The sequence below is a fragment of the Planctomycetia bacterium genome (genome assembly GCA_015075745.1).
GTDB lineage: Bacteria > Planctomycetota > Phycisphaerae > UBA1845 > UTPLA1 > UTPLA1.
In genome coordinates, this window is record JABTTW010000001.1 from 865,071 (window position 1) to 922,741 (window position 57,671).

52 protein-coding genes (2 of these 52 cut by a window edge) are annotated in these 57,671 nt (G+C 62.0%); 24 read left to right on the forward strand and 28 right to left on the reverse strand.

Features of this window, described 5'->3' with window-relative positions:
- Positions 1-317 carry the 3' portion of an amidohydrolase family protein gene (locus HS101_03420; GenBank protein ID MBE7505314.1) on the forward strand. The gene continues 1,036 nt to the left of window position 1, outside the view, so 317 of the gene's 1,353 nt are visible here — the last part of the coding sequence; its start codon lies beyond the left edge, outside the window; it ends in the stop codon at positions 315-317.
- A gap of 127 nt (positions 318-444) precedes the next feature.
- Here HS101_03420 and HS101_03425 read toward each other — a convergent pair whose 3' ends face one another.
- Together HS101_03425 and HS101_03430 are read right to left on the reverse strand one after the other, a co-directional pair.
- Positions 445-1,737: a SpoIIE family protein phosphatase gene (locus HS101_03425; protein ID MBE7505315.1), complete on the reverse strand. Its 1,293-nt coding sequence runs from the start codon at positions 1,735-1,737 to the stop codon at positions 445-447.
- Between the two features lie 130 nt (positions 1,738-1,867).
- Positions 1,868-2,623 (reverse strand): class I SAM-dependent methyltransferase, encoded by a 756-nt coding sequence (locus tag HS101_03430; protein ID MBE7505316.1) that lies wholly within the window; start codon positions 2,621-2,623, stop codon positions 1,868-1,870.
- Between the two features lie 291 nt (positions 2,624-2,914).
- Between HS101_03430 and HS101_03435 the strand changes: the two genes are divergently transcribed.
- Entirely contained in the window at positions 2,915-3,079 is a 165-nt protein-coding gene (locus HS101_03435) for a hypothetical protein (protein ID MBE7505317.1), read from the forward strand.
- 28 nt (positions 3,080-3,107) lie between these two features.
- Here HS101_03435 and HS101_03440 read toward each other — a convergent pair whose 3' ends face one another.
- The gene (locus HS101_03440) at positions 3,108-4,064 is read right to left on the reverse strand and encodes a hypothetical protein (protein ID MBE7505318.1); all 957 of its coding nucleotides are present in this window, start codon (positions 4,062-4,064) and stop codon (positions 3,108-3,110) included.
- Between the two features lie 646 nt (positions 4,065-4,710).
- Between HS101_03440 and HS101_03445 the strand changes: the two genes are divergently transcribed.
- From HS101_03445 to HS101_03465, 5 genes are all read left to right on the forward strand, one after another.
- Positions 4,711-5,619, forward strand: coding sequence for a cysteine hydrolase (locus tag HS101_03445; protein ID MBE7505319.1), 909 nt, complete (start codon positions 4,711-4,713; stop codon positions 5,617-5,619).
- Between the two features lie 146 nt (positions 5,620-5,765).
- Positions 5,766-6,062 carry a 4Fe-4S binding protein gene (locus HS101_03450; protein MBE7505320.1) on the forward strand — a complete coding sequence of 99 codons (297 nt, stop codon included), beginning with the start codon at positions 5,766-5,768 and terminating at the stop codon, positions 6,060-6,062.
- Between the two features lie 84 nt (positions 6,063-6,146).
- Positions 6,147-6,593: a hypothetical protein gene (locus HS101_03455; GenBank protein MBE7505321.1), complete on the forward strand. Its 447-nt coding sequence runs from the start codon at positions 6,147-6,149 to the stop codon at positions 6,591-6,593.
- Between the two features lie 40 nt (positions 6,594-6,633).
- The gene (locus HS101_03460; GenBank protein ID MBE7505322.1) at positions 6,634-7,338 is read left to right on the forward strand and encodes a hypothetical protein; all 705 of its coding nucleotides are present in this window, start codon (positions 6,634-6,636) and stop codon (positions 7,336-7,338) included.
- A gap of 576 nt (positions 7,339-7,914) precedes the next feature.
- On the forward strand, positions 7,915-9,189 hold the full coding sequence (locus tag HS101_03465) for a dihydroorotate dehydrogenase (protein ID MBE7505323.1): 1,275 nt from the start codon (positions 7,915-7,917) through the stop codon (positions 9,187-9,189).
- Here the strand turns inward: HS101_03465 and HS101_03470 are convergent.
- Positions 9,186-10,151 (reverse strand): rRNA pseudouridine synthase, encoded by a 966-nt coding sequence (locus HS101_03470; protein ID MBE7505324.1) that lies wholly within the window; start codon positions 10,149-10,151, stop codon positions 9,186-9,188. The two genes, HS101_03465 and HS101_03470, sit on opposite strands and share 4 nt — an antisense overlap.
- A 38-nt stretch (positions 10,152-10,189) precedes the next feature.
- On the opposite strand from HS101_03470, the gene HS101_03475 reads away from it, so the two are divergent.
- Genes HS101_03475 through HS101_03510 form a run of 8 tightly spaced genes read left to right on the forward strand, consistent with a single transcriptional unit; the run spans position 10,190 to position 17,356 of the window.
- Entirely contained in the window at positions 10,190-10,966 is a 777-nt protein-coding gene (locus HS101_03475) for an HAD-IIIA family hydrolase (protein MBE7505325.1), read from the forward strand.
- The gene (locus HS101_03480; GenBank protein ID MBE7505326.1) at positions 10,963-11,682 is read left to right on the forward strand and encodes a transaldolase; all 720 of its coding nucleotides are present in this window, start codon (positions 10,963-10,965) and stop codon (positions 11,680-11,682) included. The genes HS101_03475 and HS101_03480 overlap by 4 nt, the downstream gene beginning before the upstream one ends.
- The gene (locus tag HS101_03485; protein ID MBE7505327.1) at positions 11,679-12,443 is read left to right on the forward strand and encodes a nucleotidyltransferase family protein; all 765 of its coding nucleotides are present in this window, start codon (positions 11,679-11,681) and stop codon (positions 12,441-12,443) included. Before HS101_03480 ends, HS101_03485 begins: the two co-directional genes overlap by 4 nt.
- Positions 12,440-13,483 (forward strand): galactokinase, encoded by a 1,044-nt coding sequence (locus HS101_03490; protein ID MBE7505328.1) that lies wholly within the window; start codon positions 12,440-12,442, stop codon positions 13,481-13,483. Before HS101_03485 ends, HS101_03490 begins: the two co-directional genes overlap by 4 nt.
- Complete coding sequence (locus HS101_03495; GenBank protein MBE7505329.1) at positions 13,480-14,217, forward strand: class I SAM-dependent methyltransferase; 738 nt, start codon at positions 13,480-13,482, stop codon at positions 14,215-14,217. The genes HS101_03490 and HS101_03495 overlap by 4 nt, the downstream gene beginning before the upstream one ends.
- Positions 14,218-14,236: 19 nt before the next feature.
- Positions 14,237-15,550 (forward strand): class I SAM-dependent methyltransferase, encoded by a 1,314-nt coding sequence (locus HS101_03500; protein ID MBE7505330.1) that lies wholly within the window; start codon positions 14,237-14,239, stop codon positions 15,548-15,550.
- Positions 15,551-15,552: 2 nt separating this feature from the next.
- A complete protein-coding gene (locus tag HS101_03505) occupies positions 15,553-16,347 on the forward strand; it encodes a glycosyltransferase (protein MBE7505331.1) in 795 nt (264 codons plus the stop codon).
- Positions 16,331-17,356, forward strand: a complete 1,026-nt coding sequence (locus tag HS101_03510; protein ID MBE7505332.1) for an NAD-dependent epimerase/dehydratase family protein — start codon at positions 16,331-16,333, stop codon at positions 17,354-17,356. The genes HS101_03505 and HS101_03510 overlap by 17 nt, the downstream gene beginning before the upstream one ends.
- Here HS101_03510 and HS101_03515 read toward each other — a convergent pair.
- Both HS101_03515 and HS101_03520 read right to left on the reverse strand, forming a co-directional pair.
- Positions 17,353-18,204 carry a UbiA family prenyltransferase gene (locus HS101_03515; protein MBE7505333.1) on the reverse strand — a complete coding sequence of 284 codons (852 nt, stop codon included), beginning with the start codon at positions 18,202-18,204 and terminating at the stop codon, positions 17,353-17,355. The two genes, HS101_03510 and HS101_03515, sit on opposite strands and share 4 nt — an antisense overlap.
- Positions 18,205-18,732: 528 nt before the next feature.
- On the reverse strand, positions 18,733-19,374 hold the full coding sequence (locus HS101_03520) for an FHA domain-containing protein (GenBank protein MBE7505334.1): 642 nt from the start codon (positions 19,372-19,374) through the stop codon (positions 18,733-18,735).
- 216 nt (positions 19,375-19,590) lie between these two features.
- Between HS101_03520 and hemW the strand changes: the two genes are divergently transcribed.
- Complete coding sequence (hemW, locus tag HS101_03525) at positions 19,591-20,724, forward strand: radical SAM family heme chaperone HemW (GenBank protein MBE7505335.1); 1,134 nt, start codon at positions 19,591-19,593, stop codon at positions 20,722-20,724.
- On the opposite strand, the gene HS101_03530 is transcribed toward hemW, so the two are convergent.
- Positions 20,696-21,958 (reverse strand): replication-associated recombination protein A, encoded by a 1,263-nt coding sequence (locus tag HS101_03530; protein ID MBE7505336.1) that lies wholly within the window; start codon positions 21,956-21,958, stop codon positions 20,696-20,698. The genes hemW and HS101_03530 overlap by 29 nt on opposite strands.
- Before the next feature lie 172 nt (positions 21,959-22,130).
- Here HS101_03530 and HS101_03535 point away from each other — a divergent pair, with 172 nt between their 5' ends.
- From HS101_03535 to HS101_03545, 3 genes are all read left to right on the forward strand, one after another.
- Complete coding sequence (locus HS101_03535) at positions 22,131-22,892, forward strand: hypothetical protein (protein MBE7505337.1); 762 nt, start codon at positions 22,131-22,133, stop codon at positions 22,890-22,892.
- 2 nt (positions 22,893-22,894) lie between these two features.
- A complete protein-coding gene (locus HS101_03540) occupies positions 22,895-23,764 on the forward strand; it encodes a TPM domain-containing protein (protein ID MBE7505338.1) in 870 nt (289 codons plus the stop codon).
- A gap of 134 nt (positions 23,765-23,898) precedes the next feature.
- Positions 23,899-24,471 (forward strand): LemA family protein, encoded by a 573-nt coding sequence (locus tag HS101_03545; GenBank protein ID MBE7505339.1) that lies wholly within the window; start codon positions 23,899-23,901, stop codon positions 24,469-24,471.
- A gap of 53 nt (positions 24,472-24,524) precedes the next feature.
- Here HS101_03545 and HS101_03550 read toward each other — a convergent pair whose 3' ends face one another.
- Positions 24,525-25,544: a hypothetical protein gene (locus HS101_03550; GenBank protein MBE7505340.1), complete on the reverse strand. Its 1,020-nt coding sequence runs from the start codon at positions 25,542-25,544 to the stop codon at positions 24,525-24,527.
- Between the two features lie 240 nt (positions 25,545-25,784).
- Between HS101_03550 and HS101_03555 the strand changes: the two genes are divergently transcribed.
- The gene (locus HS101_03555; GenBank protein MBE7505341.1) at positions 25,785-26,753 is read left to right on the forward strand and encodes a hypothetical protein; all 969 of its coding nucleotides are present in this window, start codon (positions 25,785-25,787) and stop codon (positions 26,751-26,753) included.
- Positions 26,754-26,910: 157 nt separating this feature from the next.
- On the opposite strand, the gene HS101_03560 is transcribed toward HS101_03555, so the two are convergent.
- The 9 genes from HS101_03560 to HS101_03600 all read right to left on the reverse strand — a co-directional run bounded on the left by HS101_03560 (position 26,911) and on the right by HS101_03600 (position 37,799).
- Positions 26,911-28,407 (reverse strand): RtcB family protein, encoded by a 1,497-nt coding sequence (locus tag HS101_03560; GenBank protein ID MBE7505342.1) that lies wholly within the window; start codon positions 28,405-28,407, stop codon positions 26,911-26,913.
- Between the two features lie 517 nt (positions 28,408-28,924).
- Positions 28,925-30,643: a hypothetical protein gene (locus HS101_03565; GenBank protein ID MBE7505343.1), complete on the reverse strand. Its 1,719-nt coding sequence runs from the start codon at positions 30,641-30,643 to the stop codon at positions 28,925-28,927.
- Positions 30,643-32,241 (reverse strand): hypothetical protein, encoded by a 1,599-nt coding sequence (locus HS101_03570; GenBank protein MBE7505344.1) that lies wholly within the window; start codon positions 32,239-32,241, stop codon positions 30,643-30,645. The genes HS101_03565 and HS101_03570 overlap by 1 nt, the downstream gene beginning before the upstream one ends.
- 52 nt (positions 32,242-32,293) lie before the next feature.
- The gene (locus HS101_03575) at positions 32,294-32,485 is read right to left on the reverse strand and encodes a hypothetical protein (protein MBE7505345.1); all 192 of its coding nucleotides are present in this window, start codon (positions 32,483-32,485) and stop codon (positions 32,294-32,296) included.
- A 193-nt stretch (positions 32,486-32,678) separates the two neighbouring features.
- The gene (locus HS101_03580) at positions 32,679-33,761 is read right to left on the reverse strand and encodes a hypothetical protein (GenBank protein ID MBE7505346.1); all 1,083 of its coding nucleotides are present in this window, start codon (positions 33,759-33,761) and stop codon (positions 32,679-32,681) included.
- 11 nt (positions 33,762-33,772) lie between these two features.
- Positions 33,773-35,545, reverse strand: coding sequence for a hypothetical protein (locus tag HS101_03585; GenBank protein MBE7505347.1), 1,773 nt, complete (start codon positions 35,543-35,545; stop codon positions 33,773-33,775).
- Positions 35,546-35,585: 40 nt separating this feature from the next.
- A complete protein-coding gene (locus HS101_03590) occupies positions 35,586-36,602 on the reverse strand; it encodes a hypothetical protein (GenBank protein ID MBE7505348.1) in 1,017 nt (338 codons plus the stop codon).
- Positions 36,599-37,384, reverse strand: a complete 786-nt coding sequence (locus HS101_03595) for a hypothetical protein (GenBank protein MBE7505349.1) — start codon at positions 37,382-37,384, stop codon at positions 36,599-36,601. Before HS101_03595 ends, HS101_03590 begins: the two co-directional genes overlap by 4 nt.
- Before the next feature lie 61 nt (positions 37,385-37,445).
- On the reverse strand, positions 37,446-37,799 hold the full coding sequence (locus tag HS101_03600) for a ferredoxin family protein (GenBank protein MBE7505350.1): 354 nt from the start codon (positions 37,797-37,799) through the stop codon (positions 37,446-37,448).
- Between the two features lie 244 nt (positions 37,800-38,043).
- On the opposite strand from HS101_03600, the gene speB reads away from it, so the two are divergent.
- A complete protein-coding gene (gene speB / locus HS101_03605) occupies positions 38,044-38,925 on the forward strand; it encodes an agmatinase (GenBank protein ID MBE7505351.1) in 882 nt (293 codons plus the stop codon).
- 649 nt (positions 38,926-39,574) lie between these two features.
- Here speB and tnpA read toward each other — a convergent pair.
- The 8 genes from tnpA to HS101_03645 form a co-directional block, all read right to left on the reverse strand.
- Positions 39,575-40,027, reverse strand: a complete 453-nt coding sequence (tnpA, locus tag HS101_03610; GenBank protein MBE7505352.1) for an IS200/IS605 family transposase — start codon at positions 40,025-40,027, stop codon at positions 39,575-39,577.
- Positions 40,028-40,309: 282 nt separating this feature from the next.
- Entirely contained in the window at positions 40,310-41,299 is a 990-nt protein-coding gene (locus HS101_03615) for a hypothetical protein (protein ID MBE7505353.1), read from the reverse strand.
- Between the two features lie 1,114 nt (positions 41,300-42,413).
- Positions 42,414-43,742 carry a glutamate dehydrogenase gene (locus HS101_03620; protein MBE7505354.1) on the reverse strand — a complete coding sequence of 443 codons (1,329 nt, stop codon included), beginning with the start codon at positions 43,740-43,742 and terminating at the stop codon, positions 42,414-42,416.
- Positions 43,743-43,928: 186 nt separating this feature from the next.
- A complete protein-coding gene (locus tag HS101_03625; protein MBE7505355.1) occupies positions 43,929-45,665 on the reverse strand; it encodes an ABC transporter permease in 1,737 nt (578 codons plus the stop codon).
- Between the two features lie 45 nt (positions 45,666-45,710).
- Positions 45,711-46,910: an ABC transporter ATP-binding protein gene (locus tag HS101_03630; GenBank protein MBE7505356.1), complete on the reverse strand. Its 1,200-nt coding sequence runs from the start codon at positions 46,908-46,910 to the stop codon at positions 45,711-45,713.
- Positions 46,907-48,364: a hypothetical protein gene (locus HS101_03635; GenBank protein ID MBE7505357.1), complete on the reverse strand. Its 1,458-nt coding sequence runs from the start codon at positions 48,362-48,364 to the stop codon at positions 46,907-46,909. The genes HS101_03630 and HS101_03635 overlap by 4 nt, the downstream gene beginning before the upstream one ends.
- A 7-nt stretch (positions 48,365-48,371) precedes the next feature.
- A complete protein-coding gene (locus HS101_03640; GenBank protein MBE7505358.1) occupies positions 48,372-49,382 on the reverse strand; it encodes a protease modulator HflC in 1,011 nt (336 codons plus the stop codon).
- A gap of 66 nt (positions 49,383-49,448) precedes the next feature.
- Positions 49,449-51,518, reverse strand: coding sequence for a hypothetical protein (locus tag HS101_03645; protein MBE7505359.1), 2,070 nt, complete (start codon positions 51,516-51,518; stop codon positions 49,449-49,451).
- Between the two features lie 182 nt (positions 51,519-51,700).
- On the opposite strand from HS101_03645, the gene HS101_03650 reads away from it, so the two are divergent.
- Both HS101_03650 and HS101_03655 read left to right on the forward strand, forming a co-directional pair.
- Positions 51,701-52,906 (forward strand): ABC transporter permease, encoded by a 1,206-nt coding sequence (locus HS101_03650; protein ID MBE7505360.1) that lies wholly within the window; start codon positions 51,701-51,703, stop codon positions 52,904-52,906.
- Positions 52,907-53,053: 147 nt separating this feature from the next.
- On the forward strand, positions 53,054-53,905 hold the full coding sequence (locus HS101_03655; GenBank protein ID MBE7505361.1) for a CBS domain-containing protein: 852 nt from the start codon (positions 53,054-53,056) through the stop codon (positions 53,903-53,905).
- Here the strand turns inward: HS101_03655 and HS101_03660 are convergent.
- On the reverse strand, positions 53,902-54,693 hold the full coding sequence (locus HS101_03660; protein ID MBE7505362.1) for a PhzF family phenazine biosynthesis protein: 792 nt from the start codon (positions 54,691-54,693) through the stop codon (positions 53,902-53,904). The two genes, HS101_03655 and HS101_03660, sit on opposite strands and share 4 nt — an antisense overlap.
- A 36-nt stretch (positions 54,694-54,729) precedes the next feature.
- A complete protein-coding gene (locus HS101_03665) occupies positions 54,730-55,764 on the reverse strand; it encodes a tetratricopeptide repeat protein (protein MBE7505363.1) in 1,035 nt (344 codons plus the stop codon).
- Between the two features lie 365 nt (positions 55,765-56,129).
- Here HS101_03665 and HS101_03670 point away from each other — a divergent pair, with 365 nt between their 5' ends.
- Positions 56,130-57,008: an OmpA family protein gene (locus HS101_03670; GenBank protein MBE7505364.1), complete on the forward strand. Its 879-nt coding sequence runs from the start codon at positions 56,130-56,132 to the stop codon at positions 57,006-57,008.
- Between the two features lie 115 nt (positions 57,009-57,123).
- Here the strand turns inward: HS101_03670 and HS101_03675 are convergent, their stop codons facing one another.
- Positions 57,124-57,671: the 3' portion of a peptide chain release factor 2 gene (locus HS101_03675; protein MBE7505365.1), read on the reverse strand. It continues 466 nt past the right edge of the window; only the last 548 of its 1,014 coding nucleotides appear in the window; its start codon lies beyond the right edge, outside the window; it ends in the stop codon at positions 57,124-57,126.

Here is a 57,671-nt window from a genome sequence, read left to right on the forward strand (position 1 = left end):
CGGCGCATGTTGTTTCGATGCTGGTGCGCTCGGCGCGGACGGCGGGCAGTTTGCTGGGTCGCAAGCTCGGCTCTTTGTCTGCCGGGGCCGCGGCGGATGTCGTGGTGACGGACTACATCCCTGCTGCGCCGCTGACGACGGAGAATGCGGCCGGGCATCTGATCTTTGCGATGGATTCGCAGCACGTTCGGGATGTGCTGATCGGCGGGAAGTGGGCACTACGCAGTCGGGAGGTCGTTTTCATCGATGAACGGCCGGCGCGGCGGAGGGCTGTTGAGGTCGCCCGGCGGGTTTGGGCGCGGATGCCGATATCGTGAATACATCAGCATTGGTTCTTGTGCGAATGTAGCGGATTCTATCGCAACTGCTCAGGAGTTACGCACGGGCCGGAGGCTACCCTGTTGGGGGAAACCCACGCTACGCGGTTGGGGAAGGCCAACGTGATCAGAGCTTTTTGATGATGATGGCCGTGAGGTCATCGGCCTGGGGGGTGCCGGGAGCGAAGGCCCGCACTTCGCGGTAGAGCGATTCGATCATTTCCGAGCACGGGCGATCCTTCATGGCCCGAAGGATTTTGTACATGCGCTCGGTGCCGAACTGCTCTCTCTGCTCATTCTGCCACTCGAAGAAGCCGTCGGTGACGAGCACCATCATGTCTCCGGGTTGCATGTGGAATCGGACGGGATCATCAAACGGGACGTCGGCGATGATGCCGAGGGGCATGGCGTTGGCGGACAGCTCGACGAATTCGTCCTTGTCGCTGAAATACTGAATCAACGGGCCGTGGCCGGCGCTGAGGAAGGACAGGGTGTTCGTCTGAGGCGAAAGGAGGCCGAAGAAGGCGGTGACGAATCTGTCGTCGGGCAAGTCTTCGGAAAGCAGATTGTTGATGCGCGAGACGACCATGCTGAGGTCGTTGGAGAGGGAGATGGTTGCGCGAAAAAGGGCGCGGCATTCGGCGATCACGAGGGCCGGGCCGATGCCGTGGCCGGTGGCGTCGGCGATGGTGAGGGCGAGCGAGCCGTCTGAAAGGGCCATGTAGTCGTAACAGTCGCCGCCGGTTTCATCGGCGGGCTTGTTCCACCCGGCAATGTCGAAACCGGGAACCTCGGCGGCCTTGTCGGGGATCAACCCCTGCTGGATGTCGCGGGCGATGGAGAGGTCGCGCTCGATGCGCTGCTTCTCGGCGTAGTGCTCGAGGAGAAGCTGGCGCTGCAAGGCGACACCGACCTGGGCGCCGAAGGTGCGGACCAGCTCGTCGTCCCACGGATCGAACGAACCTTTGGATTTGTTGAGCAACTGAAGGACGCCGACGATCTTGTTGTCGAAGCCCAAAAGCGGGAAGGTGATCATGTTGCGCGTGCGGAAGCCGGTCTTGCGATCGATCTCGGGATTGAATCTCGGATCGGCGTAGGCATCGGGCACGTTGATGACTTCGCCGGTGCGGACGACCTCGCCGGCGATTCCGCGATCGGCGGAAAAGCGAATCTCGTCGACGCCGGTGGCCATGCGACTGAAGAGCTCTTCGCGCTCCGGGTCATAGAGAAACACGGTGGCGCGTTCGCACTCGAGGACGGCCAGGGCGGCCCGTTCGACGTTGCGAAGGAGCGGGGTCAGTTCGGAAATGGCGGCCAGATCTCGCGAGACGCCGAGAACCGCCTGAAGATCGACGACGTGCTTTTCGGCGGTTGATTCGACCAAGGAGGCTTCGCCCGAGCTAGCGGTGAGGTCTTTCATACCTTGTGGTCCATGCCGTGGCCAGCGGAGTACGGCGTCCGGTGCATCGCCACCGGGCCGTGTGAGGGCTTCATCAGCCGACTATCAGGATAACCGGACTCGGTGTCGGATGCTATTTCGCCATGGCGAATCAGACTGTGCCGACGGTCAGGAAAATTGGCGCCCAGATGCCGGTCTTGCGCTGGCGAATCTGGCTAAAGCCGGAATCGACGAAATACTGCCGCATCATGCTCCATGGGGCATGAAACACGGGAGCTTCGGGCGTACTTTCGGCCCGGGTGATAAAGACGTCGAAAAGCACCCAGCCGATGATATTGTCCCGAAAGCCGTCAATGAGCATGAGCCGGCCGCCGGGCCGCAGGACGCGGCGCATCTCGCGGACGGCGGCGGCCTGATTGGGGTAGTGATGGAAGGAATGGCTACAGGTGACGAAGTCGAAGGCGCCGTCGGCGAACGGCAGGTGCTCCGAATCTCCATTGATGAAGCTCGGGGCGCCTTCGATGGTTCGGGCCTTTTGTTCGGCGACCCGGCACATCTCGCCTGAATAGTCCAGGCCGACGAGGCGGCGGCTGGGCAATGGACTGCCGGCGATCATGGCCAGCCAGCTACCGGTGCCGCTGCCAATGTCGAGCCCATCGAAGGGATCGGGTATGTGTCGCCGCCATTCGTAGAGCTCTTCCATGAACATCCGATAAGCGGGCCGGAAGAGCAGGTGCTGGACGATCGAGCGGTCGTAGGTCTTCGCCCAGCCGTCGAACTCGTGGCGCGCCCTTCGCTTGACCGACTTGCTGACAAAGTGGGACGGCTGGGATAAACCGGCGTCCTTGCGCGGGCTTGATTCTGGTGAAGTTGATGGCTCGCTGTGCTGGGTGGTTTCTGAATCCATGATTGTCCGGCAGATGCTTCGCGCTCCACTCCCCATGGTTGCCACGACTATAGAAATGCCGGGGCGTCCGGGCAACTCAAGATCGTGTGAGCCGTTCTAAAGTCGACGGCATGGGCCATCCGATACGAAAGTGCGCCGAACGGCAAGACCCGCCTCTCGACGTGAAACTCGCCCCCAAAAACCCGCCCTACCCACAGGTAGCGGCGTCGCTTCGGCGTCGCCCCCCAGAGAGGGTGCGTCAACCGCGGCGGCGGATTCCTGCGGGCGGGCCCTTGAGCCAGGAGCGCGGTCATGACCAAGCGAGAGCTGATCGATCGAATCATGGAGCTGAACCGCTCGGCTCGGCGGGAATTTCTGCAGGTCTTCACCGAGAATGAACTGCACGACTATCTTCGCCAACTCGAATCGGTGACGCCGATTCACGTGGCGAGCGCGGAAGTCTACGCTCACAACTGACACCCCCCCCCACCGATCGTTTCCGTCATCACCGCTTGTTGTATTCATCTATCAGCGCCGTTGCCCTTCGCACGATGTGCGAGTCGGCGTTGGCCTTGCCGAACTCCTCGATGATTTCCTGATAGACGAGGATGGCGTCGGACGACTTGCCTTCCTGGGTCAGCACTTCGGCCCGACACCACCGGGCGGTCATCTTTTCAATCGAGCCATCCGGGACGAGTCGTTCGGCCTGTTTGAAGTAGCTTTTCGCGCCGGCATGATCGTAGCGGTATTGCTCGGCCACCCTTCCAGCGAGGATGCCCGACGCCCAGCGGATGATCGGCGGCAGGTCGGTCGATTGCAGGGCCTCGACGAACCGCAGCTCACTTGCCTTGGCGAGCTTGGTGTCACCGCCGGGTCCGGCATTGAGTGCCCCCAGCAACATGGCGATGCCGGATTCAAAGGCGGCGTGAGTGCCGACGCTGGAGATGGGCAGCGGGGCCGGCGCGACATCGAGCGAACCAGCCATTGCCGCGGCGGCGCGGAACTCCGCGGCGTTTTCGTAGATCGCGTAGGACTCCGTCGTGCTCCCCGAGCGACCGGTGGGAACGTAGAGCCACTCCATCAACCGAGCGCAGGCCAGGGCCGGGGCATGCTCCAACACAATGCGGACCTCGCCGCGGGTTGATTCATCCCGGGCCGCATCGCCGCTGATGAAGTAGAGGTAATAGAACGGGCGGTTGGGAAGCGGCTGTGAATTGGCCGCGATGGGCTCGGCGGATGGCACAACCGTTGAAGGCGGTGACTGCGCGGCGTTTGCACTGGTCGATGCCGCCCCCGAGGGCCGGCCATGCGCCTCATCGGACCGATCGGCCTGATCGCGCCTCGGCGCATCAGCCTGACGAACCGGTCTGACCACGCGCTCGGGTTTCTTCCACCATGCCCAGTCCCAGTTCCACTCGATATCGCCGCAGCCGCAGACGCCCAGTGCGAGGATGGCGGACATGCGGAGCAGAATGCCACGCACCCGCCCAGACGACCGTTGAGCAATTCGATATCGGCGATGCGGCGTATTGTGCAGAGGATTCATGAGATGGCCGGTGTTTCCTGTTTTGAGTCGAGCGTCATTTTCGGGAGGCGACAGGGTGTGTCAAATTCCTGTGAAGTTCCCAGCGTAGCGTATGACACGGCGAACGAATCACCGGCCTCTAACCAGTCGCTTCAGCGATCGAGCTGCGCCCGAAAACTACGCCGCTCCGTATTCCCGGTCATCATAACTCAAGTGTTAAGATAGGCGAATTTTTTGGTCTCTGCCGGTGGAAAACGACGCTTTCACCCCACCTGACTGAAATGAATCGCTTTTGTCGAAGCGAGACCGTCGAATAAATGAGTCGTTGCTCCTCGTTTGCCGAAACCCGTAAATCCTCTCCAAATCTTTACTCGCTTTGCGTCATTGGCGGGGGTAAGATTCTGACATCGAGGGGAAGAGTTGCACAGAAGACTTGGGGAAGTTCACAATTCACAAGGTCTGAAATCTTCTGCGTACCCTTCCGACTGGAATTGAGTCGCTGCCCCCGTTCGGGGATTCTTGAAAACTGATCGTTCTGTCTGTCAGCGGCTCGCTATCGGTTGTCTCGTTAGGGGAGGCGGGAATGAGCACTCAGACGCGTCGTTACCAGTTCGACCGAATTCTGGTCGACATGAACACCCAGTGTGATTTGTTGCTGCCGCAGGGCGCACTGCCGGTGACGAATCGAACCGAGGTGCTTCCCAACATTCGCAAACTGATGAACTGGGCGCGGGTCGAAAGTATCCCGATCATTTCGAGCCTTGAATGCCATCGCCCCAGCGAACCATCGCGCGGCCTTCCGCCGCACTGCGTCGATCGCTCGCGCGGGCAGCGAAAGATACCCTTCACGTTGATGCCGCGTCGCGCCCTGGTCATGGGCGACAACACGATGGACATTCCGGCCGATCCGTTCAAACGAATTCAGCAACTGATCATCACCAAGCGCTCGCGCGATTTTCTGGCGAATCCGAAGGCGGATCGCCTGTTCCATTCGCTCTCCGCGAACCACTTTGTCATCTTCGGCACCGTGGCCGAGCACTGTGTCAAGGCCATGGCCCTGGGGCTCCTCGCCCGGCAGCATCGGGTGGCGATCGTCACCGACGCCTGCGGATCTTGGAGCGCGGGCGACGCCGAACTGGCCATGCGGCTCATGGACGCCAAGGGGGCGGTTCTGGTGACCACCGATGAGCTGATCTCCGGCGCCGCAACCGAGCGCATCATGAGCAGCCGCGTGGATGCCGTCGTCGAAGAAGAGGCGGAAACGGTCGGAACCGGCGCCTCGCAGAACGGAAAGGACCACGGCATCGCCGCTTCGCCGGCGAAATCCAACGGTCAGAAGCGGACCGGCGGCAACGGCCATCACGAGCCCGCCGCCAAGCCGATCAGCCCGCGTCTGCGGCCCGGCGCCCTTGAACGCCTCCGACCCGAATCGCAACTGATCAGCAAGCACTCACGGAAGCCGCAATTCAGGCCCCCCGCCGGACTTGCCTAGACCGGCTGACCCAACTATTCTCCATTGGCGGCGGTCAACCTCCGTCATCGGACTTCCGATGAATGGAAGGTCAGTCCGCTTGCCCTCGCACCGCGGCGGCTTTCGAGGGCCCGTGGCGTGGGATTTAACCTCGTGATTCAAGGCTGATGGCAAAGAAACTTCCGAAACAACTCGCGATTCTCGACGAAGACCTCTGCACAGGGTGCGACGCGTGTGTCGCGGTTTGCCCGGTCGATTGCATCGACAAGATCCGCGACCCCAAGCATCCCGGCTACGCAATGGGCATCTGCACGATCGACCTTCAGGTGTGCATCGGCTGCAAGCTGTGCGCGCAGGTGTGCCCGTGGAATGTGATCACGATGGTGCCGACGGACCAGGTGCTGGTACAGGAGAAGTACCTCGAACTCCTGTCGCCCGAGCAGGTCGCGGCCGTGTCGGGTTAGTTTTCAATTTCAAAGTCAGTCATTCAGCACTCATCCCGTTGACAACTTTCATGGCGATTTGCGCCCCGGCATGCGCTGGCGGCGATGGAGTATCGCTACGACGGCGGGCGGCAGCGGTACATGGTGCGGCCGTACCATGTGACGGGGGCGTCACTTGATCAAGGTAAGTGGTCCGACTACGCCGGGCAGAGCATCCACGGTGATTACACTGTCGCCCTCGACCAGTCGAACGCTGCGGTAGTCACCGAGAAGGTCGCCCACGAGCCGGGCGTGATCGATTATGATTACTCTGCGGCGGCGGGTTCGCGGCAGACTTATCTGCATGGCAACCTGATCGGCACGACGGAGGCGACGAGCGGGGCCAGTGCCGGGTCGCCGCCGAGTGCGGGTCGTGCGGTGTACACGGCGTTTGGCGAGCGGGTTTATGCGAACGGCGTCGGCGGCGGGCGGTATGGCTACGCCGGGGCGTGGGGGTATCAGGCTGCGGGGACGGAGCAAGACATAGGTCAAACTCCTCTCTCCGCGAGTTGAACGACAACCTGTGGGCGCCGTACAATAAGGAAGAGGCAACATGGGGACATGTGAGAAACTACAGTTATTCGCAACGGCATTTGTGTTGATTTGCTCGGGCGAGGCCCTTGGAGACTCCTTTACGCTCGATGACTGGGCTCTTTCGACGGGCATCATCGACACACGAAACCACTTCAGTTCTTCTTTCACTCCGCAGCCATCGCCTTACATTAGCGCACAACACGTCATGGTCGCGCCGTCCGAGGCACATAGTTATTTTGATTTCTCTTGGACTCCCGATACGGCCTCATTTCTGATCGCTGCGTCGCACGTCGCCGTCGACGGCAACGGCGGTACCCGGTCGCTCTCATCGGGCAACATCTACATCACGCCGTCCGTCGATCTCCTCCTTTCCGCTCAGGGCCACTATGACTGGGACCTGCCGGCCGGTGCCATGGCCATCCAGTGGGGATTCGTCGCCTGGGACTTCCAGTCGCACGAGGTCTATTTCTCCCAGGGCGATATGCACACTACGTTTCTTCACGGGCCCGCCTCGGGAACCTTCACCATCAACGGACAGGGCGTCCTGCCCCCCAACCGCCAGATCGTGCTTCAGTACAACATGATCCTCGACACCTTCGGCAGCACCGGCCTCCTCGCCACCGGCGCGGGCGAGATCAATTTTTCGCTTGTGCCTGAGCCGCACATGCTCGCCCTGTTCACGGTCGGTGCCTGCCTGCTGCGGAAAAAGTCCTTCCGGCGCTGAGTCTGCGGGAGCGCCGCCCGCCAACGTTGCTGTCGCCAAAATACCCTGTTCACACATCGCTTGCGCGCACCTTCGTCGCTCGTGCGGAACACGATTCCTCAGCCGCCGATCAAGCGGCGCTTCATCGCGCACCACGACCGCGCACGGCCGCGCCGTACTGCGTCATGCGTCGCCACGCTACCATTGATGACGGAGGAACGTCACCTGCGTCGGCCTCTCTCGATTGTCCAGTTAGCCCGATTACGAGCGGCCCCCGTGGATGCCTCGAAGATGGCAAGTCTCGTGCCGCTTGTGTTTCCAGGATCAAAAAGCGATTGCGCCCCCATGGGGGCAAAGGGGACACTCTACTTTTCCGCCTGCATACTCGGTCGGCATATTGGAAACATTCTGTCTTCTCAATCCCGCCTCCCACGCCAGCCGTAAATCCACCGCCATCCCTCCGAAAACTCGTCCCCTTCCATGTCTCACGTTTAATGATTCTATCCGGCCCGACGGCCTCGGCGCGCACGTGGAGCAAGATTTCATACATGGAGATCAATCCACCAATGCCCAGCGAGGTAGCGCGCGATGTCACCAATGCCGGCAATCCCAACCCCAGGCCCCAGGCCGCAAGTCTCAGGTCTTTTTCACCCAAAACCACCTAAGACACGAAGCGCCCCAACACTTGCCCGCCGCAAGAGTTGCAAGCGAAAAAAATCGCGTGTGTCACTATATGTCACCTTGGATTTTGACCGCCGCGCGAGCGCAGATCGCGAACAATTCCATCGCTCCGCTGCCCGTCCTCAAGCGCAAATCCACCGCCAAACCCCCCGGGTTTGCAATCAAATCCCGCCGACCGACAATGCCTCGCGGAGGATTCGCCCTGTGACCGCGAGCGCACAAAATCCCGACCTCAGCGTGAAGCTCGGCAAGTGCACGCTCAAGAACCCCGTCCTCACCGCATCCGGCACCTGCGGCTACGCCCACGAATATTCGCAGTACGTCGACCTCTCAAAGCTCGGCGCATTCACCACCAAGAGCGTCACCGTCAAGCCCCGCATGGGTAACGCCCCTCAGCGCATCGTCGAAACCCCCGGCGGCATGCTCAACGCCATCGGCCTCGCCAACGTCGGCCTCGACGAGTTCATGTCGAAGAAGCTCCCCGAGATCGCCACCCTCGGCGCCGCCGTCTTCGTCAACGTCGCCGGCCACAGTATCGAAGACTACGTCACCGTCTGCCGCGCCGTCGACACCGCCCCCGAGATCGCCGGCATCGAACTGAACGTCTCCTGCCCCAACGTCGCCGACGGCCTCATGTTCGGCACCGATCCCGCATCGCTCAAGGAGTTGGTCCGCGCCGTCCGCCCCGAAGTGAAGCGCGGAACCCTCATCGTGAAACTCTCGCCGAACGTCACCGACATCTCCGCCACCGCCCGCGCCGCCGTCGAGGCCGGCGCCGACGCCCTCTCGATGGTCAACACCTTCCTCGGCATGGTCATCGACATCGAAAAGCAGCGGCCGGTCCTGGCCAATCAGACCGGCGGCCTCTCCGGCCCGGCCATCAGGCCGATGGCCGTTTATATGGTGCACAAGGTCTATCGGGAAGTCGCCGAGGGCGCCGGCGTGCCGATCATCGGCATCGGCGGCATCAGTAATTGGCGCGACGCCGTCGAGTTCATCCTCGCCGGTGCCAGCGCGGTGTCAGTGGGAACGGCCCTCTACGTCGATCCGACCACGCCGATCCAGATTATCGACGGCTTGTCGGATTATCTTGCGCGTCACGGCCTCGCCAGCGTCGGCGAATTGGTCGGCGCGGCCCACCGTGACAAATCGAAACCCCCCGCATCGCCGACCTCCGGCGCCGAAGGCTAGCGCGAACCGCGATCGCTTCGTTGCCCGCCCGATCCGCCGCCCGGCCCATCCGGCCCGAGGATGCGTCGCTTGCGCGCCGCGCCCTTGCGCGGTCGCGGGCGCGGGGCGTCGGTTCGCCGCGCGGCGCCGGACGATGAACTGCGAACAGCCCCCGCGCGCCCGCCGGTCTTCACCGCCCTGCGCGGACCGCGACTCGGACGACGCGGCCGCGGCGCCGAAGGCCGCACTTCCGACTCGGCCGTCCCGTCGCCCAGCGCCTTGAGATAAGAGACCTCCGCCGGTGTGAGCCTGCGATACCCCCCGATCGGCAGCTTGGCGATCGACAGCTTGCCCATGCGAATGCGCACCAGCCGGCGGACGTTATGCCCCAGCTTCGCCAGCATGCGGCGAATCTCGCGGTTGCGACTCTCGCGCAGCGTGACCTCCAGGATGGCCTTGTCGCGCTGTTTGTGGACGACCGTGATCTGCGCCGGAGCGGTCTTGCCCTCCGAAAGCCACATGCCGCTTCGCAGCTTGGCAATGTCGGCCTCGGTCGGCAGCCCGGCCACCTCGACACGGTAGGTCTTCGGCGCGCCGTAGCGCGCATGAGTGAGCTTCTGTGCCAGCGCGCCGTCGTTGGTCATGATGAGCAGGCCCATCGAGTCGGCATCGAGTCGCCCGACCGGATAGACGCGCTCCTTCACGCCGACCATGCAATCGACCGCCCGCTTGCGCCCTGCCGGGTCCTCATTCGTGCAGAAGACGCCCTTGGGCTTGTTGAGCAGGTAATAGACCAGCCCCTCGGCGCGGATCAACTTCCCGTCGACGCTGATGCTGTCCTTCTCGGGATCAACCAGAATAGGGAGCTTTCGTGAGACATGCCCGTTCACGGCGACCCGCCCGCGCTCGACCATCTCCTCGCAGGCCCTGCGCGAGCCGAACCCGGCCGATGCCAAAACACGCTGTATTCGCTGCGTCGCCATGACAGGCATCCTAGCCTGAAACAGCCGCTTCGGCATCTTTGAGGGGTCCGATCGCGCCGCAGGCGATTGACTCCCGCACGCATCACGCGGATAATCTCCCGCAGGCGATCGACGTCGGGCCGGGTGGGTCGCCGCAGCGTTTCCTCGCCGAGTATCGAGCGATTCTGACCGCCGAGCGAGTCCTGATGATCAGTCCCCAAATGCGTGCGGCGATCTTCTTCGATCGCGACGGCGTCCTGACCGAGCCGGTCTTCAACCCCGCGACAGGCGAATACGAGTCGGCCCACGACGTGCGCGACCTTCGCCTTTGCGACGACGCCATCGACGCCTTGCGCCGCGCCCAGTCCGCGGGCTTCGACCTTTTCATCGTCTCCAACCAGCCGTCCTACGCCAAAGGCAAGACGACACTCGAGGCGATTCACCAGATCGCCCAGGAGACCGAGGCCCGCTTCCGCGCCGCCGGCGTCACCTTTCGCGAGGCCTTCTACTGCTATCACCATCCGCAGGGCATCGTTCCCGAATTCACAGGCCCCTGCCGATGTCGCAAGCCGGAGCCCTATTTTCTGCTTCTCGCGGCGGAAAAACACGGAATCGACTTGTCCGCCTCGTGGATGGTCGGCGACCGGGGCAGCGATATCCAGTGCGGCCACAGGGCCGGCTGCCGGACGATCTTCATCGACCACCCACACACCAAACCGTACAATGACACGCCAAGCCCGGACCACGTCGCGCAAGACGTGGCGGCCGCGGTCAGGCTGATCATGGATGACGCTGCCTCGCGACTGAAGAACCATCACGGAGATTCGACTGTATGACCAAAGCCCTCTCTGATCTGCGGGTCAAGCTGTTTGCCGATGGCGCGGACAAGGCGGGAATGCTGGAGATGTACGCCAAGCCGTACATCAAGGGGTTCACCACCAACCCGACTCTGATGCGCAAGGCGGGCATTTGCGACTATCGCACCTTCGCCCGCGACGTGTTGGCGTCCATCAAGGATCGCCCGATTTCGTTCGAGGTCTTCGCCGACGACGTGGAAAACATGGAACGTCAGGCGAAGGAGATCTCGACCTGGGGCGACAACGTCTACGTCAAGATTCCAGTGACCAACACCCAGAGCTGCCCGACGACGGAACTGGTGCATAAGCTCTCGCACGCCGGGGTCAAGCTGAACATCACCGCCCTGATGACGGTCGATCAGGTGCGAACCGTGACCTCGGCGGTCATCGGCGGCGCGCCGTGCTGCATCTCCGTCTTCGCCGGGCGCATCGCCGACAGCGGACGCGACCCCATGCCGATCATGCGGCAATCGGTCGAGATCATGCGGGCCAGCCCCAACGCCGAGTTGATCTGGGCCAGCCCCCGAGAATTGCTCAACGTCATGCAGGCCGAGGAGATCGGCTGCCACATCATCACCGCGACCAACGACATCCTGAAAAAGCTGGAGCTGATCGGCAAGGACCTCACCGAATTCTCGCTCGACACGGTCAGGATGTTTCACGACGACGCGACCAAGGCGGGTTTTGCCCTGTGACCATGAAGCCGACCGATTGCGGAATAGGCAAAGCACTGGTGCTCGCCGCCGGAAAGAGCACGCGCATCCGCGCCGCCGCCGGCGATGTGCCCAAGCCGCTCATCGAAGTCGCCGGACAAACGGTGCTGGAGCGCAACCTGCGCACGCTCGCCGGGGTCGGCGTTCGCGAGGCCTGGGTCAATCTGCACTATGAAGGCAAGCAGATCGAAGATCGCATCGGCGACGGCCGAAGGCTGGGGCTCGATGTGCGCTATTCGCGCGAGCCGGAGATTCTCGGCACCGCCGGCGCGGCCAAAAAGCTGGAGCGCGAGCTGCGCCACGGAACATTCTTCGTCGTCTATGGTGACAACCTCGTGTCGCTCGACTGGACCCGGCTGGCCGAGGCCCATGCCCGATCGGATGCGTTGGTGACGATCGCCGTCTTCGATTTCGACCGCGTGCCGAATACCGGCCTGGCCGGCGGCCGAGTCGTTCTCGACTCGGCGAACCGCGTCGAGCGCTTCGTCGAGGGCGGCGGCAATGTGAGCCCCTATGTGAACGCGGGCGTCTATCTTGTCGAGCCGGGCGTGCTTTCCATGCTGCCCGATGGCTTCAGCGACTTCGGCAAAGACGTCTTCCCGAAATTGATCTCCGACGGCGGCAGGCTGATGGCCTATCCCATCGACGGATACTGCCTCGCGATTGACACACCAGAGGCGCTGGCCAAGGCGGAGGAGATGATGCGAGGTTTCGCCTCAGCGGCGGAGGTAGTAACGCGATGATTGTTTCCAGAACACCTTTTCGATTGACCCTCGGCGGAGGCGGGACCGACCTGCCCAGCTTCTACGAGCAGCACGGCGGGTTCATCCTCGCCATGGGCATCGACAAGTATATGTACGTCGTGCTCAACGTGCCCAACGCCGACCGCCTCGTCCGTCTGCATTACACCGACAGCGAAACGGTGGACAACATCGAAGGCCTCAAGCACGAACTGGCCCGCGAGGCCTTCCGCCTGCACGGCATCAACGATGCCATCGAGGTGGCATCCGTCGCCGACCTGCCCGCCGGATCGGGCCTGGGCTCCTCCAGCTGCTATCTCGTCGGCCTGCTCACCTCGGTGCGGGACTACTTGCGCCGGCCGGTGCCGCTGGCCGAGATCGCCGAGGAAGCCTGCCACATTGAGCTGAACATCCTCAAGAAGCCCATCGGCAAGCAGGACCAATTCATGGCCACCTTCGGCGGGCTGACCACGCTCGACATCGCCCCATCCGGCAAGGTCGCGGTGCATCACATCCCGCTGGAGCCGGCGAGCATCTCGACCCTCGTCGCCAACACGCACATGTACTACACCAACGTCCAGCGCAACACAGTCGACGTCCTGAAAGAACAGGACCAGGCGATGAAGGAGCCCAAGAGCAAGGACCGCGGCCGCGTGGAAGACAGCCTGCTGGGCATCAAGGAGATCGGCCGGGCCATCCGCGACGCCATCGTGCAGGGCGACTTCGATCAGTTCGGCGTCCTGATGGACAAGCACTGGCAGCACAAGCGCAAGCTCTCCGGCAAGATCTCCAACTCGAAGATCGACGACCTCTACGAGCAGTTGAAGAAAGACTACGGCGTTCTCGGCGGCAAGATCGCCGGCGCCGGCGGCGGAGGATTCCTCATGCTCTACGCCCCCGCCAATCACAAAGAGCTGACCGCCCACATGGCCTCGCTCGGCATGAAGCGGCTTCACTATAATGTCGAGTTCGAAGGCGCGAAGGTCATCACCAACGTGTTTAACGCCCAGTCCCTCAGCATTCACCGGCGGCAGATGATATGACGACACAAACGGCCGAACACAAAGAGAACTGGGCCGCGATTCACGACGCCGAGACGTCGTGGCGCAAGAAGCTCGTCGGCGACATCAGCGACGCCTTCATCATTCCCCGCTACGTCCGCTTCTTTTACGAGACGTTCGGCGGCGGCAAGAACCTCGACTTCTGCGAAATCGGCTCCGGCAACGGCGACATGTCCAAGGCCATCCTCGCGGCCAACACCGGGACGATCCGCCGCTACATCACCTCGGAGTACTTCCCCGAAGGTGTCGATTGGCTGCGCAGTCAGGGCCTCGATGCCGTGCAGGCCGACGCCGAGAAGCTCCCCTGGGCCGATGAGGAGTTCGACGCCTCGGTCGAGTTCGACGTCATGCACCATGTCAACGATCCGCGCGCCATGGCCCGCGAGATGATGCGCGTCGCCCGCGGCCGCTGCCTCCTGACCGAGTCCAACGGGCTCGCCGTCCTCCGCAAGCTGCGCGAGCTGACGCCCGGCCATCGGGCCGCCGGCGAAAAGTCGTTCACGCCGCGCCGCTGGCGCAGCTTCTTCGAGGGGCACGACGGCTACGAGTTGACGAGCTTCAAGATCGCCCCGTTCCTGTTTCCGTTTAAGTGTCCGAAGTGGTTCCTCTCAACCCTGGTGGCGTTCAACCATGCCATCGAGCACGTGCCGTTCTTCCGCTGGCAGTGCTCGAGCGTCATGATTACCCTGACCTATCGCCGCACCAAAACCGCCTGAAACCGGACGAGGCTGACACATGGAAACGGTCCAATGGAATTCGGCGCATTACCTCGAGCCGTTCCATTCCCAGCGCACCGCGAAGATCCCCGCCAAGCTCGCCAAGCTCGGCATCCTCCAGCTCGACCGCTCCGTCAAGATTCTCGACACCTGCTGCGGTCGCGGCGAGGCCCTCTCCATTCTCCACGACAACGGCTTCCAGCGGCTCTACGGCGTCGACAGCTTCTATCAGCCGTCCTGGAACAATTCCAACGGCCGGCGCTTCATCGCCTGCGACGTGAAGGGCCTCCCCTTCTCGGATAACGAGTTCGACGTGGTGATGAATCTCCACGCCCTGCACCACATGGGCGGCACGCGCGGCGTCGCTGAGTTTCTCAAAGAGTGTTGTCGCGTGCTCAAGCCCGGCGGACGACTCTTCATCCTCGACTTTCCCGGCAGCCCGCAGATCAGGCTCTTGTTCTCGCTGCTGCGCCATCGCATCGGCACCATCACGCCGAACCTGCGCAACTTCGCCGACATCGTCGACGAGGAGTGGGACTACCTCGACCCGTACCTCGATGTCTGGCCCTCCACCGAATTGGCGATTCACGAGAGCCCGCTGCGCGTCGAGCGCTGGGACCGCGAGTTCTTCCTTTATTACCTCGTCCTGACCAAGCCGAATGAGCCCGCCGCCGCCAAGACGGAAAAGGACGCCTACTGGACCCAGGTCTACAGCGACCCGCGCCAGCACGAGCGGCGGCAGGCGCAGATGCGCGAAAAGCTCGAACGACTCGGCCTGACGAAGGAAAGCCGACAGTCGGTGGTCTACGACCTGTGCTGCGGCATGGGCGAGGCCCTCACCACGCTGCACGACATGGGGTTCCACAATCTCAACGGCGTCGATATCACGCCGTACCCCGAGCTGGAGAACGAGAAGCGCTTCACCTTCACCGTCTCCGACGTGCGCAAGCTCCCGGTCCCCGACGGTCAGGCCGATTGGGCCCTCAGCATCCACGCCCTGCACCACCTGGAGACCGCCGAGAACGTGAAGAGTTTCCTCGACGAGTGCTGGCGGATCCTCAAGCCCGGCGGCAAGCTGGGGATCATCGACTTCCCCTCCAGCCCGCAGATTCGGCTGGCCTTTCGCTGTTTCCTCCGCCGATGGTGGCTGGTGACGCCGTATCTGAGGTGGTTCGGCAGCCTGATCCGCTCGGAGTGGCACTTTCTCCGCGGTTATCTCGCCGACTGGCCGCAGACCCGCCGCCATCTGCTCGAAGGCCGATTCAAACCCTTGTCGCATCGGCAGGGATTGTTCTACTATACGCTGGTCCTCCAGAAACCGGGTGCCGAGTAGCCATGGAAGCCGAAACGCACAAGCGAAGCCAATCACTGTCGGTTGTCATTCCCGCCTACAACGAATCCCACCGTCTGCCTCAGACGCTGGCCGAGATTCGTCCGTACCTCGATGCCCACTTCGAGAAGTACGAGGTGCTGGTCGTCGATGACGGCAGCAGCGACGGCACGCCCGACATCGTCGATCGCATCAACGCCGAAGGCTGGCCGAACGTCCGCGCCGTGCGCCAGGGGCGCAACCTCGGCAAGGGCGCGGCCGTCCGTCGCGGCTGTCTCGATGCCCGCTGCGAACTGGTCCTGTTCATGGATGCCGATCACGCCGTGCCGATCGAAGAGGTCGGCCGCTTCATCGACGACGTCGAGAAGCACGGCTGCGGCGCGGTCGTCGGCGTGCGAACCTACCAGGACAACGAGTCCAAGTGGCGGCGCATCGTCGGCCTCTCGCTTCAGATTCTCACCCACCTGATCGTCTTCAAGAAGGCCGTCGTCGACAGCCAGTGCGGCTTCAAGCTGTTCCGCCGCGAGACGGTGCAGAAGATTTTTCCCCTCTGCCGGATCGACGGCGGCATGATCGACGTCGAATTGTTTTATCTGATGCACCTTCAGAATATCCAGTGCTTCTTCGAGTCGGTCCACTGGGACAACAAGGCCGGCTCGCGCATCAACTTCGTCCGCTGCATGCTCTTTGACCCATTCGACATGATCAAGATTCGCATCTGGGACCTCATGCGAAAGTACAGCCGACCCATCAGCGAGGCCCGCCAACCCTGGAGCGCACAACTTGAGCCCCGCGCCTAGGCCCCTGGGCCGCCTCCTCCTTACAGGCGTGCCCGGCTGGCTGACGACCGCGTTGTTGGATTCCCTGCGCGATGATCCGCCCGCCGGTCTGACGGCGGTGCGCTGCATGGTCTTGCCGCACGACCTGACGCGCGCCTCGGCGCAGCCGGGGCAGTTGCCGGTTCCCGTCGAGTATGTCGCCGCGGACCTGCGCGATGAAAAGGCGCTCATCGAGGCGACCAAAGGCGTCGACACCATCTTTCACGCGGCAGGCATTCTCCACGTCCGCCGAACCCGCGACTGGTACGAGATCAACACCGAAGGCACCCGGCGACTGCTCAATGGAGCCATAAGCGGTGGGGCCGGCCGGTTCGTGAACATCAGCAGCAACGCCGCCGCCGGGCGTTCCGACTCGCGCGATCGCCTGATGGTTGAATCCGATCCGCCCAAGCCGCTCAGCCATTATGGCCGCAGCAAATGGCACGCCGAGCGGTTATTGAACGACGCCGGGGGTCGCATCGAGGTGGTGCACCTGCGGCCGTGCATGTTCTACGGTCCGCCGGTGCCGCAGCGCCACGTCGAGATCTACAAGCGCATCATCCACGGAAAGATGCCGCTCGTCGGCAGCGGCGACTACGCCCGCAGCCTCAGCCACATTGACAATCTCATCCAGGGCTGCCGGCTGGCATTGACGCATCCGGCGGCCAAGGGCCAGACCTACTACATCGCCGATCGCCGGACCTACACAACCAAGATCGTCACCGATGCCATGGCCGCGGCATGCGGCGTCGAGCCGCGCTACCTGCGACTGCCCGCGATGGTGGGGCCGATCGCCTTCGCCGGCGACATCGTCCTCGCCTCGATGCAGCTTTACTGGCAGACGCTGCACCTCGTCGGCGAGTCGCACTGGCACGTCGGCGTCTCCTGCGAAAAGGCCATGCGCGAACTGGGTTACGATCCCAAAGTCGAAATCGAAGCAGGCATGAAGGGGGCGGTTGACTGGTGCAGATGGATGGGCCTGTTGACTTAAGTCATCAGATCGGCAATGCCCGCCGCGCCCAGCATCAGGCTGATGAATCCGTTGACCGTGAAGAAGGCGAGATTGACGCGCGATAGATCATTCGCCCGCACCAGCGATTGCTCCACGAACAATAGCACGGCGGTTGCGGCGGCCCCGGCCCAGTACCAACTGCCGAGACCCGCGTGGAACCCCAGACCCAATAGCATCGAAACCGTCACGACGTGACAGGCCCGCGACGCGAAGAGCGCCTTGGCGACGCCGAGTCTCGCGGGAATGGAAAAGAGGCCGTCGCGCCGGTCGATCTCCACATCCTGGCAGGCATAAATAATGTCGAACCCCGCGATCCAGAACATCACTGCCAGCGTGAGTAGGACAACGGTCATGTCCAGTGTCGCCGGGTTGACGGCGATCCACGCGGCCGTCGGCGCCGCCGCGATCACCGCCCCCAGCACAAAGTGGGCCATCGCTGTGAACCGCTTGCAATACGAATAAAACGCCAGCGCCGCGAGAACGACCGGCGACAACTTCATCGGCCACCAGTTGCCGAAAAACTTCCCAAACCCGGCGGCGGCGGTGACGAAGACGATCGCCGCGACGGCGGTAAACACCCACGCCTGGACCAGCGTGATCCTGCCGGCGGGTATCGGTCTCGTCGCCGTCCGTGGATTCCGCGCGTCCAGCGCCGCGTCGCAGATGCGATTAAACGTCATCGCAAAGCTGCGCGCCGAAACCATGCACGCGATGATCAGACCGATCCGTCCCCAGCCCGGCCAGCCGCCCGGCAGATCGCGGCTCGCCAGGAAAGTGGCAAAAAGCGCGAACGGCAGCGCGAAGACGGAGTGGGAGAACTTGACCATCTCCCCCCAGGTGAGGATCGGTTTGAGGATGTCGTGCGGCACTCGGGTCCAAGCCTCCCGGCACATCGGCCATCCGGGCGCACTTGCCCGTGTGGGAGAATCTTAAGGCCCAGAGGCGTAGGGAGTGAACCTCGGCGAAAAGTAAGGTTGGGGGGCTTAGTTTCGAGACGGACGAGGGCCGGTTCATGGAGCCTGGCGCGTTGTTGCGCCATGCCTGTCTCGCAATCGACTGATAGATCATGCAGAACCGACCCCGATACCGATTCCCGAACTCAATAGCCTCGTTTTTCAACGCTCCGACCCGATAGGCAAACTCGTGCCCATTAGCTACTTTCCTCGACGGGAAATCAATGGCCCCGGGGGGTCGAAATTTCCCCGAAGTGCCATGCAAGCTGGCACTCCCACGGCCGGAAATCTCGCGCGCCGGGCAAACCGGCCGCGCGGATCGATCCAAAAAAAGGGGTACAACCTGAAAATGATGGAAATGGCTGCCTGCAGTTCGCCCGGCGTATGACCCCCGCTGAGCGGCTATATCTTGTCGGAATCGTCATCGACGATCAGGTCGTCTTCGGAGATTTCCTCGATCTCTTCGATCTCCTCAACCTCTTCAACGTCGTCCACCTTGTTCGTGACGACGTCGGAATCGCTTAGTTCCTCGTCGACCTCGCCGATATCAAAGTCGCTCAGATCGCCGGAATTCAGCTCTACCAGTTCGTCGATGTCGAAGTCGATATCGTCGTCGTCGGTGCTCGGTTTCGCCGGAGCCGGCTTCGCCGCGGCGGGCGATGCCGCGGCCGGTTTGGCGATCTTGGTCGGCCCGTTGGTGCTGGCGGCCTTCTGAGCAGGCCTGGCCGCGCCGGGTTTCACCTGGGCAGGCACGCCGTCGATCTGGACCGTGAACTCCACCGGGCCGATGCGCATGTGGTCGCCGGGCTTGAGCGTCGCCTCCGACACCCGCTGGTCATTCACAAAGGTGCCGTTGCTGCTGTCCAGGTCACGGACGAGGACCTTGTCACCCTGAACCTTGATTTCGCAATGGTCTCTGGAGACCTCGCCGACGGGGATGCGGATATCGGCCTCGGGGCGACGCCCGATGATGAGCTTGTTCGCGCCGACGCCGAAGTCCTTGCGCCCGCCCTTCTTAGTGAACGTGATGAGATTAACCAGCATGTTTTAATTATACGTTCGCGGATCGAGCCCGTGTCGGCCCGCCAGCCGAGTGCTCCACCAGTCGAGATAACCCAATTTACTGCAATCAACGGCCCGGTTCAAGCAATCTCCCCATCGCGAGAGGCAGGCCGGGGGCAGGTCTTGTAACATGCGGCAATGAAGCCGCAGCCGACCGATTCCAGCCAAAATCAGCCCCACCTGGGATGGTATGTCCACTTGCCCTTTTGCACGACGAAGTGCGGCTACTGCGACTTTTATTCCCTGCCGACCATCCCCGGCCTGGTCGATGGCCTCATCGCGGCACTCACCGCGGAGCTGACCGCGCGCGATCCGCGTCGACCGGTCGAGACCATCTTCGTCGGCGGCGGGACACCCACGGTCCTCCCGGCAGATGCACTCGGAAAGATTCTCGGGCTTCTGGTCGAACGGGCCGGGCCGGTCAGCGAGTTCACCGTCGAGGCCAATCCATCCAGCACCGATGAACTCAAGCTCGACCTCCTTCGACGACACGGCGTCAACCGCATCAGCTTCGGCGCCCAGTCGTTCAACCCCGACGAGCTCAAAGTCCTCGAACGAATCCACGATCCCCGGCACATCTTCGAGTCCGTGGCGTCGGCCCGCCGCGCCGGGTTCGATAATATCAATCTCGATCTCATCTATGCCATCCCCGGCCAGACCCTCGCTTCCTGGCGCGAGACGCTCAGCCGAGCCATCGACGTCGGCACCGAGCATTTGTCGTGCTACGCCCTCATGTACGAGCCGGGCACTTCGCTGACACGCCTGCGGCACCAGGGGCGCGTCGTCCAGGCCGATGAAGACGTCGAAGCGGACATGTTCGAATGCACCATCGACCTGCTGACCGCCGCCGGATTCGAGCACTACGAGATCAGCAACTTTGCCCGACCGGGCCGACGGTGCCGTGCGAACATCATCTACTGGGAAAACCGCCAATACCTGGGCATCGGCCCCTCGGCGGTGTCGTACCTGGGCGGCGTGCGGCGAAAAAACGTCGCCGACGTGCGAAAATACGTCGAGGCAATGCAGTCGGGCGAGGGTTCCATCGTCGTGGAGGATGAGTCCCTCTCGCCGGAAGACCGCGCACGAGAGACGGCCATCCAGATGCTCCGCCTGACCGACGGGATTAACTACCGGAGATTTGAAGCGGTCACGGGCTTCCGGGCCGAAACGCTCTTCGCCCGGCAGCTCGATGAGTACACAGACTTGAAATTGATTGCCCGCGATTCAAGCGGCTTTCGACTCACGCGGCGGGGATTGCTGCTGAGCAATCAGGTGATGACCGCGCTCCTCGGCGAGACGATGATCACTTCGTCCCCTGACGCAGCGATTTGAACTTGTCCAGATACGTCCCCATTTGCTTCTCATGCCCCCGGTCGGTGGGAACATAATAGGTCTTGTCCACGCCGAGATAGTCCTGATCGACCATGCCGCCGGGCGCATCGTGCGCGTACTGATAGCCCTCGCCGTGGCCAAGTTGCCCCGCGCTCTTGTAGTGCGTATCGCGCAGATGTCGGGGAACCGGGATCGTCCGGTTGTTCTTCACGTCGCTCGCCGCGTTCCAGATGGCTATCGCGCTGGCGTTGCTCTTCGGGGCGCAGGCAATGTAGATCGCCGCCTGGGCCAGCGGCAACTGACACTCCGGCAGGCCGACAAACTTCGTCACCTGCGCCGCCGCGTGCGCCAGGACTAGTGCCATCGGATCGGCATTGCCCACATCCTCCGCCGCGCAGATCGCGATTCGCCGGGCAAGAAACCGCGGGTCCTCCCCCGCCTCCAGCATCCGCGCCAGCCAATACACCGTCGCGTCCGGATCGCTGCCCCGCATCGACTTGATCAGCGCGCTGGCCGCGTCGTAATGCTCGTCGCCCGTGCCGTCATAGACGATCGCCTTGCGCTGGATCGAATCCTGCGCCGTCTCCAGCGTCACGGCAGACGACGTGGCCCCCGGCGACTGCTGCGAAAGCACCGCCACCTCCAGTGCCGTCAGCGCCCGTCGGGCATCGCCGTCGCTCGTCCTGGCGAGAAAACTCAGCGCCTCGTCGGTGATCGTCGCGTTGTATTTCCCCAGCCCGCGATCCACGTCCGCCAGCGCACGCCGCATCAACTGACTCAAATCATCGTCGGTCAGCGACTCGAACTGAAATATCTGGCTCCGCGAGACCAGCGGCGAGTTCACGCTGAAAAACGGGTTCTCCGTCGTCGCGCCGACCAGAATGACAATCCCGTCCTCCACGTCGCCCAGCAGCACGTCCTGCTGCGCCCGATTGAACCGGTGAATTTCGTCGAGAAACAAAACCGTCCGCCGCCCATCGTCCTCCAGCAGATGCCGCGCCCGTTGAAGGATCTCGCGCACCTCTTTGACGCCGATGGCCGCCGCATTGACGGATTCAAACGCCGCCTGCGTCCGCGCCGCGATGATCCCCGCCATCGTCGTCTTTCCCGTGCCCGGCGGTCCGTAGAAAATCGCGCTGCTCAGACGATCGGCATCCAGCAGTCGGCGCAGCAGTTTGCCCGGCCCGAGGAAATGCTGCTGCCCCGCGAACTCATCGAGGCTCGTCGGTCGCATTCGCACCGCCAGCGGCTGGGCTCGCGCCAGGGCTTCTTTGCGCTTCTCGGCGAATAAATCCACGCCCTACATGATACTTCCGGAGGGATTACAAATCATTTGCCTTTCTCTAATGGCCCGACCGGCGAAAATGAACTATTCTTCCAACGTCACATTTGTGGAAGGACTCGATATGCAGGCTAGCGCCACCCAAAATCCCATCTCGACGGATCCATCGTGCCGCCTCCCGGCCGGCATGGAGCGCCCGCTCGCCGATCTGCGCGACCTTCTCGAGGCGCTGGCCGCAGACGACCTCCTCGGCCTGACCGTCTTCGGCCCGGTGCTCGAACCCGAGTTCGAGAAATCCGACCACGGCGCGACGACCGTCTTGGTCCTGCGAAAGATTGACCTAATGATGATCCGCCGCCTCGCCACCCACGGCCCGCAAATGGCCCGCATGCGCGTTGCGGCCCCGCTCACCATGACCCCGGAGTACATCGCGTCGTCGAGCGACTCATTCCCGCTGGAACTTCTCGAGATTCACCAGCGCCGGCTGACACTTTGCGGCCGCGACTACTTCGAGCAGATCAACATTGAGCCAGAGTATCTGCGGCTGCAATGCGAGCGCGAGTTCAAGCGCATCCTGATCCGCCTGCGCCAGGGCCTGCTGGCCACCGGCGGCAAGGTCGATTTCCTCGTCGATCTCGAACGCGACATCGCCCTGCAGACCCTGCGAACCCTCCGCGGTGTGCTCTGGCTCGACGACCGCAAGGAATACCTCCCGGCCACCGATGTCCTCGCCGCCTGCGAGTCGATCGCAGGTCGCAAGCTAGCCGGGCTGCGCGAAGCCGTTCGGCCCGACGCCGAGGGAAGCTGGGATGAATTCGAGGCCGTCTACCAGGACGTCGAGTTACTGGCGACCAAGATGGACGGACAGACGAGCAACAGGAAGTGAGAATGCCCTATCCACCATGCGGGATGGGCCATTCAAAAGACGCCCATCGTAATAAGTTCGATCGACGATTCCGATCCGCCGCGGTCCTGATCGTGCTCATCGCCTGCGTGCCCGTCGCCCGCGCAGATCAAACGCCGCGCACCGGCGTCATCGACGACGCCGGCGTCATCCGCGCCGATGCGATCGGCCAAATCAACGGCTGGCTACTGGAGCTGGAGCAAAAGACCGGCGCCCAGATGAAGGTCTGGACCATCGACTCCACCAACGGCCGCGACATCTACACCCTCGGCATCGAGACCGCCCGAAAGTGGAAGCTCGGCCAGAAAAAGGATAACAACGGCTGCCTCATCCTCATCGCCGTTAAGGACCGCAAGTGGCGCATCATCACCGGCGAAGGCATCGAAGACGCCATCCCCGACCTCTACTGCGATACCGTCGCACAGCAATACTTCGTCCCCTATTTCCGAAAAGGCGACTACAGCCAGGGCATCCTGATGGGCACGGCGGCACTGGCAAAAGCCGTGGCCAAGGACGCGGGCGTCGAACTGACCGGCATGCCGAACATCAACGTGCGCTCGCGCCGGGGTCGTGGCACTGCCGCAGGCGGAGTCGCCTCCTGCTTCAGCCTCATCGTCATGATCGTCATCTTCAGTGCCGTCTTCCGCGGCGGTCGCGGGCGACGTCGATACGGCTGGGGCGGCGGCAACTTCGTCACCGGCATGATCCTCGGCAACGTCCTCAGCGGCCTCGCGAATAGTCGCCGCTCAGGCTGGGGCGGCGGTTCATTCGGTGGAGGAGGCGGATTCGGTGGGGGCTTCGGTGGAGGCGGCGGCGGATCGTTCGGCGGCGGCGGCGCCGGCGGCAGTTGGTAATCGCGCCCCTGACCTTGCGATGGAGATTGAGGATTGCAATGACGAATTGCTCACAGTGCGGACAAGCAAACCCCGGCAGCGCGAAATATTGCGGCTCCTGTGGGGCAACTCTTTCACGAAGCGGAGGTTCTGGTATGAGTGCATCAAAGGCGATTTTATTGTTAATTGTCGTCCTGCTCGGCGGCGGTCTGCTCGCCGGCGGCTGCGCCTACAGCGGCTACAAGAGCACGATCACCATGGATGAAGGCGTCAAAAGCGCCTGGGCCGATGTCGAAGTCGTCCTCAAACGCCGCTTCGACCTCATCCCCAACATCGTCGAGACCGTCAAAGGCTACGCCACCCACGAAAAAGACCTGCTCCAGGGCATCGCCGACTCGCGCAAGGCCTACACCGGCGCAGCCACGACTGGCGCCAAGATGCAGGCCAGCAACGCCATGGACAGCTTCGTCTCCCGCCTCCTCGTCATTCAGGAGCGCTACCCCGAGTTGAAGGCGAATGAAAACTTCCGCGCCCTTCAGGTCGAACTCGAAGGCACGGAGAACCGCATCGCCGAGATGCGCAAGAAATACAACAGCGCCGCCGAAAGGCTCAACGGCTACATCCGCGCCTTCCCCGGCTCCCTCTACGCCGGCTGGACCGGCGTCAAACCGGCTGAGTATTTCAAGGCTGGCGAAGAGGCCCAGGAAACGCCGAAGGTCAAGTTCTGACCGCGTTCACCGGCCCGCCAGGCGAGCGGCGGGCCGGCGCGATTCTGTAGAAACTAATTAATCAGCAGACTGATGGGCGGCAGACCAAAGTGCAGAATTGTATCCCGCCAAATATCGGTGGAATGAAGAGTGCTCCCAACAGGCAACCATTGATGCGGGTTCGTTGAGGTCAGATCGCCCTGCGTTTCGACGTGAGTATCGTAGAAAGCGAGATTGTGCTTGAAGGCCTCAGCCGGCGCACCCACCGGCGGATCGGTGTCGGAATGGCGAAAGCCATAATGCCTCGCATCTGTTCTCGAAAGCGACCCATTGCCCGGCGCGCGACGACGGTCCCACGAGCGGGAACTCTTTGAGTACGATCCAGCGTCAGAAAACGTTCCTCCAAAGGAAGCTCTGACTGCAAGATCGTAATCCGGTTGAATCTCAATGGTCGAATACCGCGCCCCGTCGGCACTCCACACCTTTCTCGACAAATCCCCAAGACGATCGATCTTCGGCAGGTACCCTGCTGGGAGAATCACATTGGCGGATGTGCCAATGGATTGCACGCCAACATCGACATTTCCTGGAAGAAAGAGCTGATTACGCGCTGTGTTGTAGCTGATCATCGGCCCGGTTCCGGCGTCAACGCCGCCGGGAGATGGATAGCCAGACGCCATGAAGCCATTCGCCGGACAGTGGAACACCTCGGAATTGCGAATCTGATTAAACCGCTCCGCAATGGCCGCCTGGCTGCCCGACTCCGGCGGTAGCGTGAAGCCCAAACCGTAGAACTCCGCCAGCGGACCCATGAAGTCCCACACCTGCACCGCAGGTCCATAAGCCACGGTGCGATTCAACAGATACGCCCCCGACGAATTCGGCGACCCAAGAATCCACCCATCGTTCGCCATCGAGTAATGGCTCGACGCCTTCGCCAGCAGGCCGAGTCGATAGGCACATTCCTGACGCTGCTTCCGGCGGTCCATGCTGCCCCGCTCCGGCACCACCGCTGCGGCGGCAAACGACAGCGAAACAATCAGTAACAGCGTCTCAATACGGGTAATTCCTCGGCGGGATGCAGATACGGTCATACAGCGAGCCTCCTTTTTCAAACGCTGGACGATGGGTGCCATCTTAATCAGCAGTCATATCGATTTCCAAGTCCGGCAGACCCCTTCGAAAATATTCCCCGCCTGACCCGTTAATACACTCCAGTGGTGGTCCACCTGCACCGAGCAGGTGTTTCCCCCGGCCGGTCCACGATGGGAATCGAAAAATCGCCCTATCCCGACTCCCCGTTCCGCTGTCAGATACTCTCAAGGAGACACAACATGCACGAATTCCTCGCCCCCGTCAGCCGCAAAAACCCCTCCCGACCGCAAATCGCCCTGCTCCGCCGACCAGCCGCCGCCCTCTCCCTCCTCGGCCTCTTCCTCGTCGGCTGCGGAACCCCCTTCGCCACGCGCGACCACCTCACGCTCTCCGCCCCACGCCCAACCGAAAGGCTCGTCGTCGATAACTCCGTCGGCCGCATCACCGTCAAGGCCGACCCAGCCGCAACCGAGGTCACAGCCGAGATCATCAAAATCGGCAAGGGCTGCAACCAGCACGAAGCCGATCAGGCCGTCGCCGACATCGAAGTATCCCTCGCCAACGCCGACGGCGTCGTCCGCGCCGAAGCCAGGCACCCCGGCGGCACCAGCATCCGCAATTACGAAGTCCAGTGGCAGATCACCGCCCCGCCCGATGTCGACATCGACGTCACCAACGACGTCGGCGATCTCCACATCTCCGGCTTCCAGAAAAACATCTCACTGAAGAATGACGTCGGCGACGCAGTCGTCATCGCCGACTCCGCCGACGGCGAGCCCGGTGGCGAAGTCAAGGTCACCACCGGCGTCGGCAGCATCCGCGCCGACAACGCCCGCGGCGGCCTCACCGCCGTCACCGACGTCGGCAACATCTTCGCCCTCGCCGGCGGTCCCGTGGACCTGCGCAGCAACGTCGGCAGCGTCAGCCTCAAGCTGCTCCCCACCACGGCCGACACGGTCAAGATGACAACCGACGTCGGCGACGTACGGCTCTATCTCACTCCCGATCAACAGGGCAGCATCCTCGCCGACTGCGACGTAGGCGACGTCCGCCTCTCCATCGACGACGCGAAAATCAAAACCCTCCGCGAGCGCCGCCACCACTGCACCGCCCAACTCGGCGATTCAAGAACGCCCGCCATCGACCTGACCTCCGACGTCGGCGACATCCGAATCGGCAGCTTCGACCCTGCGGCGACGAAGAAGTAATCGCGGCCCCCGAAGACACACAGCGTAGCAGTTTCGACCAGTTGGCAGGCCCGTGAGCCCAACAGGGTAGCATGGGCCTCCGGCCCGTGCGTATAGCATCAACATGCGTGAACAAGATTGATACGTTTGAGCGTGTATCGCTTAAGGATTGGCGGAATCAATAATCCGCCTTACCCCCATCCTTAATCACAAACCGCGCCTTCAACCTCGCCACCTCCGCCGCAAGCCCCGCCAGCTTCACCGACCGAAGCACCTCGTCAAAATCCTTATACGCCGCCGGCGCCTCGTCCTTCGGGTATTGCCGGACATTCGTCAAAATGTCCATCTTGTCAAACGACGCGTCGATCTCCCGCTGGTCCAGCGCCCGGATCGCCGCCTTGCGACCCAGCACCCGCCCCGCCCCGTGGTTCACGCTGTAGCACGACAGCGACGCCGTCTCCTCCGCCACCATCACCGCCGACCCGCTCTGCGGATCGCCCGGCAAAATGATCGGATGCCCCGTCTGCGCAAACGGCGTATCCGCCAGCTCATGGTGCCCCGCCGGAAAGGCCCGCGTCGCCCCCTTGCGCATCACCCACATCGGCTGCTTGTGGACGATCTCCTTCCGCGCGATGTTGTGGCTGATGAAATAAACCAGCTCGCCCTTCACGCCGGGCATCACTTCCGCGAATGCTTCGAGGACCAGCGCGTTGATCAGCATATGGTTCACCGTCGCAAAGTTCGCGCCCAGCGCCATGTCGTCCAGATATGAATTCGCCTCCGCCGTCTCCAGCGGCGCATAACAAAGCTCCTTGTCGTCCCCGGGAAAGGGAATGCCCCACTTGACGAACTTCGCCTGCATCGACCGAAACTGGCCCATCGCCAGATCGTACCCGAACCCGCGCGAGCCGCAGTGCGATAGAAACGCGACATGTTCGTCGCGCAGGCCGAATGTCTCCGCGCATCGTCGCGCACGCTCGCCCGCCCCGACGTGAACGATCTCGCACTCCCCGAAGTGATTCCCCCCGCCGTAAGAGCCGAGCTGCTGAATCTTCTCGCCGAAATCGGCAAACGTCCGCCCGCCGATGTGCTGCTCCAGCCGATCGGCCAGCGCGTCCTGCGTATCGTCATGGCCCAGGTGCGCCGCGTCCTCGCAGCGCTGCGCCCAGTGCACCGGAACGCCGATCTCCTCGCAAACCGCGGCCGACGCCCCCTCCACCGCCACGCGCCGGCCCACCTCCGCCGAAACGCGGCGCGACTTCGGCACATTTCGCTGCCCGCGACCCGGCCCCGTCGGCACGCGCTCGCAGATCGCGTCGATCAATGCCCGCCGCGTCCGGCGATCCACGATCGACTCCGCCGGCAGGTCGAACTGCAGCAGGCTCATGCTGCACTTGATGTCCACCCCCACCGGCCCCGGATAAATATGACTCGCCGACGCCATCACGCAGCCGATCGGCGCGCCGTAGCCGATGTGCGCATCGGGATTCAGCACGACCGCCTCGACCCCCGGCGCCAGCCGCGTGTTCACCGCCTGCTGAAGCGTCGCATCGTCAAACGTCTCGCGGATCGCCTCGGTCCCAATGACCATCACCGGCGTAACCCGGCCACCCTCAATGGGAAGTATCGCCGTCGCCTCGCCGGTCGGAATGAGTTTGTGGATTCGTTCAGTCATGGTTGCTCGGCCTTCCTTTGCGCACGCTTCGCAATATACCCGGACAACCTTCGGCCGCCGGATTTTCACGGCCTGATGCGCCCCGGCCGGAAAATCCGCGCGCACAGGGAGCAAGTTGATTTACATGATAGGAGTTCTATCCACCCATGCCCGTCAGGATCGCGCGCGATGCAGCAGCCAAACCTCTCGACCCCAGGGCCCCCAGACCCCCGGCCCCTCCTCGTATCGCGCCGTTTTCACCAAAAAACGCCAGATTCGCGACCTGCCCCAACACATGCCCGCCTCAAGAGTTGCAATCGAAAAAAATCGGCTGTGTCACCTTATGTCACCTTCAAATCCGCCGCCCCCCCGTAGCGTCCGGCGCCCCTGCCGGACGCATCACACCGGAGTACTCTCGAATGCGCCCACGCAACTTCGCCGCCGCGCACCATTTCGACGTTTCGACTCTTCGACGTTTCGGCGTTTCCAACTCCCGCCGCAACCGCCGGCACACGCACACCCCGCCACGCCCGCGCGACTACTTCACCGCCGGAGAAGCCTGCAGAACCTTCGCCGCCCCAAGCTCCTCAAACCGCGAAAGGTCCGTCCAGAACGTCCCCTCGCCCGCGTAAAAGAGCTTGATCGATTCCGGCGCGAAGTTCTCCGCGAAGGTGTACAGGTTGTAAGCCTGCGGCGAGCCGAACGCCTCGACGAGCAGCTTGTACCCCTCGGCCTCGGCGTCGTTCTTCATCTTCTCCACGTCGGCCCTCGCCTGGCCGAGGATGGCGATGCGCTTCGCCTCCAGTTCGGCCACCTGCTGCTGAATCGTCGCGACTTCCAGCGCCGCCTGCGCATCCACCTCCGCCGCCGTCTTCGCCCCTGTCGCGGCGATCCCCGCCGTCAGTACCCGCGTCTCCGCCTTGATATTCTCCCGGGCGATATCGACCTTCTTCTTGCTCTCTTCGAGCTGGGCCCTCACCGTCGCCGCCTCGCGCTGCTTGTCCTTGGTGATGCGGCTCTCCGTGGCGATGTAGCTCTGCTGGATCGTGCGCTTCAGGTCTTCCATGATGCTCGCCCCCTCGCCGCCGGTGGGCGACGGAGCATGGACCTCGATCTCGCGCACCAGCGCCAAGAGCACCTCGATGTTCTTCGCCCGGCAGATGCGCTGAAGCTCCCGCGTCAAATCCTGCTGAAAGAGTTCGCGCTTCTCGCCCTGGATGAAATCCCGCGCCGCGTAGGTCGAGCCGATGTTCCGGCAGATCGACCGAAGCTGCGGGGCGATGACCTTTTCCAGCACGCCGTCGACATTTCCAAACTCGTTGATGATCTCGGCCGCGTGCGACGGATCGACGCCCCACACCACAGTCACCCCCACCGTGATGAGAAAACCGGTGTCCGACGGAAAGGAAATCTGCTGACTCTGCGTGCCGCCAACATGAAGCTGCGAGTATTCGTGAAATCCGATCTCCACCAGCGTCACCTTCTTCACCTTCGGATTGATGAAGTAGATGCCCGGCTGGAGCACGTCGCGCAGCGTGCCGCGCTGACCGGGCGAGGCCAGCGGCCGCACGTGCATGTCCAGTTCGGGGCGAATCGCCTCTGCCTCCGGAATAGCGACCGGAGGAGCCGCTACCGGCGATGCGGCCGAGGTCGCCTGCTCAAACGCCGCCGACGATTCCCGCGAATTCATCAGGTTCGTCACCACGCCGACAAAACCGGTCGGCACTACCGTCGCCGGATACAACGTCACTTCATAGACATTCGGATTGAGCTTGTAGGTGCCGGGCGTCAGCACCTCCTCGAGAATGCCCTGATACCCGCTCGATCGCTTGACGACGAGTTGCCCCGGCGGCGGTCGCTTGCCGACGCGGCGGGTCACGACGCCGATTTTGGGAAGGTCCTCGGCCATCGCCGCCATCACATTGCGAATGGCGTCCGGCTGATGAGCGAGAATCCGCGTATTGAACTTCCACTTCGTCGGATTGCCCGCCGGGATGATCTGCTGATCGACGAGCTGCCATGCCCAGCGAAACGGATCGCGGAAGTGCCGGCCGGGGCCGAGCACTTCCTGCTGAATGCCGCGCTGGGTGTCGTTCGTGGCGACCGACTCGCCCTCGGGCAGCATCGCGCCCGTCTTCTTGATCAGAACGGCGCACTTGTTCGTCGGCACGTAAATGCGGAAGCTGAACCAGCCGATCGTCGTGAGGACGCCGAGGGCCAGCAGCCCCACGCCCGCGAGTATTTTGATCCGTCGCATTATCGCTTCTCCTTCACGCTCGATGTCCGGCCGAATGATTGGAACTCTTTGAAGATCTCCGCGAACGGCCCGTCCGTGTTCGACGCGATCGACTGAATCGCCGGCGCCGTCTTCTGAAGGAAGAAATACTGTGCGTAAGTCATCCCGTCGCCGAACGCCGACACCGCCTTACCCAGCGGCTCCGCCTTCGCCTGGTAGCCGAACAGAATCACCTTCGCCTCCGCCTCGCCGCGCGACCGAATCGCCGCGGCCTCCTTCTCCGCCGCCTCAAGCTGCAGCCGCGACACCTCCAGTGCCCGGCTCGCCTCGGTGATGGAGACGCTCTTGCGCTGCTCCGCCTCCTTCGTCACCGTCACCACCTTCGTGCGAAAGTCGCCGATCGACGCGTTGCGATCCGCCATCTCCTGCTGCTCGACCAGCAGCGCCTCGCTCTTGGCCTCCTCCATCCGATTCGTCGAGCGCTCCATCTCCTGATCCGCCTGCTCGCGCTGACTGATGAGGGCCGCGATCTCCGACGGCGGCTGAATGTCGCGTACCAACGCCGCGCGAATGTCGATCCCCTGCTTCCAGCACTCTTCCTTCAACTCTGTGAGCAGCCGCGTCTGAAACGCCGACCGCGTCTTGCCGCTGATGAACTCCCGTGCCATCAGCTTCGACCCCTGTATCCGCGCGATGCTGCGCGCGTTCGGCAGGATGATCTTGTTAAGGATGTCCTCAACGTCGCCGTAGGCCACCGTCACCTCGGCCACGCGATCGGGCCGGATGGCCCACTCGATCGTGCCCTCGATGGTGATCGTGAAACTGTCGCTCGACGGGAAATAAATGGCCTCGTCGCCCACCGTGTCATACTTGTGGCTGCGGATATCTACGATGTCGATTCGCTTGAGATACGGATTGAAAAACTCCAGGCCCGGCGGCAGCGTCTCGCTCTGAACCCCCTTCTCGCCGGGCTCGATCGTGTACGTATTCTTGACGCGCGGCTCGGTTCCGCTCAGCAGGGTGACAACGCCGACGTGACCTTCCGGGATCAGGATCGCCGGAAATTTCTGTACGTCGTATGCCAGCAGATTGACGTCATGGCGACCTGGGTTAAGCACCTGGGCGACAGGGCCGCGCTCGTCCGGCTCGGTCGCCACTGTCTTCGGATAAGGAAGCGGCTTGCCGAACCTGCGAATCAGCACGCCCACTTCGGACTGGCCGATGATGGTCGTGTCGATCACCCGCGCTTCGCGGGACCACGGATTAGGGAAGTAGCGACCCTCCTTGCGCACCTCATACTGAATGCCCTTGAAGCGTTCGCGGATCGTCGCTTCGTCCTGGTTCGTCTGTGCGGCGATCGCCGCGACCAGTTCAGGATAGAGCACGACCTGATCGCCAAACTCGTCGCTCAACTCGTCGGGCAGCACTTTCCCGGTCTTGTTGACGAGCACCAGGAGCCGGTTCGTCGGGATCTCCACGCGAATCACGAACCACAACACGAACAGCACAAGCAGCGCCAATCCGCCGGCGCCGAGCATGATCATCGACCTGAGCGACGGCCGATTAAAGGACGGCCGCCTGTACGAAGGCCTGTCGGGGTAATCTTCGATTCGAGACATCGTAAAACTCCTTTTTCGATCCAGCGAAAAACCGGATGGGCTCGGGTTCCCGTCAGAAGTGCTTGCCGCAATGTCCGCAGAATACCGCGCTGGACGGCGAATCCAAGCCGCAATGTGGACAGGTTCGCGGGTCCCGATGTTCGACGGCGCCGTTGCTCGATTCGCGATTGCGACGCAGGTCGTGCAGGAGCAGGAGCCCCAGCGAGATCGAACCCAGAATCAGAATGACGACGATAACGGTCATGTGTCTCGCAACGCTGCTTTCAGAGGGGAACCCGACCCGCTGCCTTCAGGACAATCCGAACTCGGGCCGCCCCGTGATTAAAGTATATAACGCGAACCGGCACGCCACCGTTATAAACCGGACCCGATTTTTCACCCGTTGGTGCGTGAGTTTCGCGGCGTTTCGCCGTTGCAGCAGCGGCTGCGGCGACTGATCACAAGGCCTTTTTCAATGATTCAATCGCCTTGGCCTCAATCTGTTTGGCCGACTGGAGAACTTCCGCCTGCTTGTTGCGAACCTTGGCCGGCGGAAGCGAGTCCTTGAACTCGTGTTCCGGCGGAACGCTGCTCAGGTTGTCGAGCAGCAACCGCACTTCCTGATCGTAAAAGTCTGCCGCCGCCGCCACGTGAAGCTGTTTCGTCCCGAAGTCCCGGGCGACGCTTCGCAAATATCGCACCGCCGATGCCCGCGCGTCAATCAGACAGATGTACGTCCAGAAGTTGGCATGAACGTAATCTCGATCCGCGACGGTGCGAAGAAGCTGAGACCACTGATCGAAGGCGTGCGCCCCCTGCGCAAAGGGCCCGACAGCCCGCTTCTCCCACAATTCGATGGCGCTCTTCACCGCCGCCATCCGCATGCGCTCGCGAACCGGGGGAGACAGTTTTTCCGTGAGGATCACCACCGCCGTCGGCCAGCCCTTGGCCGGCTCGTCAATCGTCAGCGCCCCGTCGTTATACGAACGGCAAAGATAGGTGCGATCGCGCCGATAGCCGGTGATGATGCCCCAGTCCTCCGGCGGAATGATGTTCGCCGCAAGGACCGGCATCCCCGCGTCGATGCTCCGGCAGATCGCCCGATGCAGCGCGTCCTTTTCTGCGAGCTCGTCGAGACGCACGATGCGCACTTCATACTTCCAGCCGACCGACTCGAACAGGGCATCCAGCCGCGTATCGCCGACCAGCGGATCGGGATTTCCCACGTCCCAGCGATCGACGCGAAACTGCGTGCGAAATGACATCCCGCTGACCGCCATCAGGTCGTCGTAGCTGATGCGACGACCGGCGGATTCCAACAGCACCTCAAGACACCCGATGAAGGTGCAGTCCCGCCCCTTTGCAAATCCCGCCAGCGGCGCGACGCCGTCAACCCGCACGGCATCCGGCCCCTCGCGGACAACCGAAACCCGGGCGCGTTCGCGGACAGGCTCCGCGCCATCCGGACCGCCGCAGCTCGTCATTCCAAAGATCAGAATCAACCCGCCGAGGGCGACGCGATGTAATCGAATAATTGACAAGCGGGATAGGCTCAAGAGATGACGGGCTCCGGATTCGGCTGTTCGCCGACGAGTCGTTGCAATCGCGCTGCGAGGTTCAGCCACATGATGATCGGCACAAGGCGTCCGGCGACCATGCAAAGCATCATGGCAAGGCGTCCAGCGCTCGTCAAATGCAAAGCGAGGCCGGTGGACAATCCGACGTTACCCACCGCGGCGACGCCGTCAAAGATCGTCTCGTACCACGTGCCGTCCGTGGACATCGACAGCGCCAGGACTCCGCCGACATTCAGCAGCAGCGTGACCGCCGCGATGCGCGCCGCGCCGACAAGCAGGCACCGCCGCGCTTCCATCCCGCCCGGCCGCGAGGCCCACCCGAGCCTCCCGCTAAAAAGAACCAAAAGCGGAATCAGCAGCGCGGAGACGCGCATGCCCCCCGCGACGCCGCCCACTGACCCTCCGAGCGTCATCATGCCGAGCATGGCAAAGTACGTCGGCCAGGACATCGCCCCTTCGGAGAGCGGCGTGCTTTGAAGGCCCGCCGAACGCAGCGTTGAAGAAATGAAGACGCTCATCGTCCAGCGCTGCCGATGACCCATGTCATCGCGCAGACACACACGGTCGCCTCCGAAATCAACCGGCCGCCGCGGCACCAGCTTTTCCGGCATGAAGCGCGGCGCCTCGCAGACCCAGATAAAGCCGGCGAGGCACACCAGCAGGATCAACGCCGCCGCCGCCTCCATCTGCGGCACCGATTTCCAGGGCGCTGCGCCGCCGGAATTCCCCTTGGTCACAGGACCCCGACGCGTCAGGTCGATGAGAATCGGCAGGCCGATCGAGCCAGCCACCGAAAGCAGCGCCACGACGGAATACACGCGCGGCTCATTGAAGTACGCCGCCATGCCGTCGGCGCGAAGCGTCCAGCCGGAGTTGAAGATCGCGCTGCCCACATGCGTGAGACCCCAGCCCGCCCTCGTGACGAGTCCGCCCACGTCCGCATCGTGCCACGAAGTCCAGACAAACGCGATGGCCACGACCTGGGCCGCGGCAATGCACTTGAACACCGTGCCCAGGCGTACCTCGGACTTGAGGAACGGCCGCGCCATCGCCAGCCCTATCGCGGCGAAGAAGAACCCCGCAAGCTGCGTGGTGACAACGATGACCGCCTGACCAAAGAGCGCGTACTCCGCGCCGAAGTCATAGGTGCTGGTGCCGACCAGGCTGGCGGCGCTTACGGCGTTGAATGCGGAGTTGGCGATGTGCAGCCAGAAGTTGTGTCGATAGTCCGGAACACCGGAATGCGTTGCCAGCGGAATGGCAAGCAGGATGGTCGTGATCAGAATCAGGCAGCCCCACGGCCGCAGGGCGACGCGCAACAACTCCACCGGCCGATCCATCCGCGCCTGCAATCGCGCGAAGAACCCCGCGATGAAATCCACCAGCAGCAGCCCCGCGATCAGGCTCGTCATCGTGATGGCCAGCGCATCGAATCGACCGGTCCATAGCGCGATAAGCCCGCCCAATAAGAAGCCCGTCACAGTCAGCCCGGCATCGGACAATGCGCCCGCGCGTCGAACCTGCCTCTTGACCCACAGGTGGTAAACCCACGCGGCCCAAGACGCCGCCTGCAGCAGCAGTGCCAGCGACTCGGCAATCAGATAAGCGCCGCCGGCATCCCGCGCCAGCGCCGCGACGACGCCTACGACGCTCAGCGCCGAAACGTAATATGGCGCCGACCTGCAAGGGGACTGAGGTGATTCGTCGGCGGCATCCTTCGGCATGACGGGAACCGTACCGACCGGCACGGGGATTGACAATCCGACGGCTCGGCCGATGGGCCCAGGATCACATCGCCTTGATGCCGATGCGGACGGTGTGCGACTTGTGATGCACCCCCAGCAGTGTCATTCGATAAAGCTCGCCCGACTTCCCGCGAAACGTCTGCGACGAGCCGGGCATCAGATCCCGCACTTTCTTGATCCGCCGTTTGCCGTCGAAAATATCCATATCGACTTCGCCGTCGCCGTCCGTATCCTTCAGCTCCAGCGTGATGCCTTCGAGCGTCCTCAGGACGCGCGGATATCGCCGATCGCGCTTGCTCAGGGTGTGAACGATCAGAAACCCGCCCCGGTCATCGGCCCGGCGCTCGGCGTCCATCGATTCTTTCGGCGGCGGCTTGATCACGCCGCGCGGCGATTCGATCCGCCGCACGGCCTTGGCAGGCGCTACCGGCGTCATCTCCCGCGGCGCCTCACCCGCCGGCTTTTCGGCGGATGTCTCAATCGGTTTTCTGCCGGCGACCGGCGGCCGGCGTGGTTCGAAGTTGCGACTGGTCTCCGAGCTTGCGCCATCTCTTGCCGCCAGGGCGCCCTGCGTCGCCGGATCGACCGGCGCCGGGCGTGACGGCCGAAGCGCAATCGCCGTGGCCGGCGCTGCCTGTTTCTCCTCGCTCATCAACAGCGCGGCGCTGCCGCGTCGAAGATAGTCCGCGCTGACCAACGCGATCTTGTCGCCATGTTCAGCCTCGATCCGGCGGATCAGCTCCGGCGCGTTGGGATGATTCGGCATGATATCCAGCACGCGCATCAGCAGCCGCCATGCCTCGTCGTACCGGCCCTGATCCATGGCCGTGATCGCGGCGCTTTCCGCTTCATCAGCCGCGCCGGGCGCCGTCCGCTCAAGGGCCGCGGCGACCGCCCCGCTGCGTCGCGCCGCGCCGGATCGATTGAATTCATCGTAGGCTCGGGATGAATCGCCGCGCTCCTCGGCCTCTCGCCCGGCCCGATAGTGCTTGTCCACGGCGCATCCCGCCCCGATCAGCACCAGTAGAAGACAAGTCACCCATGGACGGACAGAATTCATGATGGCGGACTCGCAGTGCGCATTTCGGCGCGCGCGACGACGGATCGATCCAGCGGGAACGGTTCGCGCGAGAGGATTCTCGGCGCGATCACCGTGCCCACGAATCTGCGGTCTGTCACCGACGTGTGACTGCCCGTCCACCCAAAGCCCAGATACGACGGCTGCCACGGCAGAACCACGACGCGATCGTAAGCCTCAATCGTCTGCGCACTGGCGGCGGTGGGCAATCTGAACCCAACCAGGCCCGCCGGAGAGCCGCCACGACGGTCCGCATTCGCCGGAATGCCCGCGAGGATGACGTCGTGCGTGCTGGCCGTCGCATACAGCCTGCCCTTCACATGCCCCATCGCCTGCGTCAGATTGCGTTGAGACGAAGCAGAAGATGAAAACAGTACCACACTATCAACGCTCACACCCTTCGGTAGTTCATTCAACGCCCGCAGGATCACCGCCGTTCCCGCGGACAAACCCATCAGGTGAATCGACGAATCCGGATCGACCTTCCTCTGGGCCTCGATGCGACGAGCCAGTCTCTGGCCTGTCGCGCGACTGTTCGCTCTGATAAAGTGATCGTGCGCCGGACCGAGAAACGAGCTCCATAAAAACGTTTCAAACCGGCCCGTGTAGCCCGCCTGACGAAGCCCAGACTCAACCCCGCCCGAGCTGGCATACCATCCCGCCCCGTCCAGAAAAATCACCAGCGGCCCCGACTCCGGCCGGCTGCAACCCGCACCGGTGGCGCAGAAAACCAGCGCAATGGCGATCAAAAAGCTTCGCTTCATGGTTGGTCAGAGTATAGGGCCGGCACGCTGGATATCGACCAACAGGAGGAATTCGGTCGAATCACGTTCCGCCCGGCTCGGGAATGTCCCAACCCTTGGCCTTCTCGTTTTCCTGAATCTGCTCCAGGGTCAACGCACCCGGCAAAGGGTCCTTCTTCTCGGTGATGTTTGTGCCCTTACTGAACAGGTCCTTGTTCTTGTCGATCCACTCCTTGTATTGATCAGGGCACTCATCCTCGGTGTAGATGGCGTGGATCGGACACTCAGGGACGCACAGGCCGCAGTCGATGCACGTATCCGGGTCGATCACCAGCATCGCGGGGTCTTCGATTTCCCAGAAGCACTCGACAGGGCAAACCGTGGCACAGTCGGTATAGCGGCAGTTTACGCAGCGTTCCGTGACGATGTGAGTCATAGCTCGAATCCTTGGTACGGGTTCACAAGTCGTTCGTCATACCCGCCAATGCTCGGGGCGAACAGGCGTGTAATAGACAAAGTTGCGGCGGTCGCGTCAACATCACAAAAACGAAGGCCCTATCGCTCTCAAAATCGCCCAATCGCCCGCGTTGCGGACCGGCCGCAATCGGCGGAAGATACCCCCTCGTTTGCCCGACACCCGAAGTCAGCCGCCTACGCCCAAGCAGGCAGGAGCGAGACCATTGGAGACCATCCCCGACAACTTCCTGGGCCTCCCGCCCCGGTACTGCGACCCCAAAAAGGCCCGCTATGCCATTCTCCCGCTCCCCTACGATGGCACCGTCAGCTACCAGACCGGCACCCGCAACGGCCCCCGGGCCATCATCACCGCCAGCCAGCAGGTCGAGCTCTTTGACGAGGAATACGGTAAAGAATTCACAGCCGCCGGCGTCATGACCTGCGACCCCGTCGCCCCGGAGATGGCCGGGCCCAGGGAAATGCACGAATCCGTCTATCAGGCGGCGCGGCAGGTCCTCGCCAAAAAGAAATTCCTCATCGCCCTTGGCGGCGAGCACTCCCTCACCTCCGGCCTCGTCCGGGCAGTCAAGCGGAAGCACAAGAAGCTCAGCGTCCTCCAGATCGACGCGCACGCCGATCTCCGCGCCGAATATGAAGGCACGCCCTACAGCCACGCCGCCGTCATGCGCCGCGTCGTCGAGATGGGCATCCCCGTCGTCGCCGTCGGCATCCGCAACTACAGCCTCGGCGAACACCAGTTCATGAAGAAGCACGGCATCACGCCGGTCTCGGTACGCGAGGTGCGCACCAACGCCGACTGGCTTCAGCAGGTCGTCGAGCAACTGACGGACAACGTCTACGTGACCATCGACATCGACGGCTTCGACCCGGCCTACGCCCCCGGCACCGGCACCCCCGAACCCGGCGGCCTCGACTGGTTCCAGGTCAACGACCTGCTCAAGGCCACGGCCATGTTCCGCAACATCGTCGCCGCCGACGTCGTGGAAGTCCTCCCCCAACCCGGCACCGCCCAAACCGAGTTTCTGGCCGCCAAGCTGGTCTACAAACTCATCGCCCACGTGGACGCCAACCGCCGCCGGGCATGAGATTTCGGTTTTGAGTTCCCCCACGCTGCACCACATACCAGCCCGAAGCGCAAGCGAGGAAGCCCATCCGCGCTGCACTGCACGGCGCATGCTTGAATCCGGTGACTGGCTGTTAGGCTGGCTTATCCGGGAGAGGCCTGCGCTACCCTTTATAAGAATCCAAATCCGATAGGGCCGATTCAAATCGTTGAACAGCCTTGTCATTTCGGTAGAGCGTAAAGGCTGCTCTCTCTGACGCCGCGCCCGGATACCCTGACCACGGAATGAAATACTGATTAGCCCATGACAACCCGACGGGTGCGCCGAATCGTAGTTACGCAAGAACCGTTATCAGGTAAAGTGAAACGCGGCGCAGCTCACCATCTGCCACCGGCACACTGAGGTCCTCTATCACGTCGACCGTTCTATGGCAGATTGCGCGTTGATGCAGCGTTGTATATCAGGAAATGTTCCTTGCGATTCACGTCCGGCAGAGGCGCCGGACGCTACGCAGATGCGCAAGCCGCTTTAGCCCCATCGGGGCGCCGGATTGTAGCCACGGGTGGAGCGAAGGCGGCGCTAGCCGACGAGCGCAACCCGTGGAATTGATCGCGCAGCGCTCCCCGCCCCGGCTAGGGGCGGAGGAAGCTTTCGACTGGGCAGAGGTGCATCAATCACACACATACTTCACGTCGAACTCGACACCATGCGCCGTCAGTAGTCGCAGCAACTCCGATCGAAAGTCCTCCCGCCGATGATGCTCCGCCTGATTCGCGATGTATTTCTTAACCACGTCTTCCTGCGACTTGCTGACCGAAAAGGCGGAGTAGCCCTCTTGCCATGCAAACGCGGCGAGTCTCGGAAAAGTCTCATGGACCCATTTCGACGACCGCGCTTTCACGACTCGCATCAGATTCGAAATCGATTCGTCCGGCCGCCAGCGCACGTACAGGTGAACGTGGTCCTCTATACCGCCAATGTCGAGCAGTGTCCCCTTCTCACTGCGAACAATCCCGCCGATGTACGGATAGAGCCGCTCTGCAATCTGCGAGCTGATCCATTTCTCGCGATGCTTGGTGCTGAAGACGACGTGTAACAGAACCTGCGAGTACGTGCCGGGCATGCGACACCTGCTGGTTAACGGAGACTTCCAACGCCCCTCCGGGGCTTATCCTACTCGCCGAACCATTCCACGGGTTCCGCATCGCCAACGGCTGGCGCCTCGGCGATGCTCCACCCGTGGCTACAACCCTGCGCCCCGTTGGGGCTGTGAGCGGCGAGGATGTCACCGAATGATCGACCCTCCAATCCGCTGCCTCAATTGTCGATTCACTCGTGCTGCTCGCGAACGCTTATTGACTGGCTGCTAGGCTGGCTTAACCGGGAGAGGCCTGCGTTTCCCCTTCTAAGAATCCAAATCCGAGAGGGCCGATTCATATCGTTGAACCGCCTTGTCATTTCGGTAAAGCGTACAGACTGCTCTCTTTGATGCCGCGCCCCGGATTCCGACTCTCATGACAACCTTAGTCCTGTCATGGTCAATTCGCGTGACATTCAGTTCGAATACATAGACGGAATCATCTTGCCGAGTTGTTTCGATCGAAACGCCACTCGAATCCGGTTGATACCTTGCGGCGACTACTCTCGCCGCCCCAATCATACTGAACGCGCGATCACCATTGCATACGAGCTGATGGGGGTTTTGAGACATGCCCTCCACGGTCCCCGTCCAGTCGAAGGTCCCATCATCCCGAATAATAATCTTCGCCATCATGTCGTCGGGCGAAAGAGTCCACGCGCCTGCGATTCTGGAGCGGTTGTCAATGCGCAGGAGTTTTTGATCGTGCCGCGACAAAACCATCGTCTTGACGGGCCTTCCTAAGCCCTGAAATGTGCCGCAGTCAAATCTCGCAGTTCCATCTTCGCGAAGCTCAAGTGCGAAGTCCGCTTCCTTCAGCGAATCGGTATAAAAGCCGGGATCGGTTCGCTCGATCGTCACACTCGATCGAGTTGGGGTGTACTCCGCCGCGCTCAGCTTGAATCGGCCATGGAGCGGGCGTCTGCTCACACATTCATCTCCGACGTGCTCAAGATCGTGAATCCCGTAAACCGAGCCGGCGGAAGAGCGTGACCAGTCAATGGCGCCGTTCGGTAGGATAGAGACGAATACGATTTTCTCATAAGCTAGTGCAGGTAGATCCTTCCCTCGCGAGTTTTGTCCTCCCGTGATAGCCTCGTCCGCGTCTGCATAGGTGATTGACCACCTCCCTGCCAGCTTTGAAAACGTCGGCTCTTCACAAACCCGCTTATGGGTCTTCGCGCAGCCAAGCCCGGACCCCATGATGATGACGATCAGTCCGCCCAAGCCGTTTCGAATGACTGGCTGAAGAACCATAGTCAAGCTCCTTGTAGTGCGGTCCTCACTCCGACCCATACGTACATCAAACCGCGTTTGCCTCGAAATATCCAGTAAATACCCATGTTCCCTGCATTATCTGGCATCCGATGTTCCACGCCGGTCGCAGCCCCGCGCGAACACGGAGCAAGAGTCTCTAATGCAATGCCCACAGCATCACCCAACCTGCGCACGCAACGAACCGTCCCTCGCCTTTACTGCTCAGAAGTGCGAAACCCTGAAACTCGTTTTCACAGTGTCACTTTGTCAGCCCGTTTTTCAAAGACTTACAAACGAACTTCCCCGAGTTTTTCCACGCCCGTTCGGGCATACACCCGTCGTGTTTCACCTTGCGCGTTTTCACCAAAAACCGCCAAAAACCCGAACCGCCCCAACACATGCCCGCCACAGGAGTTGGCACGATTCCCCAAGGCCTTGTGTCACCTTATGTCACCTTGGCTTTTGCAGTGCTTACGCGCGATCAGCGCGCGAATGTCTTCACCCTGGACCCCTTGGAACCTCGACCCCTGGGCCCCTCGTTTTTTCGCCTATTGTCACCTGCGATTCTGCCCATTCCCGTGTGAACCATCAGCCCAAACAAAACGCCTTCACGTCCTCACAAATGCATCGCCCCCGATCGAGCCCCGAATGGGGCGCCGGGTTGTAGCCACGGATGCAGCGTCGTCGGGCACCGCCCGACCAGCGCAATCCGTGGTCAGCGTTGCGCAGAGAATTCCACCCCGGCAGGGGTGGAGGAGTCACTCAAATGCGCGCAAAAAATCACCCAAACCGCGCAACATCGCAACCCATGCCCGCCACAAGTGTTGCCACAATCCCCGAACGCGCTGTGTCACCGTATGTCACTTTCGATTTTGCACGACTTGCGCGCGATCAGCGCCTCTGTCTTCACCCTCGACACCTCGGCCCCTGGACCCCTCGGCCCCTTTTTTCGCCTATTGTCACCTCGGCTGCCGCGCGCCGGTGACCCCCTCCCGCGCAACTGGGCCCTGCGCCCCTGCCCACGGCGCGCAAAAAAACGAGGGCGCGCCCGGCGGGGCGCGCCCTCGTGGTTCACAAAAAAATTCCCCGCGCCGGTGCGGCGCGGTCGGCCGCTCTAGACGCGCTGTCGCGTCGCTTCGGCGACCCGCTCCAGGGCCACGACGTAGGCCGCCACGCGCATGGGCAGCTTCTGCTCCACCGCCACGCGGTACGCGTTGTTCCAGGCGCTCATCATCCGCTTTTCCAGCTCCGCGTTCACGTGGCTCTCTTCCCAGCGCATCTGCTGGAGGTTCTGAACCCACTCGAAGTAAGAGACCGTCACGCCGCCGGCGTTCACCAAGATGTCGGGCACCACCGTGATGCCGCGGCTTCGCAGTTTCTCATCGGCCTGCGGGGTCAACGGCGAATTCGCCGCTTCAATGACGATCCGGGCGGAAACCCGATCGGCGTTCTTGTGATCGATTGCGCCGCCCAGGGCCGCCGGAATCAGGACATCCACATTGAGCGTCAGCAATTCGGCATTGGAAACTTCTTTCGCCCCCGGAAAGCCTCCAACCGTGCCGGTCGACTTCATGTGCTCGCAGAGCTTGGGAATGTCCAGTCCGCGATCGTTATGAATGCCGCCGTAGACGTCCGAGACGGCGACGATCTTCGCCCCCATCTCGTGAAGCAGGCGAGCCGTCCACGATCCGACGTTGCCGAATCCCTGGATCGCGACCTTGGCATTCTTCAACTCGATCTTGAAAGCCTTGCAGGCCTCGCGGGTGATGATCGTGGTGCCGCGACCCGTCGCCGCCTCGCGACCGAGGCTGCCGCCGAGATTCACCGGCTTACCGGTCACGATGGCCGGCGTGTAGCCGTGCTTCTTGCCGTACTCGTCCATGATCCAGGCCATGACCTGCGGATTGGTATTGACGTCCGGCGCGGCAATGTCCCGATAGACGCCGAGGCACATGTCGATCTTCTGCGTGAGGCCGCGGGTGAGCTTCTGCAATTCGGTGCGCGACATCTTCGTCGGGTCGCAGGTCACGCCGCCCTTGGCCCCGCCGAACGGAATGTCCACCAGCGCCGTCTTCCAGGTCATCAGCGCCGCCAGCGAGCGGACTTCGTTCAGGTCCACCTCCGGGTGAAACCTCAGGCCGCCCTTGTAAGGACCGCGCACCGCGTTGTGCTGCACCCGATAGCCGTGAAAGAGTTCCAGATGGCCGTCATCCATGCGCACGGGAATCTGAACGATCAATTCGCGATACGGCGTTCGCAGGAGCATCTGAATGTCCGGCTCGAGCTTCATGTGGTCCGCGGCCGCCTGAAACTGGGCGTCCGTGATGTGATTGAAGTCAAAGTGTTTCGAGGGAGCCTTGGTCTCGTGGGCCTTGTGACACTGATCCTGCTCGTGCGGCGGTTTATTCTTACTGTTCTTCGGGCTCAGGGTAGCGCTGGACATGGGCTTGCATCCTTTCGGTTCGTCGTAAAAAGCGACTGGAAATCCGAGAATTCATCGCTCGAATCGGCAACACACTTGATGTTCCGCCTCAACTGTCCCATAAGCGGCCTCAATCCGGTTCACCCGGGTGCCGTGGACCGGGTGTCGACTGGGAAAGCCCCGCGATATGGGACGACGGGGACAAGTTTAGACTATCACGGCCGCAAGCTCTCGGCGACGCAGCGTGAGAACACCGATAAAGAGGACCGCGGCGCCCTTGAGCAGGCTGAACTTCCAGGCGGCATCGCCGAGCTGCGACCAGCCGACGGCGCGGCCTTCCATCAGTTTGGTGACGGGATCGAGATCGCCGATCGACAGCGCCCACCCGAGGGCCTCCACCGTCAGGCGGCGCGTCTCATAGACCAAAGTGCGCTGTTCCGGCGGCGGGGCGTATTCCTTCGACACGGCCAACGAGTCCGCGAGAAACCCCATCGAACTGCTGATGATGTAGAGCGTGAGGACGATCAACGTCCCGACGGGAAAGCTCAGGAATGTCGAAGCGCAGACACCGAAGGCCGCGAGACAGGACAAGGGAATCAACATCGCAAGAAGGGCCTGGGTGAACCCAAGCTCCCAGGGACCGATGCGATAGAGAAGCTGAAGCCCGTCGTTCGGCAGGTCGAAGATGGCCTCGATCTTTCGCGGATCGATGTTCTCGAACCCCACGATGACCGTGCCGTCCTTCTCAACGCCGTTCTGTGGAATCTCTATCTCTTCATAACTGTTGATCGGGACCTGGTCGATCTTCGGTTGAAACTTGGGCTTTTGCGGATCGCCGAGGGTCCAAAGGCACAGGAGTTTATCTTCTTCGAGTGTGATCCCCTCAAACTGCGTCGCCAGCGGCTGACGTGGCGCGCGAATCTTGAATCGCAGGCTCATGACCCAGCCCGTTCCCTCCTGCGGCGCGGGCCCCTTGAGAGACCACACGCGCCCCTCGCCGTACGAGATCGAACAGAATGCCCCGGTGAGTTCCGCCTCAATCTGACGACGAATCCGCTGCACGGTCCAATCACTCGGCAGACGATTCTCTTCCTTGAGCTTTTTATAAATCTCCTCGATGTCCTGCGAGAAGTCGGGCACCGGCGCCGAGATCACCGACCGGGTGACGAGGACGCGGCGCCGCAGCTCATCGAACCGTCGCAGGTTCACACGCGTTCCTTCCGGAAGCCGAAGGAGCATCACGCCCACTTCTTCCTGTGTCTTACCGAGTCGCTCCGAAAAGAGCGCGATCAGCGGACTCCCCATGCCGCCCTTTCCGACACCCTTGGCGTCGGACAGGGCCGAAACGGTGGTCGCGGCCTGGTCCGGCGTGAGGCTGCCGTGAGTGACGAGGTCGTGTCGCAACTGGGATTTGAAGTTGGCGATGATCAGGTGAGTGCCCGAATAAGTGAGGACCGCGGCGAGCAGCAGCAGCACCAGATCGACCAGCATAACCCCGCACCACTTGCCGACGACGATCTGCCATCGCGGGACCGGTTTGGAAACGATGCCGTAAATCTGCCGGCTGGCGATCTCCACCGAGAGGCTTCGACAGGCGAACAGGATGGTCAGGATGGCCAGGAGAAATCCGGCAAAGCCCATGGAGTAGGACACGAACATCTGAACCCGACCCTTGATGGTTCCATCACCGGTCGCGGTGATGCAGAAGAGCGGGACGCTGATGAGGATGAGCACCGCAAAGCCGCCGGCCACCTTGGCGCGAAGACCTTCGGCAATGGTCGTTCGCATGATCGCGGCAATTCGCTGCCTCGCGCCGCGCAGCTCCCATCCGCCGACCTCGCCCGAGCCGCGGCCGAAGGCGTGCTTGATCACGTACACCAAGGTGCACAGCCCCATGAGGGAGCCGAAGGCGAACATGATCATGAAAAAGGTGGATTCGTTCACGATTCGATTTCGTCGCTCGCGAGGACAGTCAGCCTGCGCGCCGCCTTAGTTCTTATCGGAGGACTCATCCGGTGCGCTGCCTTCGCGTCCGGCCTGCAGCAGGCGATCCAGGACAGCCTTGTCAGGCTCGCGCTGCGGGATCGGCGACTCCACCGGACCGGTCGGTTTCTTCGACGCTTCCTGCTGGGGCTCGAGCTTTTTCAAGACTTCGGTCCTGACTTCCGGCGCGGGTGCGGACGGTTGCGTCGCCGCGGGTTCCTGGCGCCGGCGTCCGGCCTCCACAAGAGTTTCAACAATGGTTTCCGGCTGACTGCCCGTACCGCCGAGAAACTGAGATACGCCCCGGCTGGATTCCGCGCCACTGGTCTGCAGCTTGTCGCGCTGAGCCTGACTGACAATGCGCAGGAAGAGGGCCTCAAGCCGATCGGTCGGATGATGAACACCGAGTACGGTGCTGCCGGACTGCTCGATGACCTGCCGGACTTTCTCCACAGTGGCTTCATCAAGCTGACCCGCGCTGATCTCGGTGATGTCACGCCGCTGGAGCAGATCACTAACAGTCCCGGACGCCTGCATTTTTCCACCGTACATGATCGCGACGCGGTCACAGACATCTTCGACGTCGGCAAGGAGGTGACTGCACAGAATGACCGTCTTGCCGCGCTGCCCGAGAATCTCGATCACGTCCTTGATCTGGCGCGTGCCGACGGGGTCGAGCCCGGTCGTCGGTTCGTCAAGAATCAGAAGGTCAGGATCGTTGACCAGCGCCTGGGCGAGGCCGATGCGACGGGCCATTCCCTTCGAGTAAGTTCCGACCGGTCGACGTGCGGCGCGCTTCAGCCCGACCATGTCGATCAGTTGCTCGGTCCGCTTGCGACGTTCGACACGATCGAGCCGAAAGAGCCGCCCGTAGTAATCGAGCGTTTCGTAGGCGTTCAGATAACGATAGAGATAGGATTCTTCCGGCATGAAACCGATGCGCGCCTTGACGGCTGTATCGGTGGGGGGACGCCCGAAGACCCTGGCCACGCCCGAGGTGGGATAGAGCAGGCCGAGGATCATCTTGATGGTGGTGGATTTTCCCGAACCGTTCGGACCGAGAAGGCCGAAGATCTCGCCGGGATATACCTGCATGTCCAGGTTGTCGACGGCGAGAACCTTGTCGCGTCCCCAGAAGTCCTGAAAGACCTTGACCAGACCGATGCACTCGACGACCGGCTGCAAGTTGCCAACGCGCTCCATCATGGGCCGGCTATCCTTGCTGGGGCGCGGACGACACCGCCCTTACCCATGTTTCTGGCGGAATCCGTCCTGGGCTCCGAATCATTCTTGTCCTCAGCGGACAGATTTGCGCCTTCGCTGCTGCGCGGAATCTGGAGCCAGATGCGGCCGCCTTCTCCCGGCTCGGGCAGAAAAATCTTGCCCACGCGTTTGTTCGCCAGTGCGTCGGAATACGTCTCATCGCGCAAACGCGACATGAAGATCTGCGGGTTTCTCCGATACTCAGGCAAGAGGAGTATGAACTGATCGTAATCTCCGGCGACTTCCTTCACGAACTGGTCGCGGCGAATCTGGGCATCCTTGATGATCGCCTGCGCCTCGCCGCTGGCGCCATCCAGGGCCGCCTCGACCAGTGCGGCCTGCTTTTCGACTTCGGCGGAAAGCCGTGCCACCTCGGCGGCATCGGACGGACTCTTTGACTTCTCTTCCGAGAGGCGCAGCAGAGTCTCAAACTCGGCATCGACCAGGTCGGCGATCTCCTGGAAGCCCGGCCCGGCCGTTTCGCGCAGCCGCTGCTGCGCCGAGGCCAGGGCCTTGGTGATCGCGCCGGACTTTTCATTCTGTGAGGCGAAGACTTTGTCGAAGACCTCCTGCACCTGCCGCGGCGGCATGATGGCTTCCGTCGTTCCCCCGGCCTTCGGCGCGAGAATGCCGGTGTCGGCGTTGACGGCAATGCCGAGCGACTCGCCGCGCGTTTCCAACTCTTTCAGCTTTTCGCTCAGGCGACGACCCACGGCAACGAGGAACCGATCCTGTCCTTTGCCGCGAATGTCGAGCGCCTCTCCGGCCGCGGCGGTTTCGATGACGGCGTTGCGCGCCAGGCGATCCAGAATCGAATACTCGGGTTGGCGGAGATACTCCTCAGACCGCACATTTGCCCCCTTCGCCGGCATCGGATGTATATTCATCAGGTAGGCAACGGGATCGACGATCTTGTACTTGACGATCAACGAAGCGTGGAGAATGTTCACATCGCCGGTGATCAGGTAGTCATCCCGCATCGGGCTCAGGTTGTCGTATCGGAAACCCTTGATGCCTCCGGTTCGCTCTTCATCCGACAGTTGGAAAAGGAAGTTGACGGGCAATTCGCGCTCGTTGACCGCCACCTTCACCCATCGCTCAAATGGATAGGGCCACGACCAGTGCCAGCCCGGCCCCAGTACGGCGCTGTCGAGCGAAGAACCGACTCCCATGATGCGGCCATAGCGCGTGACAAGACCGACCTCGTGCTGCTCGACGCTGAAGAACCCGCTGAAAAAGTAGAGGATCACCAGCACGAACATCACGAGCTTGAGGATGCCAAAGCTTCTGCGCAGGGCATCAGCCAGCGATTGATTGGCCGGATCGAACCCGGTCTGGGAAGCCTGTCCGAGGGGGAAGTCCTTGCGGCCGCCGGATTGTGAAGGCGTTTGAGTCATGGTGTTTTCAGTTTCCCGGCCTTTTCTCGGTAACATCGGGCGCCGCGCCGAGCTTTTCTCCAAGAGTGTCATCGACGGCGGCGCCAATCTGATTTGCGTCGCCGGACTCGGACGCCCTTTTGAAAGAGATCGCCGCGTCACGAATCAAAGAAAAGGGAGCGAACTGGGCCGCATCGAGGACGATGGTCAACTGACCGCCCTGGAAGATTTTCTGGAGGGTTTCCTTCTGTTTGAGAAAATCACTCAGGGCCCGCTCCTTGGCAAACACCGGGTAATACTTTGCGGCCTCGGCCTGTCCAAGACCTTCGATCTTTTTGGCGTAGGCGTCGGCTCTGGCGAGGATTTTTTGCGAAATCTCATTCGCGTCCGAACGGATCGCCTGGGCCTTCGCCTGACCATCAGTGGTGAGTTCCGTGATCGTTTTCTGACGATCTTCCTTCATCCGGGCAAAGACCTCTCGCGTGACCGACTCAGGAATGCCGAGGCGCTGAATGCCGACGCTCACGATTGCAATGCCGTAGTTGCCTTCCGCCGCCTGCTTGATGCCGGACAGAAACTCCTCTTCGATCTGGGTAAACTTCATTTCCTTCTCATCCACGTTGACCAGGTGGCTGAGGGGATGTGTTCTCAGGACCGTAGATACTCGGTTTTCCAGCAAGTCCTGAATTTTTCGACCCGCGGCATCCTCCCGACCGACCGTCTTAAGGAACTTTTCTCCGTCGTCGATGCGCCATGTGGCATAGGCCGTCATGACGACGGTCTTCTGATCTTCGGTTCCGAGTTGTCGAAACTCGGTGTCAAAGGTTCTCAGCCGGGTGTCGTAGCGATGGACCCGATCGATGGGCCAGGGCAGCTTGAAATGCAGGCCGGCGTCGCCCGGTTCAATGACGGTCTTGATCTCGTCGAAACGCGTCACGACAGCGGTCTCGGTGAAGCTCACCTGAAAGGCGCACATCATGAACAGAATGATGACGATCAGGAGGATCGCCACCAGAATCGCAGGCATGTTTTTTGTCATACTCTCTGTTCCTGAATCGATCCGACGCCTGCAAAGGGGCAAGGCCCATTGCATGATCGACGACTGCTATTTTGGGGACTCCATGCTGGCCACTTCGGCGGCCAGGGCGTCGAACTCCTGCGGAGGCCGCAGGTCAAATTCGTAAACGACGGCGCCCGGTTTCTCCACGGCGATGATGTACTTGCGCACATTGCGCAGTCCCTTTTCGAGCATGCTCAAATACTCTCGCAGGACGAATACATGAGGCGCAGCTTTGTAGGCGGCAACCTGAGTCTCGAAGAGCTCGGCGCTCGACTTTTCAACAAAGAGGCTCGTGTAGGTCGTCTGGCTCGCGACGGCCGTTCGCTCGCGGGCCTCGCCGCCGACTGTCTCTCTCAGGAGCTTTTCGACTTCCCTTTCCTTCGCTGACAGCTCGTTTGAGGCGGCGGCGCGGAGACGATCCTCTTCGACAATTCCGTCGTAGAGTTCCTTCCAGTGCTCGCCGGCCGCGGTGACACGGACCTTTGCCGCGTCGCCTTCGGCTCTCTTGATGGTGGCCTCGCGCGTTTCGTAAGCACTGACGACGTTTTCGTAGGACTTGGCCACGTCTTCATCGGGCGGCGGATGTACGCCGGCGACGGAAACCAGGACGATCTCCACGCCCAGCCCGCCGCCGTCGAAACCGGCACTGTCGCATGCCTGCTGAATTCGTTCGTGAAGGGTATGCGCCGCCTCGATGCCCTTGCCGCCCAACAGGTCGAGCACGTCGGTATGGGCGGCATAATGGGTCAATTCGCGATAGGCGATGGATTCGATGATTCGCTCCACGTCCAAAGCTTGCGAATAGAAACGGATCACGTCGCCGTTGGTGTTTCTGATACGCCACTGAATGGGGACGTTCATGCTGAGCAGGTTGATCGGCACTTTTGAACTCGCCGATGCCGCGCGATCAGCGACCAGCAGTTGATGCTCTTTCTTATAATGTTTGACAGTCCAGAGGATCGGCTGCCCGGCCATTTCGTCGTCGACGACTCCTTCTTCCTCGTAGCCGACCTCCAGACGCGAAATCCGATCGACGGGAAGAATGTGAGCGCGATCAAGGGGCCAGGGCCAGGTGAAGTGAATGCCGGCCTTGGCGGTTTCTTTCCGCAGTTGTCCAAGGTGGGTGATGACGGCCTGGTGACCCGGGGCGACGACCGTCACGCAGGTCAGTGCGACGATCACGACGAACTGAACCAGGACCAGCCAGAGCACATACCTGCCCATGAGCTTGTAGAACCAAGTCTCGCTGACCCGAAAGCCAAACTGGTAGTCGATCGAGTTCGCGACGCTGCGCAGGATGCCGCCCGGCTCGCTGAAGATGCCCAGCAGGCGGCTGTCGTAGAAGGGCCGCTGCTCTTCGCCGGGGACCCGGGGGCGATAGAATTCCACGATGAAGCTGGCAATGGTCTCCACGGCAAGAACGATGAGTAATCCGCCGATGCAGCGACCCACCCAGATTTCCACGGCAGGCAGCTTGCTGATGACACAGAGCATTGCCAAAGCCGCGGCCAGAGATGCGGCGCTGGTGCCGAACATGAAGTTCCCGCCGGGCCGGAGCAGATTCCACTCCCGCAGGCGACCCATCCCAAGGGCATATCTCGAGAACATGAACGTGACAAAGGAGATGGCCCCGCAGAAAAAGATGAGTACCGTGGGGTTGAGAATCGGCTTGTCGCCCAGTTCGGTGATGGCGGGTAGCTGCATGGCCCAGGGGAAAATCGATGCCCCGGCCAACAGGTGTAGAGCGGCGACGATGATGGCGAGAATCGGGACGAGAAATCGCTCGATGGCGCGAAGCCGACGGCCCATGGCCAGCTTGTCCATCTGATCGAGTTCTTCTTCCTGAAAGATGGTTTGCGCCCCGCCGAGCCGTTCCTGGCGTTCGCGCTCAAGGGCTGCCAATTCGAGGCGCTCCTCCCCCAGGAGCCGCTGTTGATGGAGCTGGATCAGCGAAAGCAACCAGATGCCGACGGCACAGAGCGACTGGAAGGCGACCGCCCATATCACCGTGCTGCCGTTCCAGATGGCCACCAGCCCCAGAACGACGCCCGCCATCAGGCTCAGGATTGCTCCCAAACCCGCGACAACCTCACCTCTCTTGTCCGCTGTTTGCATCGTCTTCCTTAAATGAGTGCAATCCAGGTCGCCCCAGGGCGGAGCGGGGCAGGGTATCCGGTCGCCTGTTAAGCACTCGGGCGACCCACCGACGCGGAGCAACGTATTCTAGGGAATACGGGCTGCCTGCCAAGCACTACTCTTAGACCGCCTTCTTCGATTAGGATGCCCGACCTGACGGCATGACACAAATAATAGCGATTACCCGAAACACCCTCCTTCAGACTATTCGCCAGCCGGTCTACGGAATCATTGTATTCGTGACCCTCGCGGGAATCGCCCTGACCCCCTCGCTCACCGCCTGGACCCTCGACGACGACAATAAGCTTCTCCGCGATATAGGATTGTCTACGCTTCTGATCCAGGGGTTGTTCCTGGCCGCTTTTGGCGCCTCCAGCGTACTTCATACGGAAATCGAGGACCGCACGGTATTGACCGTCGCCTCAAAGCCCGTCGGAAGGGGCACTTTCCTGCTCGGAAAGTACTTCGGTGTCCTCGGCGCTCTCGCCCTGGGACACTACCTCGCCGGGCTTGCCTTTTACATGACCATGCGGCACGGCGTCCTTCAGACGGCGGCCGAGACCAGCGATCCGACGGTCCTGCTCTTCGGGCCGGGCATCATGCTGCTGATGGTCCTCGCCGCCGGCACCCTTAATTACCTTTGGGAGTGGCGGTTTCTTCCCACACTCGTCAAGCTTTCCGTCCCGGCGCTGACCATCGGAACCGTCATCCTGCTGTTCATCAACCGGGAATGGAAGATCGAAGCCTACGAATCGGTGCAGCCCATCGAGCGCCTGCCCGCGGAATGTCAGGACCCCGCCTCCTTTCAGGGCATCATCTCCTTCCGGCCGGACGAAGGACAGTCACACCTCACCGGTCACCGCGGCATGCTCGTCCATAACGACTGGAAAGGCCCGATCAGCATCGAGGATCAGAACATCCTGAGAGAACTGCACGACACGCCGAAGTGGCGTCAGGATGTGGACCTTCTCGTCGACAAGACACGCAAGCGTCAGGGGCCGGAGATTTTCAAATCGGCCGTGCTCCTCTTCGTCGCGGTCGCCCTGCTCGGCGCGATCGCCCTTGCCGCGTCAACGCGACTGGGCGTGATGGGCACATTCGTGACATCGCTGCTTGCGCTGGTGGTGGGGCTGTCGGCGGATCAGGTGCTGCGCCCTTTGGCGATAGCGGAAGACGCGAGAATCTGGGCCGTCATTGCCTATCGCATATTGCCGAATTTTCAGGCGTTCTGGATGGTCGACGCCCTCAGCGAAAACCTCGTCATTCCGTGGGACTACATCGCTTCGGCCGCGGGCTACGGAGTTCTCTACATCGCCGCCCTGCTGCTGCTCGGAATGGGGCTCTTCGAGACGCGCGAAGTCGGATAAGTCCGCAATTCCGGAGAACAAATCCCCTCTGCGTGCCGAAAACGTCGCTGCGTGACTGCCGCGCCGCCCGGGCACACAACTTGCCTAGTCTTAAGGCGAGTAAGACAAGATCGACGATTCAGGTCACTTGCACGGTGGAGGCGGACCATGAAACTCGGCAATATCGCCACGCAATTTGTCATCTGCCTGAAACCTCGGGACTCGTTCGACCGGGCCATCACGCTGATGGAAGAACACGGCTTTCATCATCTCCCGGTCATCCAGGATGGGCGCGTCGTGGGAATGATCTCCGATCGTGACCTCCTGCTGGCCGTCGGATGGCAGTTGGAGGCTCAGCGCCGCTTGTCCGGCAGCAGGCGCGATTTCGCCGGGCCCCGAAACGTTTCCGAGGTGATGTCAAAACCCGTTGTGTGTCTGTCGCCCAATGACGATCTGCACACCGCGGCGCGGGCCATGATTGACCACAGCATCAGTGCAATTCCCTTGACGACCGGAGACTCGCTGATGGGGATCGTGACCAAGATCGGCCTTTTGAAGGCCCTGTGTGAATCGGACCCGCCGATTGTCCGCGTCGATCGATTGGCGGAGCCGGTCGCCGGGCACATGCGGCATCACGTCCATACCGTCGGTCCGCAGGACCCGCTTCACAATGCGTCGAGGATCATGCACGAAAAGCACGTTCGGCATCTGCCCGTCACGACCGAGGGCCTGCTGATCGGGATGATCTCCGACCGCGATATTCGCCAGGCCTGCGGCCGCGAGATCATCGAAGACGAGCAGGCGGAAGCGCACGGCAGGCTCTATGCCTCTTCGGCGCGCGTCCTTGACGTCATGTCGCACCGACTCGAAACGACAACCGCCACGACGCCCCTCAAAGAGGCCGCGAATAAAATGCTCGACGCCCAGATTGGGGCGCTACCCGTCGTTTCGGGAGAGCGACTGATCGGGATCATCACCCACACTGACGTTCTACGGATTATCTCCGAGTCAGCCGCTTAGAGTTGTGACAGTCGGATGATGCCCTGGAGATAGGTCACGCATTGACCGCCGATGTGCACGCGATCGCCCGCTGCCCGACAATGCAGTTCGCCGCCGCGCGCGGAGATCTGTCGGGCGAGCATTTCGCGCTTGCCCAGTCGCTGTGCCCAATAGGGAATGAGCGTGCAATGGGCCGATCCCGTTACGGGATCTTCGGGGACGCCTGCCTTGGGGGCGAAGAATCTGGAGACGAAGTCGCAATCCGACCCAGGGGCTGTCACGATGACGGCGAAGGCGTCGAGCGCGGCCACCCGGACCATGTCCGGCACGAGAGCGCGAACCTGTTCGGCCGTCTCGAACACTGCCATCAGATCGCGCGATCGAATCGCGCTGATCGGCCTGGCCCCCAGCGCGGCGGTCAATTCGGAGAAGACATCGATCGGTTCACCGGATCGCGAAGGGAAGTCCAGCACAAGGCGGTCCTCTTCGGTGGTCACCGTCAGTACGCCGCTCTTTGATCGGAAGCGGATGCGATCCGCCGTGAAGCCCAGTTCCGTTTTGAGCACGTGAGCTGTTGCAAGTGTCGCGTGTCCGCAAAGGTCCATCTCAACGGCCGGCGTAAACCAGCGAAGATGGAAATCTGACTGGCCCGCGGCCTCGGGGACGATGAAAGCCGTCTCCGCGAGGTTGCTCTCCATCGCGATATTCTGGAGCGTATCGTCCGTAAGCCAGGCATCGAGTGGGACGACGCCCGCCGGGTTGCCGGCGAACAACCGCGAAGCAAAGGCGTCAACTTGGAAGAATCGCAGGTTCAACGACAGTCCATTTCGCGCGGACCAGGAAGTCTAGGGCGCCGCCTGTTGACGCAGCGAAGCGAGGATTTCGTCACGCAAACGCGCCGCGTCCGCGTTGTTCGCATCATCCGCCAGGACACCCTTGAGTCGATCCAGTGCATCCTGCGCACCGCCGAGTTCCCATTCCAGTCGGGCCAGGAATACGGAGCATTCGTGGAGCTTCGGATCCTTGTTGACTCCTTCAAGCGCGTACTCCCGCGCCCTTAGAAGCGCGATCCGCCTCTCTGAATTGGCCTGGTCCCGCATGGCCGCCCCCAGGGTGAAATAGGTATTTGCGTCATCCGGGTCAGCGGCGCGCTGGGCCTCGAGAATGGAGACTCTCAGGGTGTTCGCCTCCTTGAGTTCCAGGTTGTTGTCAGGCTTAAAGGGGTCTGCACGAAGTTGACCGTTGAGCAGGGAAATCGACTTTTCGGCGGCGCGCAGCGCCGAAGCGTAGTCTTGAGTATTGAGATTCATCTGCCCCAGCTTGAGCTGTACGCCGGGGTCGTTGGGGGCCAGTGCGGCGGCCTCGTCGGCGTAGCGCAGCGCCTCTTTTGACAGGGCGCGTCCGTTGTAGGCGATGGCGAGCTCGATGGCGATTTCCGCTTTGACGTTTTTGCCGTTCAATTCCACGGGTGCGAAATCCTTGGCCCGCTCCAACGGTCGAACGGCCTGAAGGTACATGCGGGACTCGTTGTAAACCCTGCCGATGGCGTAATAGCCCCGAAATTCGTTTCCGGCGTCCTTGTTGAATTCCTCCAGAATGTTGATCGCTTCGGCCGCCCGACTTTGTTGGATGCGTAACAGGCCCAGGGCAAGGGCCAGTCGGGGCATGTTGGGTTTGGAGCGCTTGGCTCGATCGTAGAGCGTAGCGGCTTCCTGATATTCCCCGGCGTCGATCTTGAGGATGGCCTCTTCCAGCATGTCTTCGGGCGACTTGATCGAGGGTCCGGCGTCAGCCTGCTGGGCTACGGCCGGGGTGGGGATCCAGACGGTCAAAATGCCCAGGACGAGCCCCAAGCAAACGGCAAAGCGGTTTTGGCTCATATTCGGCTCCTTGTCGATCATCTTTCAAAGGTCTCGTCTATCGGGGGATACGACATGGATATCGCTCAGTTCGGTCCGCCCTTCATCGTCCGTCGAGCCCTGTGAGTTTATCGGCGGCCCAGGCCGGACTTACCGGTAATCGCCGAGCCGGGAACAAGAATTCGGCCGGCCATCTGGCCTCGGCCGGATTGTAGCCGATCCGAGCCGTCCGCGGTGGCGGGGCAAAGTTTGCACCCATCGGGCTGATCCCTGCATTCAGGCCATTGAAGTAACGGGGCAAGACATGGATAATGCCCCCCGCTTACAAGACGGAGCGGCTTCCGCGGGGATGTCCGCGTCGACGGATCGGTACACGGAGGATCATCATGCGTCGCGTTAGGATGTTATGCGTGCTGGCGGGGCTCGCGGGATTGGTTTCGACGACCGCGGGTTGTGTTTCAAGAGACGAGTTTCTCAGGACCGAGTTTGCCCGGCGCAAAGCCGCCGAGCGAGCCGATGCACTCGAGCGAGACCTCGCCGACGAGCGCAACAAATCGATGGCGCTGGAATCCGAGCGCGAGGCGCTTCGCCGCGAACTCGACACGAAGTCGGCATACGCCGAGACGCTGCGCGGCGAAAATGAGCGGCTCGACGAATTCGTGAGAAAGCTCCAGGCCCAGATGGACCAGCTCGCCAAGGGCGTCGGCACCATCGATGTTGTTCAAGTTAAGTTGCCGCCGGAGCTTGATCGGGCGTTGAAAGAACTCGCCGCCAAGTATCCGGACCAGATCGAGTACGACGAGAAGCAGGGCGCTGTCCGCTGGAAGAGCGACCTGACCTTCGGCAAGGGCAGCGCCGACGTGCAGGGCGCCGTCGAGGCATCACTGAAGGCGTTCGCCGACATCGTCAATTCGGCTTCCGCCAGTCAGTTTGAGGTGCTCGTCGTCGGCCACACGGATAACCTCCGCATCGGACCGGTGACGGCACGATTGCATCCGACGAACTGGCATCTCTCCGCGCACCGCGCCATCGGCGTCATGTTCAAGCTGCGCGACTATGGCGTCGCTCAGCAGAGAATGGGCGTCATGGGATACGGCGAGTTCCGATCGCGCGTTCCGAATCCTCCGTCGGGCGGCGAAGAGCGGAATCGACGCGTCGAGATTTTCCTCGTCTCCGGCAAGGATCGTGTCCCGGGGATGGACAGCAGTGCATCGGCCGGCTCCTTCGGCGGCGACATCCTGGCGAACACGCCTGACGCCGAGTAACGAGGCGGTCTTCATCGACAACAAAAAAAGGCTCGGCCGGTTTTGCCGGCCGAGCCTTTTCTTTATTTACCGGGGATATCTGAACGCCATCTCATCCGACAAGCGGCGACGTACTTTACCTTTTCGCGCGCTTTTCGGCACGACGACGCAGCATCGCCTCCAGAAAGTCATCCAGATCACCGTCAAGGACTTTTTGCGGATTGCCGACCTCGACGCCGGTGCGGAGGTCCTTGACCCGCGGATCGTCGAGGACGTAATTGCGAATCTGATTGCCCCAGGCGATTTCGCCCTTTTCGCCATAAATCTTGCTCATCTCACTATCCCGCTTGGCCTGCTCGATCTGCTCAAGCTTGGATTTGAGGATGCCCAGCGCGCCGCGCTTGTTCTGCGCCTGACTCCGCTCGTTGACGCACTCGACAACCAGACCCGTGGGGATGTGGCGGATGCGCACGGCCGTGGCGACCTTGTTGACATTCTGTCCGCCCGCGCCGCTGCTTCGGCAGAAGAAGAGGATGTCGAGGTCTTTTTCGGGCAGCTCGATTTCGTTGTCCGGAAAGACGGGCAGGACGTCGACGGCGGCGAAACTGGTCTGCCGCTTGCCCTGGGCATTGAAGGGACTGATGCGCACGAGGCGATGGACGCCGGCTTCGCAGCTCAACCAGC

Coding starts and splice junctions, on each gene's coding strand:
- HS101_03550 (MBE7505340.1), bottom strand. CDS start 25,544: ATGACCGTATCTGCATCCCGCCGAGGAATTACCCGTATTGAGACGCTG.
- HS101_03650 (MBE7505360.1), top strand. CDS start 51,701: ATGACACAAATAATAGCGATTACCCGAAACACCCTCCTTCAGACTATT.
- HS101_03575 (MBE7505345.1), bottom strand. CDS start 32,485: ATGACCGTTATCGTCGTCATTCTGATTCTGGGTTCGATCTCGCTGGGG.
- HS101_03655 (MBE7505361.1), top strand. CDS start 53,054: ATGAAACTCGGCAATATCGCCACGCAATTTGTCATCTGCCTGAAACCT.
- HS101_03645 (MBE7505359.1), bottom strand. CDS start 51,518: ATGCAAACAGCGGACAAGAGAGGTGAGGTTGTCGCGGGTTTGGGAGCA.
- HS101_03640 (MBE7505358.1), bottom strand. CDS start 49,382: ATGACAAAAAACATGCCTGCGATTCTGGTGGCGATCCTCCTGATCGTC.
- HS101_03590 (MBE7505348.1), bottom strand. CDS start 36,602: ATGAATTCTGTCCGTCCATGGGTGACTTGTCTTCTACTGGTGCTGATC.
- HS101_03530 (MBE7505336.1), bottom strand. CDS start 21,958: ATGCGACCGACGAGCCTCGATGAGTTCGCGGGGCAGCAGCATTTCCTC.
- HS101_03560 (MBE7505342.1), bottom strand. CDS start 28,407: ATGACTGAACGAATCCACAAACTCATTCCGACCGGCGAGGCGACGGCG.
- HS101_03565 (MBE7505343.1), bottom strand. CDS start 30,643: ATGCGACGGATCAAAATACTCGCGGGCGTGGGGCTGCTGGCCCTCGGC.
- HS101_03635 (MBE7505357.1), bottom strand. CDS start 48,364: ATGACTCAAACGCCTTCACAATCCGGCGGCCGCAAGGACTTCCCCCTC.
- HS101_03430 (MBE7505316.1), bottom strand. CDS start 2,623: ATGGATTCAGAAACCACCCAGCACAGCGAGCCATCAACTTCACCAGAA.
- HS101_03545 (MBE7505339.1), top strand. CDS start 23,899: ATGAGTGCATCAAAGGCGATTTTATTGTTAATTGTCGTCCTGCTCGGC.
- HS101_03465 (MBE7505323.1), top strand. CDS start 7,915: ATGCCGGCAATCCCAACCCCAGGCCCCAGGCCGCAAGTCTCAGGTCTT.
- HS101_03435 (MBE7505317.1), top strand. CDS start 2,915: ATGACCAAGCGAGAGCTGATCGATCGAATCATGGAGCTGAACCGCTCG.
- HS101_03490 (MBE7505328.1), top strand. CDS start 12,440: ATGATTGTTTCCAGAACACCTTTTCGATTGACCCTCGGCGGAGGCGGG.
- HS101_03615 (MBE7505353.1), bottom strand. CDS start 41,299: ATGGTTCTTCAGCCAGTCATTCGAAACGGCTTGGGCGGACTGATCGTC.
- HS101_03495 (MBE7505329.1), top strand. CDS start 13,480: ATGACGACACAAACGGCCGAACACAAAGAGAACTGGGCCGCGATTCAC.
- tnpA (MBE7505352.1), bottom strand. CDS start 40,027: ATGCCCGGCACGTACTCGCAGGTTCTGTTACACGTCGTCTTCAGCACC.
- HS101_03555 (MBE7505341.1), top strand. CDS start 25,785: ATGCACGAATTCCTCGCCCCCGTCAGCCGCAAAAACCCCTCCCGACCG.
- HS101_03505 (MBE7505331.1), top strand. CDS start 15,553: ATGGAAGCCGAAACGCACAAGCGAAGCCAATCACTGTCGGTTGTCATT.
- HS101_03665 (MBE7505363.1), bottom strand. CDS start 55,764: ATGAGCCAAAACCGCTTTGCCGTTTGCTTGGGGCTCGTCCTGGGCATT.
- HS101_03595 (MBE7505349.1), bottom strand. CDS start 37,384: ATGAAGCGAAGCTTTTTGATCGCCATTGCGCTGGTTTTCTGCGCCACC.
- HS101_03470 (MBE7505324.1), bottom strand. CDS start 10,151: ATGGCGACGCAGCGAATACAGCGTGTTTTGGCATCGGCCGGGTTCGGC.
- HS101_03630 (MBE7505356.1), bottom strand. CDS start 46,910: ATGATGGAGCGCGTTGGCAACTTGCAGCCGGTCGTCGAGTGCATCGGT.
- HS101_03500 (MBE7505330.1), top strand. CDS start 14,237: ATGGAAACGGTCCAATGGAATTCGGCGCATTACCTCGAGCCGTTCCAT.
- HS101_03600 (MBE7505350.1), bottom strand. CDS start 37,799: ATGACTCACATCGTCACGGAACGCTGCGTAAACTGCCGCTATACCGAC.
- HS101_03425 (MBE7505315.1), bottom strand. CDS start 1,737: ATGAAAGACCTCACCGCTAGCTCGGGCGAAGCCTCCTTGGTCGAATCA.
- HS101_03670 (MBE7505364.1), top strand. CDS start 56,130: ATGCGTCGCGTTAGGATGTTATGCGTGCTGGCGGGGCTCGCGGGATTG.
- HS101_03620 (MBE7505354.1), bottom strand. CDS start 43,742: ATGTCCAGCGCTACCCTGAGCCCGAAGAACAGTAAGAATAAACCGCCG.
- HS101_03450 (MBE7505320.1), top strand. CDS start 5,766: ATGGCAAAGAAACTTCCGAAACAACTCGCGATTCTCGACGAAGACCTC.
- HS101_03540 (MBE7505338.1), top strand. CDS start 22,895: ATGCCCTATCCACCATGCGGGATGGGCCATTCAAAAGACGCCCATCGT.
- HS101_03445 (MBE7505319.1), top strand. CDS start 4,711: ATGAGCACTCAGACGCGTCGTTACCAGTTCGACCGAATTCTGGTCGAC.
- HS101_03535 (MBE7505337.1), top strand. CDS start 22,131: ATGCAGGCTAGCGCCACCCAAAATCCCATCTCGACGGATCCATCGTGC.
- HS101_03570 (MBE7505344.1), bottom strand. CDS start 32,241: ATGTCTCGAATCGAAGATTACCCCGACAGGCCTTCGTACAGGCGGCCG.
- HS101_03520 (MBE7505334.1), bottom strand. CDS start 19,374: ATGCTGGTTAATCTCATCACGTTCACTAAGAAGGGCGGGCGCAAGGAC.
- HS101_03480 (MBE7505326.1), top strand. CDS start 10,963: ATGACCAAAGCCCTCTCTGATCTGCGGGTCAAGCTGTTTGCCGATGGC.
- HS101_03455 (MBE7505321.1), top strand. CDS start 6,147: ATGGAGTATCGCTACGACGGCGGGCGGCAGCGGTACATGGTGCGGCCG.
- HS101_03440 (MBE7505318.1), bottom strand. CDS start 4,064: ATGTCCGCCATCCTCGCACTGGGCGTCTGCGGCTGCGGCGATATCGAG.
- HS101_03460 (MBE7505322.1), top strand. CDS start 6,634: ATGGGGACATGTGAGAAACTACAGTTATTCGCAACGGCATTTGTGTTG.
- HS101_03515 (MBE7505333.1), bottom strand. CDS start 18,204: ATGGTCAAGTTCTCCCACTCCGTCTTCGCGCTGCCGTTCGCGCTTTTT.